General features: G+C 61.7%; 47 protein-coding genes. 24 read left to right on the top strand and 23 right to left on the bottom strand.

Annotated features, from left to right (window positions below; genetic code table 11):
• Positions 1-341: 341 nt before the first annotated feature.
• Both CIB54_RS24585 and CIB54_RS24580 read right to left on the bottom strand, forming a co-directional pair.
• Positions 342-1,358: an ABC transporter substrate-binding protein gene (locus tag CIB54_RS24585; protein WP_101221216.1), complete on the bottom strand. Its 1,017-nt coding sequence runs from the start codon at positions 1,356-1,358 to the stop codon at positions 342-344.
• Between the two features lie 132 nt (positions 1,359-1,490).
• The gene (locus CIB54_RS24580) at positions 1,491-1,961 is read right to left on the bottom strand and encodes a hypothetical protein (protein WP_065952402.1); all 471 of its coding nucleotides are present in this window, start codon (positions 1,959-1,961) and stop codon (positions 1,491-1,493) included.
• Positions 1,962-2,338: 377 nt separating this feature from the next.
• Between CIB54_RS24580 and CIB54_RS24575 the strand changes: the two genes are divergently transcribed.
• The 3 genes from CIB54_RS24575 (at position 2,339) to CIB54_RS24565 (ending at position 3,280) form a co-directional block, all read left to right on the top strand.
• The gene (locus CIB54_RS24575) at positions 2,339-2,614 is read left to right on the top strand and encodes a hypothetical protein (protein WP_101221215.1); all 276 of its coding nucleotides are present in this window, start codon (positions 2,339-2,341) and stop codon (positions 2,612-2,614) included.
• Between the two features lie 121 nt (positions 2,615-2,735).
• A complete protein-coding gene (locus CIB54_RS24570) occupies positions 2,736-2,966 on the top strand; it encodes a hypothetical protein (RefSeq protein WP_101221214.1) in 231 nt (76 codons plus the stop codon).
• A 71-nt stretch (positions 2,967-3,037) separates the two neighbouring features.
• Positions 3,038-3,280 (top strand): DUF2789 domain-containing protein, encoded by a 243-nt coding sequence (locus tag CIB54_RS24565; protein ID WP_065952400.1) that lies wholly within the window; start codon positions 3,038-3,040, stop codon positions 3,278-3,280.
• A 51-nt stretch (positions 3,281-3,331) separates the two neighbouring features.
• On the opposite strand, the gene CIB54_RS24560 is transcribed toward CIB54_RS24565, so the two are convergent.
• The 13 genes from CIB54_RS24560 to CIB54_RS24505 all read right to left on the bottom strand — a co-directional run bounded on the left by CIB54_RS24560 (position 3,332) and on the right by CIB54_RS24505 (position 18,651).
• Positions 3,332-4,561, bottom strand: coding sequence for a methyl-accepting chemotaxis protein (locus CIB54_RS24560; protein WP_371914531.1), 1,230 nt, complete (start codon positions 4,559-4,561; stop codon positions 3,332-3,334).
• Between the two features lie 543 nt (positions 4,562-5,104).
• Positions 5,105-5,509: a TraR/DksA family transcriptional regulator gene (locus CIB54_RS24555; protein WP_003191666.1), complete on the bottom strand. Its 405-nt coding sequence runs from the start codon at positions 5,507-5,509 to the stop codon at positions 5,105-5,107.
• 423 nt (positions 5,510-5,932) lie between these two features.
• Positions 5,933-6,955: an ABC transporter permease gene (locus CIB54_RS24550; RefSeq protein WP_073525176.1), complete on the bottom strand. Its 1,023-nt coding sequence runs from the start codon at positions 6,953-6,955 to the stop codon at positions 5,933-5,935.
• A 25-nt stretch (positions 6,956-6,980) separates the two neighbouring features.
• Positions 6,981-8,534: a sugar ABC transporter ATP-binding protein gene (locus CIB54_RS24545; RefSeq protein ID WP_101221213.1), complete on the bottom strand. Its 1,554-nt coding sequence runs from the start codon at positions 8,532-8,534 to the stop codon at positions 6,981-6,983.
• A 65-nt stretch (positions 8,535-8,599) separates the two neighbouring features.
• Positions 8,600-9,535 carry a sugar ABC transporter substrate-binding protein gene (locus CIB54_RS24540; protein WP_065952397.1) on the bottom strand — a complete coding sequence of 312 codons (936 nt, stop codon included), beginning with the start codon at positions 9,533-9,535 and terminating at the stop codon, positions 8,600-8,602.
• 48 nt (positions 9,536-9,583) lie between these two features.
• Positions 9,584-9,760 carry a hypothetical protein gene (locus tag CIB54_RS27515; protein WP_163001556.1) on the bottom strand — a complete coding sequence of 59 codons (177 nt, stop codon included), beginning with the start codon at positions 9,758-9,760 and terminating at the stop codon, positions 9,584-9,586.
• 128 nt (positions 9,761-9,888) lie between these two features.
• Positions 9,889-10,917 carry a Gfo/Idh/MocA family protein gene (locus CIB54_RS24535; RefSeq protein WP_101221212.1) on the bottom strand — a complete coding sequence of 343 codons (1,029 nt, stop codon included), beginning with the start codon at positions 10,915-10,917 and terminating at the stop codon, positions 9,889-9,891.
• 152 nt (positions 10,918-11,069) lie between these two features.
• Positions 11,070-12,080, bottom strand: a complete 1,011-nt coding sequence (locus tag CIB54_RS24530; protein WP_065952395.1) for a bifunctional inositol 2-dehydrogenase/D-chiro-inositol 1-dehydrogenase — start codon at positions 12,078-12,080, stop codon at positions 11,070-11,072.
• Positions 12,081-12,099: 19 nt separating this feature from the next.
• Entirely contained in the window at positions 12,100-14,031 is a 1,932-nt protein-coding gene (gene iolD, locus CIB54_RS24525; RefSeq protein WP_101221211.1) for a 3D-(3,5/4)-trihydroxycyclohexane-1,2-dione acylhydrolase (decyclizing), read from the bottom strand.
• A gap of 10 nt (positions 14,032-14,041) precedes the next feature.
• Positions 14,042-14,857: a TIM barrel protein gene (locus tag CIB54_RS24520; protein ID WP_101221210.1), complete on the bottom strand. Its 816-nt coding sequence runs from the start codon at positions 14,855-14,857 to the stop codon at positions 14,042-14,044.
• A gap of 26 nt (positions 14,858-14,883) precedes the next feature.
• Positions 14,884-15,672, bottom strand: coding sequence for a 5-deoxy-glucuronate isomerase (gene iolB, locus CIB54_RS24515; RefSeq protein WP_101221209.1), 789 nt, complete (start codon positions 15,670-15,672; stop codon positions 14,884-14,886).
• A gap of 2 nt (positions 15,673-15,674) precedes the next feature.
• Positions 15,675-16,562, bottom strand: coding sequence for a myo-inosose-2 dehydratase (gene iolE, locus CIB54_RS24510; RefSeq protein ID WP_101221208.1), 888 nt, complete (start codon positions 16,560-16,562; stop codon positions 15,675-15,677).
• A gap of 151 nt (positions 16,563-16,713) precedes the next feature.
• The gene (locus tag CIB54_RS24505; RefSeq protein WP_101221207.1) at positions 16,714-18,651 is read right to left on the bottom strand and encodes a bifunctional 5-dehydro-2-deoxygluconokinase/5-dehydro-2-deoxyphosphogluconate aldolase; all 1,938 of its coding nucleotides are present in this window, start codon (positions 18,649-18,651) and stop codon (positions 16,714-16,716) included.
• Between CIB54_RS24505 and CIB54_RS27415 the strand changes: the two genes are divergently transcribed.
• Both CIB54_RS27415 and CIB54_RS24500 read left to right on the top strand, forming a co-directional pair.
• Entirely contained in the window at positions 18,650-18,853 is a 204-nt protein-coding gene (locus CIB54_RS27415; RefSeq protein ID WP_137200778.1) for a hypothetical protein, read from the top strand. The two genes, CIB54_RS24505 and CIB54_RS27415, sit on opposite strands and share 2 nt — an antisense overlap.
• Before the next feature lie 82 nt (positions 18,854-18,935).
• Positions 18,936-19,844 (top strand): MurR/RpiR family transcriptional regulator, encoded by a 909-nt coding sequence (locus CIB54_RS24500; RefSeq protein WP_065952389.1) that lies wholly within the window; start codon positions 18,936-18,938, stop codon positions 19,842-19,844.
• Positions 19,845-20,063: 219 nt separating this feature from the next.
• On the opposite strand, the gene CIB54_RS24495 is transcribed toward CIB54_RS24500, so the two are convergent.
• Complete coding sequence (locus CIB54_RS24495) at positions 20,064-20,969, bottom strand: hypothetical protein (protein ID WP_065952388.1); 906 nt, start codon at positions 20,967-20,969, stop codon at positions 20,064-20,066.
• 379 nt (positions 20,970-21,348) lie between these two features.
• Here CIB54_RS24495 and CIB54_RS24490 point away from each other — a divergent pair, with 379 nt between their 5' ends.
• Together CIB54_RS24490 and CIB54_RS24485 are read left to right on the top strand one after the other, a co-directional pair.
• Positions 21,349-22,032, top strand: coding sequence for a response regulator transcription factor (locus tag CIB54_RS24490; RefSeq protein ID WP_010564812.1), 684 nt, complete (start codon positions 21,349-21,351; stop codon positions 22,030-22,032).
• Positions 22,010-23,401, top strand: coding sequence for a sensor histidine kinase (locus CIB54_RS24485; RefSeq protein WP_101221206.1), 1,392 nt, complete (start codon positions 22,010-22,012; stop codon positions 23,399-23,401). Before CIB54_RS24490 ends, CIB54_RS24485 begins: the two co-directional genes overlap by 23 nt.
• Positions 23,402-23,524: 123 nt before the next feature.
• Here the strand turns inward: CIB54_RS24485 and CIB54_RS24480 are convergent, their stop codons facing one another.
• Positions 23,525-25,126, bottom strand: coding sequence for a L,D-transpeptidase family protein (locus tag CIB54_RS24480; protein WP_101221205.1), 1,602 nt, complete (start codon positions 25,124-25,126; stop codon positions 23,525-23,527).
• Positions 25,127-25,165: 39 nt separating this feature from the next.
• On the opposite strand from CIB54_RS24480, the gene CIB54_RS24475 reads away from it, so the two are divergent.
• Together CIB54_RS24475 and CIB54_RS24470 are read left to right on the top strand one after the other, a co-directional pair.
• Positions 25,166-25,894 carry a murein L,D-transpeptidase catalytic domain family protein gene (locus CIB54_RS24475; RefSeq protein WP_101221204.1) on the top strand — a complete coding sequence of 243 codons (729 nt, stop codon included), beginning with the start codon at positions 25,166-25,168 and terminating at the stop codon, positions 25,892-25,894.
• 29 nt (positions 25,895-25,923) lie between these two features.
• The gene (locus CIB54_RS24470; protein ID WP_101221203.1) at positions 25,924-26,670 is read left to right on the top strand and encodes a creatininase family protein; all 747 of its coding nucleotides are present in this window, start codon (positions 25,924-25,926) and stop codon (positions 26,668-26,670) included.
• Positions 26,671-26,787: 117 nt separating this feature from the next.
• Here the strand turns inward: CIB54_RS24470 and CIB54_RS24465 are convergent, their stop codons facing one another.
• Positions 26,788-27,129: a hypothetical protein gene (locus CIB54_RS24465; RefSeq protein ID WP_065952383.1), complete on the bottom strand. Its 342-nt coding sequence runs from the start codon at positions 27,127-27,129 to the stop codon at positions 26,788-26,790.
• Between the two features lie 46 nt (positions 27,130-27,175).
• Positions 27,176-27,820 (bottom strand): ATPase, encoded by a 645-nt coding sequence (locus tag CIB54_RS24460; RefSeq protein WP_101221202.1) that lies wholly within the window; start codon positions 27,818-27,820, stop codon positions 27,176-27,178.
• Positions 27,821-27,962: 142 nt separating this feature from the next.
• Here CIB54_RS24460 and CIB54_RS24455 point away from each other — a divergent pair, with 142 nt between their 5' ends.
• On the top strand, positions 27,963-28,235 hold the full coding sequence (locus CIB54_RS24455; protein WP_065952381.1) for a hypothetical protein: 273 nt from the start codon (positions 27,963-27,965) through the stop codon (positions 28,233-28,235).
• Here CIB54_RS24455 and yfcF read toward each other — a convergent pair.
• The gene (gene yfcF / locus CIB54_RS24450; protein ID WP_065952380.1) at positions 28,210-28,842 is read right to left on the bottom strand and encodes a glutathione transferase; all 633 of its coding nucleotides are present in this window, start codon (positions 28,840-28,842) and stop codon (positions 28,210-28,212) included. The genes CIB54_RS24455 and yfcF overlap by 26 nt on opposite strands.
• 115 nt (positions 28,843-28,957) lie before the next feature.
• Positions 28,958-29,509: a DUF924 family protein gene (locus CIB54_RS24445; RefSeq protein ID WP_065952379.1), complete on the bottom strand. Its 552-nt coding sequence runs from the start codon at positions 29,507-29,509 to the stop codon at positions 28,958-28,960.
• 96 nt (positions 29,510-29,605) lie between these two features.
• Here CIB54_RS24445 and CIB54_RS24440 point away from each other — a divergent pair, with 96 nt between their 5' ends.
• Positions 29,606-30,760: an acetyltransferase domain-containing protein gene (locus tag CIB54_RS24440; RefSeq protein ID WP_101221201.1), complete on the top strand. Its 1,155-nt coding sequence runs from the start codon at positions 29,606-29,608 to the stop codon at positions 30,758-30,760.
• 16 nt (positions 30,761-30,776) lie between these two features.
• On the opposite strand, the gene CIB54_RS24435 is transcribed toward CIB54_RS24440, so the two are convergent.
• Positions 30,777-31,406 carry a DNA-3-methyladenine glycosylase I gene (locus tag CIB54_RS24435; protein WP_101221200.1) on the bottom strand — a complete coding sequence of 210 codons (630 nt, stop codon included), beginning with the start codon at positions 31,404-31,406 and terminating at the stop codon, positions 30,777-30,779.
• A 230-nt stretch (positions 31,407-31,636) separates the two neighbouring features.
• Between CIB54_RS24435 and CIB54_RS24430 the strand changes: the two genes are divergently transcribed.
• From CIB54_RS24430 to CIB54_RS24415, 4 genes are all read left to right on the top strand, one after another.
• Positions 31,637-32,947, top strand: coding sequence for a C4-dicarboxylate transporter DctA (locus CIB54_RS24430; protein WP_065952376.1), 1,311 nt, complete (start codon positions 31,637-31,639; stop codon positions 32,945-32,947).
• Positions 32,948-33,047: 100 nt separating this feature from the next.
• Positions 33,048-33,749, top strand: a complete 702-nt coding sequence (locus CIB54_RS24425; protein ID WP_065952375.1) for a FadR/GntR family transcriptional regulator — start codon at positions 33,048-33,050, stop codon at positions 33,747-33,749.
• Between the two features lie 17 nt (positions 33,750-33,766).
• Complete coding sequence (locus CIB54_RS24420) at positions 33,767-34,450, top strand: GntR family transcriptional regulator (RefSeq protein WP_101221199.1); 684 nt, start codon at positions 33,767-33,769, stop codon at positions 34,448-34,450.
• A gap of 120 nt (positions 34,451-34,570) precedes the next feature.
• Positions 34,571-35,560, top strand: coding sequence for a tetratricopeptide repeat protein (locus tag CIB54_RS24415; RefSeq protein WP_101221198.1), 990 nt, complete (start codon positions 34,571-34,573; stop codon positions 35,558-35,560).
• Positions 35,561-35,630: 70 nt separating this feature from the next.
• Here CIB54_RS24415 and CIB54_RS24410 read toward each other — a convergent pair whose 3' ends face one another.
• Complete coding sequence (locus CIB54_RS24410; RefSeq protein ID WP_101221197.1) at positions 35,631-40,499, bottom strand: NAD-glutamate dehydrogenase; 4,869 nt, start codon at positions 40,497-40,499, stop codon at positions 35,631-35,633.
• A gap of 495 nt (positions 40,500-40,994) precedes the next feature.
• Between CIB54_RS24410 and CIB54_RS24405 the strand changes: the two genes are divergently transcribed.
• The 9 genes from CIB54_RS24405 to CIB54_RS24365 all read left to right on the top strand — a co-directional run bounded on the left by CIB54_RS24405 (position 40,995) and on the right by CIB54_RS24365 (position 50,960).
• Positions 40,995-41,348 carry a hypothetical protein gene (locus tag CIB54_RS24405; RefSeq protein WP_101221196.1) on the top strand — a complete coding sequence of 118 codons (354 nt, stop codon included), beginning with the start codon at positions 40,995-40,997 and terminating at the stop codon, positions 41,346-41,348.
• Between the two features lie 126 nt (positions 41,349-41,474).
• Positions 41,475-43,328: a S8 family peptidase gene (locus tag CIB54_RS24400; protein ID WP_157829752.1), complete on the top strand. Its 1,854-nt coding sequence runs from the start codon at positions 41,475-41,477 to the stop codon at positions 43,326-43,328.
• Positions 43,329-43,459: 131 nt separating this feature from the next.
• Positions 43,460-44,419 carry an AAA family ATPase gene (locus tag CIB54_RS24395; protein ID WP_020301524.1) on the top strand — a complete coding sequence of 320 codons (960 nt, stop codon included), beginning with the start codon at positions 43,460-43,462 and terminating at the stop codon, positions 44,417-44,419.
• Between the two features lie 5 nt (positions 44,420-44,424).
• Positions 44,425-45,357: a DUF58 domain-containing protein gene (locus CIB54_RS24390; RefSeq protein WP_065952369.1), complete on the top strand. Its 933-nt coding sequence runs from the start codon at positions 44,425-44,427 to the stop codon at positions 45,355-45,357.
• Positions 45,354-45,848, top strand: coding sequence for a DUF4381 domain-containing protein (locus CIB54_RS24385; protein ID WP_101221194.1), 495 nt, complete (start codon positions 45,354-45,356; stop codon positions 45,846-45,848). Before CIB54_RS24390 ends, CIB54_RS24385 begins: the two co-directional genes overlap by 4 nt.
• A complete protein-coding gene (locus CIB54_RS24380; RefSeq protein WP_101221193.1) occupies positions 45,841-46,929 on the top strand; it encodes a vWA domain-containing protein in 1,089 nt (362 codons plus the stop codon). Before CIB54_RS24385 ends, CIB54_RS24380 begins: the two co-directional genes overlap by 8 nt.
• Entirely contained in the window at positions 46,926-48,665 is a 1,740-nt protein-coding gene (locus tag CIB54_RS24375) for a tetratricopeptide repeat protein (RefSeq protein ID WP_101221192.1), read from the top strand. The genes CIB54_RS24380 and CIB54_RS24375 overlap by 4 nt, the downstream gene beginning before the upstream one ends.
• Positions 48,662-50,302 (top strand): BatD family protein, encoded by a 1,641-nt coding sequence (locus CIB54_RS24370; protein WP_101221191.1) that lies wholly within the window; start codon positions 48,662-48,664, stop codon positions 50,300-50,302. The genes CIB54_RS24375 and CIB54_RS24370 overlap by 4 nt, the downstream gene beginning before the upstream one ends.
• A gap of 418 nt (positions 50,303-50,720) precedes the next feature.
• Complete coding sequence (locus CIB54_RS24365) at positions 50,721-50,960, top strand: DUF6124 family protein (protein WP_065952364.1); 240 nt, start codon at positions 50,721-50,723, stop codon at positions 50,958-50,960.
• The last annotated feature ends 282 nt before the right edge of the window (positions 50,961-51,242 follow it).

Here is a 51,242-nt window from a genome sequence, read left to right as displayed (position 1 = left end):
ATGGCCCATTGCGGCGGCCCACGGATTCAAGCCTGTGTTCGGGCACACCGAGCCTAGGCGAGGTGCCGAGTGGTGGGGCAAGAGCCTTTTTGGTTACTTTTGGGGCTCTTTTCCAAAAGTGACCCGCTGTAAAAGCGGAACCCATGGTGGCCGTGACCGCAGAAACGGATATGTACTCGGTCTGATCCAGCATCCTGGTCGGCCCGAAGGCCGCCATCGGGGGCAAGCCCCCTCCCACATTTGGATTGTGGAGCATCAGTCAGATAGCTACAGGCTGTCCGGCCGTCACGGGACAAGCCCCCTCCCACATTTTGAGTTCCATCAGGCAGCGACACTGTCGATCACTTCAGGGCCGACTCAACCTTGAGTGCCACATCCTCCGTCAACCACGCCTTCCACACCTCGGGATGAGCCTTGAGAAACGCCTGGGCCACGTCCCGAGGCGGCGTATGGTTCTCACTCATTTTCGCCAGCGCCTGGTTAAGCGGCTCGATAGGAAACTCAACCTTCTCGAAAAACTGCGTAATCTGCGGATGCTCTTTCTGGAACGGCGTGGACACCCCGATGCTCAACTTCGACGCCAGCGACCGCGTCGGCTTGGGATCAGGATTGTCCGCATCCGTCAGCGTCTTCCAGGCCTGCGCGTCGAACGGCGGCTCTTGCAATTGAATCAGCTGATAGCGGCCCATTAATGGCGTCGGTGACCAGTAATAGAACAGCACCGGCTTGCCCCGGCGTATTGAAGAGGCAATCTCGGCATCCAGTGCGGCCCCCGAGCCGCTGCGAAAGTTCACGTAGCTGTCGTCCAGGCCGTAGGCCTTGAGCTTTTGCCTGTTGACCACTTCCGAGGTCCAGCCGATGGGGCTATTGAGAAAACGCCCCTTGTCCGGTGATTCCGGGTCTTTGAACACATCCTTGTAGCGCGCCAGGTCTTGCACGCTTTTCAAGTCAGGGGCCAGCGGCTTGATACCCTTGGCCGGATCACCCTTGACCACGTACTCCGGCACCCACCAGCCCTCGGTGGCACCCTTGACCGTATCGCCCAGGCCTACCACCTTGCCTTCAGCCTCGGCCTTGACCCAGACCGGACTGCGGCCCGCCCACTCTTCACCGATCACCTGAATGTCGTTCTTGGCCAGGGCGGTTTCCAGGGTGATCGTGGTACCGGGCAAGGTGTCGGTGGGCAAGCCGTAGCCCTTCTCGACAATGAACCGCAGTACCTCGGTGATCAGGCTGCCGCTTTCCCAGTTCAGGTCGGCAAAGTGCACCGGCGCCTGGGCGGCCGATGCCGGCACTGACGCCATGGACAGGCCCAGGCTCGTCAGCGATGCAGCCAACAGCGTTCTCAATCCTTTCATCCCTTCGCACCTCGCAATATCGCAGCCATCAGCGGACGGCTTTGCTGCTATGCGCGAAGCCTCTCTAGTAGTTAAGTCAACTCAACTGTAGTAGAGGTTCCGGGAGATAAAGGAAGTTCGCCGTATTTGCGCTTATTCACTGGCCTTGAACGTTACCAGTTCGCCCTTGCGCCACTTGGCGGCCTTGCCGGTGACGGCCTTGAGGGTTTTGGTCAGGCCTTCCTGCAGTTGTTCCTTGGCGGCAAATACCAGCATGACGCTGTGGCCTTCCTTGAACACAATGCCTTCGCCTTCGGCCGAAGACACAAAGGCGTAGTCGCCCAAGCCATACACGGTCAACTTGATATCGCGAAACTTCAGTTCAAACTTGCCACCTTCACGGCTGGGCAATACCGCCGCGCGAAAATGATCGCCTACCTTGAGTTCCAGGCGTGGCTTGTCGTCCACGACCAACGCCGCTTCGGTATCGATCTCGGCGATGTAGATACCTTCCGGGGTCTGTTCTGTAACGTAGACAAAACGAGATTGAAACTGCTTGACCAACTTTGCGCGTAAATCACCCAGCACGAATAACGCGTGCATATCCAGATTACTGACTGCCAAGGAAACGCCCCCACATCGATAAAGCACTGACCGCTTGAGCGGGCAGCACAAAAAAACGGCCGTTACGGCACGAAAGACAGACTCGTTAAAAACCTGAAGACAACCATAAGACCCGTACAGACAGCCGCGGTGGCCCTTGTGCGAGGTCATCCGGCGACACAGCAAATCACAGGTTCAACGACCCGAGAATACGAGTCGAACAACTTCAGAGAATAACCCGGTTAAAAACACAGTTTTCCGACACGCATCACAAAAGAAAATACCCGGGCATGGAACCAGGCGCGCGTTGCCGACGACAATACTAAAACAGCAACACCGGTCAAAACCAGCCGAACCGTGGCGCTGATATCAACCAGGTCAATCGACAGGAGCTGAGCATGCAACGACGTCAACACGACACAGCGTCTTTTCACACTCGTTCATCATGTCCAGAAGAACACCAATACTACTGCTTACCTACGCCCGATGGGTACTCCCATTGCGTGCTTTATCGAGTGCTGCCGGCTGGAAGAAACTTTTTTCATATCCAGGAAGTGACCAGCGGCAGGATAAAAGGCTTTCGCAGCGATCACAGCAAGGCCTGTGCACTGGCAAAAGCGCTGGAAGCCAACCTGTACAGCTTGCACGGCACACTCGTTTCGTCAGCTGGCTGACTTTACTGCACACTTTACTGCACAGCGGCCCTTCAACAACTGCCATACTGACCCGTCCTTGAAGTTTGCCCCCTGCGGGTCAGGTTTCATCAGTGCAGTTACCTCGAAGGGAAGGCTATACGTGACGGAATTTGATATTGGCGAATTTTTTATCCATGGCGATGCCAGGGAAGTGGACGGTGAGTTTCAAGCGGTGATCTTCATGCGGGCCAAACCGCCGTTGACCACAGTAACAGCCCATCAGGTCGAAAAAGACCGCTGGTTCAAAACCGTCGACGCTGCCGCCATTGCAGCCAGAGACGCCGCCAAGGCCCTGAAAGCCGCCGTGGATTCAGGTGCACTCAATTCGTGACAATCCAATAGAACTCTGGCGCACCATACCCCTCACATGCAGAACGATGATCAGCCCGCATGGAGAATATTATGGACACCACGACCCCGACACTTGAAACCCTCTTCGACCAGTTAGGCCTGGATTCCACTCAGGAAGGCATCGAACGCTTCACCGCCGAGCACCGTCTGCCGGATGACGTGAAACTCATCGACGCGCCCTTCTGGAGCGAGCAACAGGCGAATTTCCTCAAGGAACAACTGCATGTCGATGCCGAATGGGCACCTGCGGTCGATGACCTCAATGCCTTGCTGCATGAGTCTCCCGTCGCTTGATTCAAACGCACTGACAGCACGCCCGCTCCTCCCGCAGGAGCGCGCTTGCTGCTAGCGGGAACTGGCGCCTTGCGGCTTGTAGCCCAGGCGCAAGCCACCCCAATGCCGCCCGCGGACGATGATCGGCACTGACAGGTCGTGCATCAGCTCGCCGGTATCGCGCGTGTAGGTCTGCAGCAACATGGCTTGTTGATGGCTACCGCAGCGTATGCCGGTACGGTCATCAAATTTGCGCTTGGTACGGTTCTGCACCGCGTCCACCTGCGCATCACCGCTCAATGCGTGGGAAAACGCTTTGTTATGCGTCGGCACGTAGCCCTGAGGCGTACAGGCAATAGCAAACACCAAACCCTCATGAAGCGGCAACAGTGCCTCTTGGATGGCGGGTAATACCTGGTCGGTGTAGGCGTCAAAACGTGTTTTATATTTACTCGGGTGGGTATTTGGGATCGGCGTGTAGGTTCGGTCGAACAGATCTTCCAGACTGATCCGGTTGTGCAGCACATCCGCCTCGAACTGTTCGCCGATGCGCCTGGCGCCTTCGCGAGCCAGGTCGTAGATGCGCTGGTGATAGTCATCCAGGCCGACGTGCGCCAGGCGCTCGCTGATGGTTTCCGCCTGCCCTTCCATCTGCACGGCGGCGTCGGCGAGCTGGCGGGTTTGCTCATCGCTGATTGCAAGGTCACTGCGCATTTGCTCCACGGCGTGGAACAGGCTGTCGAGTTGGGTGCGGTTGGTGTCGGTGCCGTGGGCTATTTCACTGACCTGCTGTTCCACATCCGCCGCCAGGCCGGCGATGCTCGCCAGGTGTTGGCCGGCATCTTCCACTTGTTCTACACCGGTGTGCAGGTCCGCCGACAGCTGGCGAATCTGCTCCACCACCTGGGCCGTGCGCTGCTGGATATCGGCGACCATCACCCCGACTTCATCCGTGGCCGTGGCCGTACGTCCGGCGAGGCCGCGCACTTCATCGGCGACCACCGCAAACCCGCGCCCATGCTCGCCGGCCCGCGCCGCTTCAATCGCCGCGTTCAGCGCCAGCAGGTTGGTCTGGCTGGCGATGGATTGGATCACCAGCGTCACGCGCTGGATTTCCTCGCTGCGCTGGCTCAAGGCTTCGATCAGCGTGCGGCTGGCATCGGCACGCTGGCTGAGCTGATGCATGCGGGTGATCGACTGCACCAGCACTTCACGGCCTTCGCTGCTGCGCTGATGGGCCTGGCTCGCCGCGCCCAGGGCCTGACGGCTGAGCTGTGAAGTGACCTGTTCGGTGCCGATCATCACCTGCGCGCTGCTGACGATTTGCTGGGAGGCGCTCAACTGCGATTGCAGGCGCGCCGCCAGCTGTTTGACCGAATAGGCCACGCCCGCAGCGGAGAGTGCATTATGGCTGGTGGTGTAGGACAGGTCGCGCGTCAGCTCGCCAATTGCATCGCTGGCCGCAGCGTGCATCACAGAAGGCTTGGAGGGTCTCAGGCGGGGCAGCCAGATCACCAGCAAGGCCAGCGGCAGGCACAGGTAAATCGGCAAGCGGGCAAAGGCCAGACCCAGCAGTAGCAGCACCAGGACGGTACTCTGCGCGAGCGGTATCAGCCAGCCGGGCAACACCCGCACCACCGGTTGCGGTGGTACTGCTGCGCCCATCAGAGATCCGTCTCCAGCCATTGTCGTTACCCCACTGCTTGTCGTTATTGTGTCTGCATTAAACGCCACTATCGGGCCATTATCCATGGGCCTTTAGTACAGGCGCTTGCAGCAGATCAATAAAGGGGGTGTAACGGAAAACTCTCCGGGGGGCCGATGATACGGCCCCCGTGCGCCGCGTCAGGCTTGACGCTGGTGCTTGTCGATCTGCTCGTGGCGCTCTTGCGCTTCGATACAGTATTTGGTGGTCGGGCTGATCAGCAGGCGTTTGAGGCCGATAGGCTCGCCACTGTCATCACACCAGCCAAAGGAATCTTCCTTGATACGTTCCAGGGCACGTTCCAGCTGCGGCAACATGCGCTGGTCGCGGTCGATGGCATTGACCAGCCAGGTGCGCTCTTCTTCCACGGAAGCAGCGTCGGCCGGATCGGCCGGGGTATCCAGGCTTTCAATGGCGATACGGTTCTGTTCAATGCGCTCGTGGTGTTCCACTTTCATGTCTTGCAGCAACTTCTCGAAAAAAGCGTGCTGTTCGGCATTCATGTAGTCATCCGCCGGCATGGCCAGCAACTTTTCCTTTGTCATTGATTTCTCTATAAAAAATACGTGCATTAAGGCGAATAAGGGAGCGTTCCGGCCGACCTCTGCAGGTCTCGGAAAGGCGCCATCCATTCCAAGCGCCACCCGGCACTCAATTTACGAGGGGCGGCAGTCTAAGGCCGACTTGAAGGCGCAGCAACTGAAATGACAGGCATTTTTTCCCGATCAACCCCCAAAAGCACCAGGACGGGCTTGGCGAACGGTCATCGGAGTGCGTTTATAGCAAGAAATTCAAGTTTATGGAGCTATATAGAAGACAAACGGTTGATAAGGACGGCATAGAACTAAAAATGTGGGAGGGAGCTTGCCCCCGATAGCGGTCAGCCAGACACCGATGTTCAAGATGACACACCGCCATCGGGGGCAAGCCCCCTCCCACATTTGATGGGCGTTGTCCTCGAGACAGGCTCAGCGCTTGAGCTTGCGTTTGTTGCGGTATTGGTCGATCACCACCGCCACCACGATGATCAGCCCCTTGATGATGTCCTGGATATACGCATCCACCCCGACGAAGGTAAAGCCGCTGGCCATGACGCCGAGAATCAGCGCGCCGATCACGGTGCCGGTGATGCGCCCTACCCCGCCCGCCAGGCTGGTGCCTCCGATGACCGCCGCGGCGATCGCATCCAGTTCATAGGACATACCCATGCCCGCCTGCCCGGTCGCGGCGCGGGCCGAAGCCACCACGCCCGCCAGGCCCGCCAAGAGGCCGGCGATGCTGTAGACGATGATCAGGTGACGCTTGACGTTGATCCCTGAGGTGCGCGCCGCCTGCATGTTGCCGCCGATGGCATAGGTGTACTTGCCGTACTTGGTGTAACGCAGGGCGATGTGGAAGATCACCGCCACCACCAGAAAGATGATCACCGGCATCGCGCCATGACCGATGGCCGTGTACGAGTCCGAGAGCATGCTCACCGGCTGGCCTTCGGTGTAGTAACGCGCCAAACCACGGGCCGACACCATCATGCCCAGGGTCGCAATGAACGGCGGAATGCCGGTGACCGCAATAATACTGCCGTTGATCGCCCCCGCCAGCAGGCCCACACCCAGGCCCATCGCCACCGGGATCCACACCGGCAAGTCGGTCAGGGACGGAAACACCGCCCGGGAAAAATCGGACGTCTGCGCCAAACTGGCGGCGATCATCGCAGACAACGCCAACACCGAGCCGGACGACAGGTCGATCCCGGTGGTGATGATCACCTGGGTCACGCCGATGGCCAGCAAGCCGATGATCGACACCTGCAGGATCATCAGCACCAGCCGCTGGGAGTTCATCAAAAAGCTCTGGTCGCGCACGATCCAGCCGAACACTTCAAACACCAGGCCGATGCCGATCAGCACCAGGAAGATGCTCAATTCGGTGGGCATGCGTCGACGGTTCTTGACCGGTGCCGTGGCCGGCTTGTTATCTGTTATTGCATTCATAACCCATCACCTTCTTATTCTGGAGTCAGTGGACCGCGGTCATACCGGAGGCCAATTGCATGACTTTTTCCTGGGTGGCATCCGCACGATCCAGGGTGCCCATCAGTTCGCCTTCGTGCATCACCATCACCCGGTCGCTCATGCCGAGCACTTCGGGCAGTTCCGAGGAAATCATGATCACCGCCATGCCTTCGCTGGCGAGAAAGGCGATCAGGCGATAAATCTCGGCCTTGGCGCCCACGTCGATGCCCCGGGTCGGTTCATCGAGGATCAACAGGCGCGGGTTGGTCATCAGCCAGCGCGCCAACAGCGCCTTCTGCTGGTTACCGCCGGACAGGGTATCGATGCACTGTTCCAGCGAGGGGGTTTTCACCCGCAGTTTCTTGCACATGTCCTCGCACAAGGCGCGCAGGGCCTTCTGCTGGATGAAACCGTTGCCCGAATAGTGCGGCAGCACCGCCATCTCCATGTTTTCCAGCACCGACAGGCACGGGAACAGGCCGCTGAGCTTGCGGTCCTCGGTCAGCAGCGCGAAGCCCTTCTCGATGGCCATGTGCGGGTCGCTGATGCGCACCGGCTGGCCGTCCAGGGTGATCTGCCCGCTGCTGCTGGGGGTGATGCCGAAAATGGTTTCCGCGACGTTGGTGCGGCCCGAGCCCATCAGCCCGGCGATGCCGAGGATTTCACCGGCGTGCAGGTCGAATGAAACGTCCTTGAACACGCCGTCCAGGCTCAGGTCACGCACCGACAGCAACAAGTCGCCAATCGGCGTCTCACGCACCGGGAACAACTGGCTCAGCTCACGACCGACCATCATCGAGATCAGGCTGTCGCTGTCCATGCTGTCGGCGCGCTGCAGGCCGATGTACTGGCCGTCGCGAAATACCGCCACTTCATCGGCGATGGCAAACACTTCGTTCATTTTATGCGTGATGTAGACGATGCCTTTGCCCTGGGACTTGAGGTCGGCAATGATCGAAAACAGGTGGGCGACTTCCTTTTCGGTAATCGCCGACGTCGGTTCATCCATGATCAGGATATCGGAGTCATAGGACACGGCCTTGGCGATCTCGACCATCTGCCGTTCGGCGATGCTCAGGTTGCCGACCTGTTCTTGCGGGTCGAGGTTGATGCGCAGGCGCGCCAGCAGGTCGGCGGTGCAGCGGTGCATTTCGCGGTGATTGACCATGTGCAGGCTGTTGAGCTGCTCACGGCCGATCCAGATATTTTCGGCGATGCTCATGTGCGGCATCAGGTTGAGTTCCTGGTGGATCATCGCAATCCCGGCCTTCTGCGCCGCCAGCGGCGTCTCGAAGGTGATCGGCTTGCCCCGCAGGCGGATTTCGCCGGCGTCGGGCTGATAGATGCCGGCGATGATTTTCATCAGCGTCGACTTGCCCGCACCGTTCTCGCCCATCAGCGCCAGCACCGTGCCGGGGCGCACCCGCAGTTGCACATCGTCCAGGGCCACGACGCCGGGAAAGCCTTTGCTGATGTTGAGAATTTCCAGCAGGTAGGGTTCGTCCTGCGCCAGCGGCTGGATACCCGGCGGCGGCGAGGCAGTGGCGTGAGCGAGCATAGGGAGGTACTCCATCTGCAGGGTGGCCGTGACCGCCCTGCGAGCTTAGGGTTGTGAGTTCAGGGCTACTTGAAGTCTTTGACGTTGTCCGGGGTGATGAGCTTGAACGGGATCACCACGTTCTGCTCCACCGGCTCGTGCCTGGCCATCTTGCGCGCCGCTTCCACCGAGCCCACGGCCTGGCCCTTGGCGTCCTGGAACGCCGAGGCAGCCATGTCGCCCTTGGTGATTGCGTTGAGACCGTCCGGCGTGCCATCGACCCCGGCGATCAAGACCGTGCCGGGCTTGGTACCTGCCGACTTCAGCGCCATGGATGCCCCGATCGCCATTTCGTCGTTGTTGGCCAGCACGGCATTGAACTCGCGGCCCTGGGTCAGCCAGTCATTGACCAGGGTCATGCCCCTGTCCCGCAGCCAGATACCGGTCTGTTCCTGCTCGATCTTGATGTCCGGGTACTTGGCCAACACCTCCTTCACGCCCTTGGTGCGGTTAGTGGTGGAGTTGTTCGCCAGGTCGCCCAACAGGATCACGATCTTGCCCTTGCCGCCGAGTTTTTCGGCGATGTACTGCATTTGCAGCCTGCCGGCCTCGACGTCATCGGAGACCACCGCCACCACGTCCTTGGGCAGATCTTTCTGGTCCGGACGACGGTTGACGAACACCAGCGGGATGCCTGCCTTGGTAGCCGCATTGATAATGTTCTTCGTCGAGGCGGTGTCCACCGGGTTGACGATGATGGCGTCGACTTTCTGGCTGATAAAGTTCTCGACCTGGCTCAGTTGCTTGACCACATCGGCGCGGGCGTCTTCGAACTGCAGTTGCACGCCGTCGCCCTTGGGATAGGACTTGGCCTGCTTGTCCATGTCTTCGCGCAGGTAGGTCAGGAAGGTGTCATCGAAGGCGGACATGCTCACGCCCACCTTGATGTCAGCGGCCGCGGCAACGCCGCTGGCGAGTAGCATCGACAGGGCCAGCGCGGTAAAACGGATCGGGGTCTTCATGAACGGTCTGTCTCCACTTTCTTGTTGGTTTTATGGACGTTGCGTTTATCAGCGTTCGGCGGGCACGCGTACCACCGGTGCGCCGGGAATGCAGCAGACCAGCGCGCCCTGGTTTTCGACGCACAGCACATTGAGGAAGGAGAAGTAGAACGGCCGGGCGCGAGGCAATGCGCGTGGCGTGTGGGCAGGGCGTAAAACTCGCAGTACAGCGTTGAAGATTTTCATCTGACGGTACCTGGTTGTTTTTGATCTTGTTTTTGTTGAGTCGCCGGGGTCGAGCCCAAGACGTACTTTATGCAACCTGGAAAAGACTTTATTGGAAAATAATTTCCATATCAACCTGTTTTAGAATTTTATTCTATTTTTGTCGTAACCACCTGCTGGCGCTCGGCGCTCAGGCGTGCGGCGTCCAATATACGGGTGGTTTCCAGCGCATCATAGGCATTGACCGGCAGCGGCCCCTGGCCCTGTACGGCACCTTGCAACTGCCGGTAGAACTGCGGCCAGCAACCCTTTTCCGAGGGCACCCGTTCGCGCTCCGGCCCTTGTTCGAACCAGCCCCAGCGTCGATGCTCTTCCGCGCCCCAATGCTCGCCTTCGGTTTTCGGTGACTTGCCGGCCATCAGCGCGTCTTCCTGGCCGTCCAGCCCTTCGACGGTATAACAGCCCAGCGTGCCACTGACACGAAATCGCGGTGCCTGGCTGTTTTGCAAGGCGCTGCCCCACAGGTGCGACATCACGCCATTGGCATGGGTCAGCGCAACGAAAAAACCATGATCAAGGGTGGGATGCTCGCGGGTGAAGTGCAGTTGCGCAAATACCCGGTCCACCGGGCCGAACAGTTGCAGGGCCTGGTCCACCAGATGGCTGCCGAGGTCGCGCAACCAGCCGCCGCCGCTGGCATTACCCACCGCCTGGGGGCTGTAGCGTTCGACGCGGGATTCAAAACGGGTTATCTCACCCAGCGCACCGGCCTCGATGAGTTTGCGCAGGGTCAGGTAATCGGAGTCCCAGCGGCGGTTCTGGTAGACGCTGAGCAACGTGCCTTGGCGTTCAGCGGCGGTGATCAAGGCCTGGGCCTGCTCGGCGTTGGCGGCGAACGGCTTGTCGCTGACCACCGCCACGCCATGTTCGATGGCTTCAAGCACCAGGGCCGGACGGCCTTTGAGGGTGGTGGAGATGACGAGGGCATCGACGCCGGCTTCGACGATCTGGCCGATGGTGTCGAAGGCCTGCAGGCCAGGGTGATCGTTTGCCAGTTGCTGGCGGCGCTCGGGGGATCGTGTGACGACGCCGACAAAGGTCGCGCCGGGCAACGTCGCAATCAGCGGCGCATGAAAGAAGCGCCCTCCGTGGCCGTAGCCGACTAGTCCGATTCGCATGATTTATTCCTTCTTTGAAGTGCAAACCCAATCAAATGTGGGAGGGGGCTTGCCCCCGATAGCGGTGGATCAGTGACAAGAGTGTTGACTGACACACCGCTATCGGGGGCAAGCCCCCTCCCACATTGACCGCATTTCAATTCTGGTTGGGTTCAGCCATAGAAATGCGGGCGATCCGGCAGGCTCACCGGCACAATCTGCCCACTGCCCTGCGCTTCAATACACGCATCCGCCGCCACCGCCGCCGCATAGCCGTCCCAGGCCGACGGCCCGCCCACTTGCCCGGCGCGCACGCTGTCGATGAACGCCTGCAATTCCACGTCATAGGCGCCGATAAACCGGTCCTTCCAATCCATCAGAATCGCCTTCGACAACTTCGCCCCACTGCGCATCTGCACCTGCGAAGGCTCCGGCAATTTGGCGATACCGCTCTCCCCCACCACTTCGCATTGAATGTCGTAGCCGTATTGGCAGTTGACGAATACTTCCACGTCGATGCGCGTGCCCTTGACGGTCTCCAGCAAGACGATCTGCGGGTCGCGCAGGTGGGCCAGGGCTTTGCTGGTCTTGCGCGGGAACACCACCTGCACGGAGGCGTAATCGTCGTTGAGCAGCCAACGCAGTACATCCAGTTCGTGGATCAGGGTGTCGGTAATCGCCATGTCGGTCTTGTAGTTATCGCCCACCGTCGGGTTGCGATGGGCGCAGTGCAGCATCAGCGGTTCGCCGATCTGGCCGCTGTCGATCACCGCTTTCAAGGCACGATAGCCTTCGTCGTAGGGGCGCATGAAACCGACCTGCACCAGGCGCTTGCCGTACGCCACCTCGGCATCGACGATCTTGCGGCAGCCTTCGGCGGTGACGGCCAATGGCTTTTCGCAGAACACGGGCTTACCGGCGGCAATGGCGGCGAGCACAAATTCTTCGTGGCTTGGGCCCCAGGAGGTCACCAGGATCGCTTCGACCTGCGGCGAATTGATCAGCGCATGACCGTCCGGATATACCTCGGCGGTAAGTTTCAACTCTGCAACGACCTTGGCGGCTTGCTCAAGGTTGATGTCCGTCACGGCCACCACCTGGCTGTTAAGCAAGGTCTGGCTGCAACGACGAATATGGTCACGGCCGATGGCACCGGTACCGATTACTCCAAGCTTCAACGACATACAAACACTCCTCTTGTTATTAGTACTGCCGGGCTTTAGCCAGCTGTTCATTGAGTTTTTTTGCAGCGGCATTCGTGCGCTCGCTGGTGGACACCTGCGCCACCCCCACTCGCCACCACGACAGGTAGCCATGCACCATGGTCTTGGGCAGCACCTTGATATCGATCAGGGTCGAAACGGTTTGGGTACGCGCATCGGCCAGCGCCGCTTCAAGCTGTTCCACGCTGCTGACCTTGTAGGTCTTGCAGCCATACGCCGCCGCGCTCATGGCGAAATCCACCGGCACCAGGCCGCCGTCGAGCTTGCCGCTCTCGGGGTTGCGGTAGCGGAACTCGGTGCCGAAGCTGTCCATGCCGTTGCCGATCTGCAGGTTGTTGATGCAACCGAAAGCCATGTTGTCGAGCAGCACCACGTTGATCTTGCGGCGCTCCTGGATCGAGGTGGCCAACTCCGAATGCAGCATCATGTAGGAGCCATCGCCGACCAGTGCGTACACTTCTTTGCGCGGTTCGGCCAGCTTGACGCCGAGGGCGGCGTTGATCTCGTAGCCCATGCACGAATAGCCGTATTCGACGTGGTAGGTGTTCACGCCCTTGCTGCGCCAGGCGCGCTGCAGATCGCCGGGCAGGCTGCCGGCGGCGGCGACAATGATGGCGTCGTCGGCCAGGGTCTGGTTGAGCACGCCGAGTACGCGACTCTGGGTCAGGCAGGAGCCGGTCAGTTCGATAAATTCGCGCAGTACCGCGCGGTCCAGGTGGTCATCGACTTCGGGGACGAAATCATCGCCCTGGTACTCGACCTGATGCACCCGGTCCACTTCGGCATCCAGTTGCGCCCTGGCGTCACGCACCTGGTCGCCCCACCCGGCGCGGTAATCACCCAGCGCATCGGCCAGGGCTTCAAGGGCGACCCTGGCATCGCCCAACACTTGCACGCCGTCGAGCTTCAATGCATCGCACGGGCTGATATTGAGGTTGAGAAATTTCACCTGCGCGTGCTTGAACAGCGATTTTGACGAGGTGGTGAAGTCGGTATAACGGGTGCCGATACCGATGATCAGATCCGCCTCCGGCGCCAGCAGGTTGGCCGCCAGGCAACCGGTCTCGCCAATGCCGCCGACGTTCAGCGGGTGACTGGACACCACCGCGCTCTTGCCCGCCTGGGTTTCGGCGAAGGGGATATCAAAGCGCTCGGCAAAGGCTTGCAGCGCGGCATTCGCGCCGGAGTATTTCACCCCGCCACCGCAGATGATCAGCGGTTTGCGCTTGCCACGAAAGGCCGCCAGCGCATCGTCGAGCATCGCGGCGGTGGGCGGGCGACGTTCGATGCGGTGCACGCGCTTTTGCAGGAAATAGTCGGGATAGTCCCAGGCCTCGGCCTGCACATCCTGGGGCAGCGCCAGGGTGACGGCGCCGGTTTGCGCAGGATCAGTCAGCACGCGCATGGCGTGGATCGCCGCGCTCATCAATTGCTCCGGGCGGTTGATGCGGTCCCAGTACTTGCTCACCGAACGGAACGCATCGTTGGTGCTGATGCTCAAGTCGTGAAACTGTTCGATCTGCTGCAGCACCGGGTCGGGCTGGCGGCTGGCGTAGACGTCGCCGGGCAACAGCAGCAACGGAATGCGGTTGGCCGTGGCGGTGGCCGCTGCGGTGAGCATATTCGCCGCACCCGGCCCCACCGAGGCGGTGCAGGCGTAGATCTTGCGGCGCAGGTGCTGCTTGGCAAACCCGATGGCGGCGTGGGCCATGCCCTGCTCGTTGCGGCCCTGATGCACCACCAGGTCACCGCTGTCCTGCTCCAGCGCCTGGCCGAGGCCCAGCACATTACCGTGACCGAAAATGGTGAACACGCCGGCGACAAACTTGCTCTGCACGCCATCGACTTCGATGTATTGGTTATCCAGGAACTTCACCAGGGCCTGGGCCATGGTCAGTCGGGTGGTGGTCATGTCGCGCCCCTTAACTTTTTTTCAGGTGGGCAATGCTTGCCCCCAAGGCCTGCTGGATATCCGCCAGCTCATGCACGCTTGCCGCAAACGGCTCGAACGACAGGTAGCCGCTGTAGCCGGTGCTGAGCAAGGTGTCGATCTGCGCCGCATTGCCGAGGATGTCGCCCTCGCCGACCAGTACGCGGTGGCCGTCACGGATCGAGTTGAGCGGCGCCTCGGCATCCTCCACGCCGGAGATGTGGACCAGGCCAGTGAGTTCCGGGAAGAACTCATGCTCATTGGCAAGGTGATGATGGAAGGTGTCGTGCACCACACGGAACACATCCAGGCCGCCGATGGCCTTGATCGCGTCAACCGCCACGCGCTTGCGGCGCAGGGCGGATTCTTCGAAGCCCAGTGGCTCGACAAAGCCGAGGATGCCGTATTCGCGCAGGATCGGCGCCAGTTCGCTCAAGGCCGTGCGCAAACCGGCGGCACGCTGGGCATCGGTGCGCGTGTCGCCCGGCTCGTTGAACGGGCACATCACCAGGCCCTGGGCGCCGCATTCACGGGCATAGGCGGCAAGCTCGAGCGCCTGGGCCCGGCGCTCATCGTTCCACACGTCAAAGGGATACAGCGCGTTGATCGACAACACTGTGATGCCCTGCGCCGCGCACAACTGGCGCACGCGGCTGGCCGGCGCGCCGTATTCGATCTGGCGGTCCTTGAGATCATTGCGGATCTCGATGGCATCGCACTTGAGCGACGCGGCCAACTGGATGAAGTCCGGCAGGGACAGGTTGGGTGCGACCATACGGTTAAGGGCAAAGCGTAGCGGCGACTTCATTGTTGTTGTTCTCCGTGCGAAACCGTTCAGAGGTCCAGCAGCCAACTGTGCTGCGGGTCGTTGTGGAAATGCCAGGCACGCTTGGGGCCGGCCATGACGTTCAGGTAATACGACTCGTAACCGTACGGCACGCTGACCGGGTGATAACCCTTGGGCACCACCACCAGATCGCTGTTTTCCACGGCCATGGCCTGGTCAATACTGCGATCGTCGGTGTACACGCGCTGGAATACGAAGCCCTGGGGCGGATTGATCTGGTGGTAATAGGTCTCTTCCAGAAAGCTCTGGTGCGGCAGGTCATCGATGTCGTGCTTGTGCGGCGGGTAGCTCGATGAATGCCCGGACGGCGTGCGAACTTCCACCACCAGCAATGAATGCGCCGGCTCGCTGTCGGGCAGGATGTCGCACACATAACGGGTGTTGGCACCTTTACCGCGCACGCTGCGCTTGCACTGTTCCGGGCGGATCAGGCGCGGTTCGTAACCCTGCGCACCGGGCGCTGCGCAGACCGCGATCTGCACGTCGCTCAAGGCGGTGACCTGGGCCGCAGTGCCGGGCGGCAGGTAGGCGGCGAACGGCGATTTGTCTTCGAATACCGACTGGCGATCACCGAGATTCTGCCAGTCGAAGCCCTCGCCCTGGATATTTACCCGGCCGCTGAGCAGCACCAGGCACAGTTCGTTATCACCGGCGCTGACCGGCAGGGTTTCGCCCAGGCTCAGGCGATAAGCGCTGAAACCGACATACTCCAGGCGCCCTGCTTCCAGGGCGACCATGGTCTGCCCACGTGTGTTGCTCTTGACCAGCAAGCTCATGATTAAGTCCTCTCGTCGAGCAATGCTCGCAACGTGTCATAGCCCTTTTTCGCGTAGATATAGCTGGGCGCCACCGCCGGGTCCTGCTCGGCCTCGACCACCAGCCAGCCGGTGTAACCGGCGGCCAGCAGCACATCGAGCAATTCGGCAAAGTCGATATCGCCATCGCCAGGCACGGTGAAGGTGCCGTTGACGATGCAGTCGGGAAAGCTCCACATCTGGTTGCGCGCCAGCTGCACCACGGGTTTGCGCACGTCCTTGAAATGCACGTGGCAGATGCGCTCGATATGTTTGCGCAACACCGCTAAAGGCTCGCCGCCGCCCATGTAGCAGTGGCCCGAATCGAACAACAGGCCGACTTCCGGACCGGTGCGGCGCATCAACTGGTCGATGTCTTCCGGGGATTCGACGTAGGCGCCCATATGGTGGTGATAAGCCAGGCGCACGCCCTGGGACAAGGTGAAACGCGCCAGCTCCGTGAGTTTGTCGGCGTAAGCCTGCCAAGCCTGCTCGCTATGGAAACGCGGGCGCTCGATCAGGCGGATGCGCGAGCCCTGGATCGAATCGGCCACCTCGCCGTACACCAGCACTTTGGCGCCGTTGTGTTTCAGTAACTCGACGTGGCCGGCGATGGCCTCGATTTCCTCGGCCACCGAACGCCGCGCCAGGCGGCTGGAATACCAGCCGGAGACCAACGCCAGGTCATAGGGGCGCAGTACATCGCCCACGCCCTTGGCGTCCTTGGGGAATTTGCCGTTGAGTTCAAACCCTTCGTAGCCGATCTCCTTGCCTTCGCTCAAGGCGGTGCTCAGCGGCGTTTCACCGCCCAGGGCCGGCAGGTCGTCGTTGCTCCAGGAGATCGGGTTGATGCCAATTCGGATTGCGGGCATGGCTGCACCTTTATTATTTTCAGGTATCACTGAGATCTGCTTTTTGCTTTATGTGGGAGGGGGCTTGCCCCCGATAGCGGTAGATCAGTGACTGAAGTGTTGCCTGACACTCCGCTATCGGGGGCAAGCCCCCTCCCACATTTGGCCTTATTTAATTTCGCGCACTGCGCCAGGCGCTGATGAGTTGCTCGAACGTGGCCTGCACCTGCTGGATCAACGTCTCATCATCGATCTCCCCCGCCATCCACGCCTTGCTCGGCTCCTGGAAGATCGTGCGGCCCACTGCAAAACCACGGCAGGTGGTGCTCTGGCTGGCCTGCTTGAAGCCGTCGGCGAGAAATTGCGCCGACGCATTCAGCCCCAGCAGCACCACACCCCGGCAGTACGGGTCGCGTTCGTGGATCAGTGCATCAAGCTTTTCCCAGTCCTCGGCCGATTGCGCTTCGATCTTCCACCACGCCGGATAGATGCCCAGGTTGTACAGGCGCTTGAGGCTGCGGTAGAGCACGTCGGGATAAGTGGACGGGTGATCCTTGGGCGGGATGACTTCCAGCAGCAGTTCATGACCGCTGACCAGGGAGGCGTCGTACACCGCCTTCAGTTGCGCTTCCTGTTCCAGGCGCAGCATCGGCTCGTCATCGGGATGGTATTGCACCAGGCACTTGATGATCTGTTCCTGGGGCCAGGCGATCAGGTTGCTGCCAACCGAACGGCCGTGCTCGAAGGCCAGCGGGCGCGAATTCTGTACTTCAACCGGGCGCGCGATCCACCAGCCGCGACCGCTGGCGGCGTTGAGCGCGTCCTGGCCGAAGCGCTGGTCGGCCAACAGGCCCACATCGGCCTCAACGCCCTGCTCGGCGAGCTTTTTTTCCACGCCTTCGATGGCCTGGATAAACAGCTGCTTGATCTCGCTGATGCGGGTCAGGTCCTGGCCGCCGCGTTGCGCCAGGTCCACCAGTTGCCAGCGATGGTCGAAGGCGAAGATGAACAGTTGCTTCCAGGCCTTGCGCGGCACGCTGACGCGGTGCAGGCGCTGCAGGGTCGCGTCCTGGTCAGGCCGGGTGATCGGCACCGGGCTGCTGAACAGATAATCCAGCTCGGCAGGCGTCGGCATGGCCGGCGCACAGGCGTGGCGCGAGACGACGAGACCGCCACAGGCATTGGCCAACTGGCTGCAACGCTCATCGCTGGCGTCATTGATCCAGCCGCTGAGAAAGCCCGACATAAAGGCATCGCCGGCGCCCAGCACGTTGAGCACTTCAACCCGCACGCCCGGGTAGATGGCGCCATCTTCCAGCCGCGCCGGGATCGCACCCTGGATTACCGTGCAGCCTTGCGGGCCAAGCTTGACCACCAGGGTGGCCGGGGTCAGTTCACGCACGGTGCGCAGCGCAGTGAGCAAATCTTCACTGCCGCCGGCAATCAGGAATTCTTCTTCGGTGCCGACGATCAGGTCGAAACGCGGCAGGATTTTCTGCACATGCTGGCTGACATTCTGGTCGGCGACAAAACGGGTCTCGCCGTCAGCCTTACCCGCCAGGCCCCACAACACCGGGCGATAGTCGATATCCAGCACGCGCTTGACATTGTGTTTGGCCGCATAGTCCAGGGCCTGGATGCTGGCCTTGTACACGCCGTCGGTGGAGAAATGCGTACCGGTGATCAGCAGCGCTTTGCTGGAGGCAATGAAGGCTTCGTTGATGTCCTCGGCACGCAGGGCCATATCGGCGCAGTTTTCGCGATAGAACACCAGTGGGAAGGTTTCGCGGTCCTTCAGGCCCAGCAACACCAGGGCAGTCAGGCGTTCCGGGTCGACCTTGATGCCGCTGACGTCGCAGCCTTCACGGGCCAGGGACTCCACGAGGAAGCGGCCCATATGGTCGTCCCCTACCCGGCTCAGCATGGCGGACTTGAGCCCCAGCCGCGCCGTGCCGAAGGCGATATTGGCGGAGGAACCGCCGAGGTACTTGGCAAAGCTGGACACGTCCTCAAGCCGCGCACCCACTTGCTGTGCGTAGAGGTCGACGCCCAGGCGCCCGAGGCAAATCAGATCCAATTGACGCCCACTGGCAAAACGAGTCTGGCCCATGCTGGCTCCTGTTATTTTTATCAGCCTGCGTTGTGCCGCCGTGGCGACGGCAAACGCTCTTGGTGGGAGCAGACTAGAACGTCCGGCGGCGGCAATCAATATTTATTCCATAATTATTTTTAGTGGAATATTTTTTCCAATAAGCCGGCATAATGCAGTGACAGCCGTCGTGCATCGTTTCAGCAGCCCGCGCAGGCCGTGATGCCGAGGTATTTTTTTACGCCTACCCTGTAGACTTGCGCCACCCATCAGCGCACCAGACGAACACGCCAGAAGGATTGCCCATGTCCCGCACCGATCCCGAGACCCATCTGGAAGATCCAATCGCCAGCCCTCCGATCAATGCCGAACGCCTGTTGCAGCTGATCACCGAGGAATACGAAAGCCTGCCGCGCCAACTCAAGCGCATCGCCAGCTACATGAGCCAGCAGAGCGACCGGATCATGGTCGATCGCATCAGCGACATCGCCGGCGAATGTGAAGTGCACCCCTCGGCCATCGTGCGGTTTTCCCAGCGTTTCGGCTTCAGCGGGTTCAGTGAGATGCAGGCGCTGTTTCGCGAGGCGTATACGCACAAGACCACGCCGGTACAGAACTACCAGCAGCGCATCCGCAGCATGATCGCCAACAAGTCGCAGAAGGCCAGTGGCGGCGACCTGGCGCGTGAGTGCGTCAACGCCACGTTATCCGGCATCGAACGGCTGGGGCTTGAGCTTGATGACGCAGCCTTCGACAAGGCCGTGGACCTGGTGGTGAATGCCGACAATATCTACGTGGTCGGTGTACGCCGCTCATTCGCGGTGGCCGACTACCTGGTCTACAACCTGCAGCACACCAACAAGCGCATTCATCTGGTTTCGGGGCTGGGCGGCAGCTACCGCGAACAGATGCGCAGCGTGCGCGCCAATGACCTGGTGATCGCGATCAGCTTTACGCCCTACGGCAAAGAGACCCAGCACTGCCTGCGCATTGCCCAGCATCACCAGGCCAAGACACTGATTATCACCGACAGCAACCTGTCGCCCCTGGCCAAGCGGGCGAACGCTGTGCTGTTGGTCAATGAAGGCTCCTCGTTTGCCTTCCGTTCACTGAGCGCCACGCTGTGCCTGTGCCAGGCGTTGTTCATTGCAGTGGCGTATCGGCTGGAGCTGAAGGTGGACGAAATTCACGAGCAGGTGGGGTTCGACGACTAAGGCTGGTTCACCGCCAACCCAATGTGGGAGGGGGCTTGCCCCCGATAGCAGGGTATCAGTCGCCGAATCGGCTGACTGACACTCCACTATCGGGAGCAAGCCCCCTCCCACATTGAGCCAGGCTCAGATTTAGTGCATGAAAATGGCAATCAGGATAATCAGCGGAATCGGCACGCCGAGGAACCACAGCAGTAATGAGCGCATCTTGTTCTCCTTGATTTAACGAATGTAGTTTTCGGTTTCGACGTACACCACGGCATCCCGGCGGCGACCGCCAAAGGTTGCGGCGAAGCTGGCGAAGAACGCACCGATCAGCAGCGCGACGAAGGTCCACAGCGAGGTGTAGGCCGCGACTTTTGCAGCGGTGTCGGCAGCTTGCTTGGCTTTGACCTTGGCGTCTTCGATGGCTTTACGGGCATCGCCGTAGACCTTGTCGATCCGCGCCTCGGCATCGGCCTGGCTGAGGTTGGTGCGCTGGCTGATCAATTGGGCCAGGTAGGTACGGTCTTCCGGAGCCAGTTGGCCGTCATTGCTCAATGTACGCGCAAAGATGCGACCGACCACGGCATGGGCGGCGTCATCGCTGACCGCTGCAGGGCGGTCGTCGCGGAACAGGCTGTCGACGTAGTAACCGAAGTCGCCACTGTGGGCGCCCTTGGCTACGCTGCCGGCGGCTTGGGACATACCGCTGGCGGCGCCCGACGCAACGCTGGCACCGGCTTTCACGCCGCCGCTGACCACGCTGCTGACCGAACCGACCACCAGCATCGCCGTGATCAGTGTCGCGACCGCCCAGGCCAGGAAGCCGTGTGCGGTGTCACGGAAGTACACCTCATCGCCATGCAGATTGGCCCACTTCACGCGCAACCGACCGGCAATATAGCCGCCCAGGCCCGACGCAACGATTTGGGTGAATGCCAGCCAGACAATCGTGGAAATGCCAAGCCCCTTGGCGCTCATGCCGCTGTCGGCCCACGGCGACACCGCCGAAAAACCCAGGCCGAAGCCCAGCAGCACCAGGATCAGGGACAGTGCGGCAGCCGCGGCCGCCCCAGCAAAAATCGCCCCCCAGGAAACCCCGGAGAGCGCGCTTGACTCTTGCAGCGTGGATGAAGATGTGATCATTGTTATTTTGCTCCAGGCATGAAAAATAGTGTTACAAGTCTCAAAAAGGACAGTGCAGGCAGCGTGCCAGCCAAGGCAAAAAATAAAATTCTTATATTTCAACAAGTTAACTAAATTGAACTTCTTAAAATCATGCAAGTTGCAAGAATGCTGTTTTGGGAACGGGCGTTATGCATTCTCCTGTTGAACACCCGATGTGGGAGGGAGCTTGCGCCCGATAGCGGTGTGTCTGGTAAGAATTGATAGCCTGACCCACCGCTATCGGGGGCAAGCCCGCTCCCACACTGATTTGCCTAGATGAAGTTTTATTTAGGAAACATTCAGCAACTTCTTGGCAAAATGCCCGCACTTCTAGTGTGAACGCTCACCAGGTAATCCTATGACCCGCATTTTGACCATCGAGGATGACGCCGTAACGGCCCGCGAGATCGTCGCCGAGCTGAGTAGCCATGGACTGGACGTAGACTGGGTGGACAATGGCCGCGAAGGCCTGGTCCGTGCCGTCAGTGGTGATTACGATCTGATCACCCTCGACCGCATGCTGCCCGAACTCGATGGCCTGGCCATCGTCACCACCCTGCGCACCATCGGGGTGTCGACGCCGATTCTGATGATCAGCGCCCTCTCCGACGTGGACGAACGCGTGCGCGGCCTGCGCGCCGGCGGTGACGACTACCTGACCAAGCCCTTCGCGTCCGATGAGATGGCCGCCCGCGTCGAAGTGCTGCTGCGACGTAAAAGCACGGTCAAGGAATTCGAAACCGCCCTGCGCGTGGCCGACCTCGAACTGAACCTGATCAGCCGCGAAGCCAGCCGCGCCGATCAACCGCTGAGCCTGTTGCCCACCGAGTACAAGCTGCTGGAATTTCTGATGCGCAACACCGGGCAGATCCTGTCGCGGATGATGATCTTCGAGGAAGTCTGGGGCTATCACTTCGATCCCGGCACCAACCTGATCGACGTGCACATCGGTCGCCTGCGCAAGAAAATCGACCCGCCGGGCCTCACGCCGCTGATTCGCACGGTACGAGGCTCGGGATATGTCATTGCTGAACCCCTCTAAGGGCTGGCGCTCTTCCAGCAGTCGGTTGCTGGCGCTGTACAGTTCGCTGTTCGTCGCGTGGAGCTGCATCCTCATGGGGGTGCTGTATTACGAGGTGTCGGGTTACCTCAGCGACCTGTCACGCCATTCGCTGCTGCAGCGCCAGCATCTGTTCCAGCGCTTCGACGGTGAGGAACTGGTGGAGGCGCTGACCACCAGCATGACGTTCGACATGAAAGGCGTGGATGCCTATGGCCTGTTCGACGAACAATTTCGTCCTTTGAGCGGGCCGATCCGCGCCGTGCCGCCGGACTTGCCGCTCGATGGCAAGATCCACGCCCTGGCCAACTGTGTCGATTCCGATGACCCGAAACTGCCCAAGGACAGCTGCGACGCCGTGGCTACCCACACCGAAGACGGCCGCTGGCTGGTGCTGGTGCGCGCCAACGGCTCGCTGTTCGGCGTGACCCGCATCATCTGGCATGCCCTGCTATGGGCCCTGTCGCTGACCATCATCCCAGGCGCCGCCGGCTGGCACCTGCTGCGCCGCCGTCCGCTGCGGCGCATTCGCGGCATTCAGGCGAGCGCGGAGGCCATCGTCGCCGGCGACCTGACGCATCGCTTGCCGCTGTCGAACCGGCGCGATGAGCTGGACATGCTCGCGGCCATCGTCAACGCCATGCTCGACCGCATCGAAAAGCTGATGAACGAGGTCAAGGGTGTGTGCGACAACATCGCCCACGATCTGCGCACCCCGCTGACGCGCTTGCGTGCGCAGCTTTACCGCATCAAGCAACAAGCGGAGGAAGATTCGGCCCATGCGGTGAAGCTCGATGACGCGATTGCCGAAACCGACACGCTGATGGCGCGTTTTCGCGGCTTGCTGCGGATTTCGGAACTGGAAGACCACCAGCGTCGTTCGGGCTTTCTGCTGATGGACCCACTGCCGCTGTTGCGCGAGCTGCACGACTTCTACCTGCCCCTGGCCGAGGAAGGCGAGCTGCAACTGCTGCTGCAGACCCCGGATTCACTGCCCTGGATTACCGGCGACCGCGCACTGCTGTTCGAGGCCCTGGCCAACCTGCTGAGCAATTCGATCAAGTTCACCCCACCGGGCGGCACGGTGATCCTGCGCGCGCTCAATGATGTGGGCAGCACCCGGATCGAAGTGCTCGACTCCGGGCCGGGGATTCCTGCGGCCGAACGCGCCTCGGTGTTCCAACGCTTCTATCGGGTCGATGAGAGTGACCAACAAGGCGGGTTTGGCCTGGGCCTGTCGATTGTCGCGGCGATCATCAACCTGCACGGCTTCAAGCTGGACGTGGCCACCAGCGAACTGGGCGGCGCGCGGCTGGTGCTGGAGTGCCGCCAGCAATTGATGCCTGAGTAGGTAAAGGTCCAAATGTGGGAGGGGGCTTGCCCCCGATGACGGTGTGTCAGCTACAGATAAGCTGGCTGACACACCGCTATCGGGGGCAAGCCCCCTCCCACATGGGTACCTAGCCACTCAGTTCTACAGCACACTCCCCATGGCCTTGATCAATACCGGGTCGCGCGCGTAGATATCCGGCGCGTACACCAGGCTTCCCTGGCGATCCACTTCCACCGTCCAATACCCCAGCAGCACCGGTACCGGCGTGGCCAGCCTGAATTCATGGGTGACGCCGGTGGCCAGCAGCTCATCGCTGCGCGTACGTTCGGCCGGGCTCACCAGCAGGTCGCGCAATAGCAGCGGTTGTTCGACCCGCACGCACCCTGAGCTGAACGCCCGCGGCCCCTTGGTAAACAGCGGCTGGCTCGGCGTGTCATGCAGGTACACCGAATACGGGTTGGGGAAACGCATCACGATCTTGCCCAACGGGTTGCGCGGCCCCGCCTCCTGGCGCAGCAGGATATTGCCGGGGCGCGCCCAGTCGACCTGATCCGGGGTCAGCGGGTGGCCTTCGGCGTCAAGCACTTGCAGGTTCTGCTGGCGCAGATAGTGCGGATTGAGGCGGATGGCCGGCAGCTTGTCCTCGCGCATGATGGTGGGCGGGATGGTCCACGTAGGGTTGAGGGTCAGTCGCGTGATGCGCGACTTGAGCAGCGGTGTCTGGCGCTCGGCGCGGCCCACTTGCAGGCGGGTCTGCCACACGGGAATGCCGCCCTGATACACGCTCAGTTGCGCGGCCGCAATGTTGACCACCACGCCTTCGGGCTCAAGGTCCCGGGCCAGCCAGCGGAACCGCTCGAGGTTGATGCGCAACTGGTCGCGGCGCGTCAAAGGGCTGATATTGAGTTCGGCCACGGTGCCGGCGCCGATCACACCGTCGGACTGCAGGGAATGGCTGAGCTGGAAGGCCTTGACCGCAGCGACCAGGTCGGGGCGGTACTGCCTGGCGCTGCCCTTGGGTTCCTGGGTCAGGTACCCGCCGCGGTAGAGGCGCCGCGCCAGTTCCGGCACCCGTGGGTCTTCCATGCCCGGGCGCAACAGCGGCCCATTGCTCACCGCCTCCCACTGCGGCAGCGGCTGCCGGCGCGCACTGGAATAGGCGTTGCGCAGGCTGCGATACAAATCCGCGCTGGGACGCGCCTGGTCGAACCCCTGGGCCATGTCCTGCAAGCCGGTGGCGGCGAAGGCCAGCACAGCGGTGTCTGGCTCATCGACAGGCGGTTGGGCGTGCCAGAGCGGTTCGAAGCGCGATTGCTGCAGGCGCCCGAAATGCAAATCCTGCAGGGCCTGGAGGTACTGCTGGCTGATCGCGATATCGCTGCACAGCACATTCGCCGTGGCATCTGCAGCGGGCAGGCTATAGTGGGTGGGGTCCAGACCGTCGTCGGCCAGCATCAGCAACTGGCTGTGCAAGGCCTGTCGACGCTCGTCGGCCGACCACAGCGGCGCGTCGCCTTGCTGCTGATAAAAGGCTTGCAGGCGCAATTGCGCGCTGGCGTCGATACGCGGCGCGAGCTGCGGGCAGACACTGGGCAATTGCGCCAGGGCCTGTTGCAGCGGCGCCAGGTCGATCGGTGCCGGAGTCGTGACCGGCAACGGCTCCAGCGGCGGCGCTTCGGCCGTGGCGACCAGTGGTGTAACGAGCAGGCAAATGCTCAAGTAACATGCGTGTTTTTTGAACAATTGACTTAGCTCCACTCCACAGCGGGGACTCGACTGTAGATGCTGACTTTAATGCGCCGGCTCGGATTAACCACCCTGGGCCTGATCACTGCGAGCCTGGCGTTATTGAGCAATGTTGCGCTCGCCGCCAATGGCCCTTCTCCTTCCTTGTATAGCAGCCTGGCGCGCTCGGCTCCAGAACTCAATCCCATCGTGCTGAAAAGCGCCCTAGGCGCGGTGCAGTGCGCAGTCAATAACGGCGAGGAACGTTCCGATCGCCTGGCGGTGATTGACTACTCCCAGCCTTCTACCGCCCGTCGGCTGTGGATCTTCGACCTGCGCAAACAGACCCTGGTACTGCGTGACCTGGTGGCCCACGGCGCCAAGTCCGGCGAAAACTTCGCCACCGAATTTTCCAATCTCGAAGGCAGCCACCAGTCCAGCCTGGGGCTGTTCCGCACCCAGGAAAGCTACCTCGGCACCCACGGCTACTCGCTGCGCATGGACGGCCTGGAGCCTGGCTTCAATGACTTGGCCCGCGACCGCGCCATCGTGATTCATGCCGCCGACTACGTCAGCCCGCTATGGAGCAAGCGCGAAGGGCGTATCGGCCGAAGCCAGGGCTGCCCGGCGGTGCGCCCGCAAGTCGCACGCCAAGTGGTGGACAAGCTCAAGGACGGACAATTCATGTTCTCGTGGTACCCCGACCAGCGCTGGTTGAAGTCTTCGACCTATCTCAATTGCAAACCCCAACAGGTGGCGAGTAGTCGTACAATCCGTGGCGGATAGCCTGTCCCACAGATAAAAGAGAGCGTCGCATGCTTCTACACAAGTCCACCTGGATCGAGATCGGGCAGTTTCTGCAGCGCAACCGCACGGTGATAATCCCCATCGGCTCCAACGAGCAACACGGCCCCACCGGCCTGCTGGGCACCGACTGGATGTGCCCGGAGATCATCGCCGTCGAGGCGCAGAAGCAGGCTGATATCCTGGTCGGCCCGACGTTCAACATCGGCATGGCCCAGCACCACCTGGGCTTTCCCGGCACCATCTCGCTGCGCCCTTCCACCTTTATTGCCGCGATCGGCGACTGGGTGCGCTCGCTGGCCGGGCATGGATTCGACAAGATCCTGTTCCTCAACGGCCACGGCGGCAATATCGCCACCATCGAAGCGGCGTTTTCCGAACTCTACGCCGAAGCCAGCTTTGCCCGCCGCCCGGCCGGGTTCGCATTGAAGCTGGTCAACTGGTGGGACCTGGAAGGCGTCACCGACCTGGCGCAGCGCCAATTCCCGGTGGGCCATGGCAGCCACGCCACGCCGTCGGAAATCGCCGTGACGCAATGGGCCTACCCTGACTCGATCAAGTCGGCCGAGTACTCGCCGCAAATCGCCGGCACCGGCCCAATCCGTGAAGCGCTGGACTTCCGCGCACGCTTCCCCGACGGGCGCATGGGCTCGGACCCTGCATTGGCAACGGTGGACAAAGGCGGTGAGTTGGTCGCGCTGGCGGCGCAGGGGCTGGTCAAGACGGTCAATGCCTTCAGCAACGAGGCAAAACCCTGAATGTGGGAGGGGGCTTGCCTCCGATAGCGGTGGGTCAGTAACAAATTAGCTGACTGACCCACCGCAATCGGGGGCAAGCCCCCTCCCACATTTGATTTGTATTCATTCTTGCACAGGTTACTGGCAATCCTGCGCCGCCTGCTCGAGCCGCGACGCCTTGATCGCCGAAGCCAACGGTTTGCGCTCATACAGGAACACCTTGGTGCCATCCTGGGACTTGTAGGCTTCCAGCACATCATCGGCCGCGATCTTGCTGGTCAACAGCACCTTGGCGTGGCGCGAGTTCTGCGTCACGGTGGAGGTGATGCCGTGCTTTTCAAGCTTGGGCAATACGCATTGCACATAGCCTTCAGGGGTTTTGGCGGTGTGCAGGGTCAGCGATGGGGCATTCGGAGCCGTGATACAACCGGTCAGCGCCAGGGAAGCTAGGGCCAGGGCCGGGGCGAAAAAAGCGCGCATAAACATTCCTGAAAAATAACAATATAGGTGCCTGTCGATCCGCGTATCAACCTGCGCGGACCAGGGCTTTTAGGGAGGCGTCAAACTGCTTCAAGGCATCTTGTTGTACATCTCGCTGCTGCTCGATCTGCGCGGCAATCTCGAGTGCTGACTTGTCATGCACCCATACCGACGGCACCTGCTTGTCCACCGAGCCTTCGGCCTTGGCAATGTAGTGCAGATCGGCATCATAGAAACGTGCAGTAAAGTGCGCCTCGACCACATCGTTACGCTGGGTCAGCAATTGGTTATGGGTATCGAGCACCACGGCGACGTCCGGATGCGCCTGCACCAGAGCATCCAGGCTGCCATAGACCGTCACCGAGACAAATGTGCCTTGCAACGAGTTCATCAGCCAGTCGATGGCCAGTTCCGGATCGGAACTGTTGACGAACGCCTCGCGGATACGCGCGTCCAGGGCATCCTTGGCGCCGTTCAACGCCATGGCGTGGTAGCGCTCAAGGTAGCTGAGGTTGTCGCGCGTGTTTTCGCTGTACAACACCCCCACCGACTGGGCGCGCTGCAGGGAGTTTACGCTAGCGGCGAGTGGCAGCAAATGGCCTGTACGCAGCTCATCGGCAACGGCCGGGTTGGTCAGCACGGCGGTGCCGAGCATCAGGGTGATCAAAGCCAGCTGGATCAGAGTCCTCATCGCGCATTTCCTTGAGTCGCGTTTCGATGAGCGGATTTTGCGCTTTTGCCGTAAAAACAGAACGTGTGATCCTTGATGGTGACTATCATTTGAACCGATAGTGTCAGGGAGCCCCGCCCCATAAAACTATAAGGACCATGCCATGAAGCGTCACCAGAAAACCTTCGACCGCATCCGCGAGGCGGTATTGCCGGAGTTCCGCGAGCGCGTCGCCGATTACCTGGCCGAGTATGAAGACGTGCTGCTGAGCGAGACGAGCGTTGCCGCCGAGCAAGCGGCCAGCGCCCAGCAACTGCGTGGCTACCTGCGCGGCTTGAACACCACGCGCGTGCTGGGTATGGCCGATTGGGAAGACCTGGACCGGCGCGTCGCGCAAATGAACGAGAACCCTACATCCCAGGGCGTGGCTGGTTGATCCATGCCTGCACGGATGGCCTTTGCCATTGACGCCGGGCGTAAGCCACCAGCTGCGCGGGCACGGCGTCGCCGTTGAGGACCAGGCGATTGAGCATCACCGCCAGGTCCACGTCGGCAATTGACCAGGTGCCGAACAGGTACTCACGGTCATCCGCCAGCAAAGCATGCGCCACATTGATCAACCTGCCTGCTGCCGCGTCGGCTGCCGGCGACAGCGGCGGCATCTTCTGCCCGCAGAACACCACCAGGGTCGAGCGCTCCTGGCGAATCGGCAGCAAATCGCTGCGCACCCACGCCTGCACTTGCCGCGCCCTCGCCCGCTGCTGCGGGTCGAGCGGATAAACGCGGGTCTCGGGATAGGCCTCGTCCAGGTATTCAATAATCGCCGAAGACTCCGACAAGGAGAACTCGCCCTCCTCCAGTGTCGGCACCCGCTGGGTCAGTGACAGTCGCGCGTAATCCACGGCCTGGTGCTGGCCGGCGTCCAGGTCCAGGGGCACGGTCTCGAACGCCAGGCCCTTTTCCCGCAAGGCGACGAACACCGACATGGCATAGGGGCTGGTAAACAGCGAATCAACGTAGAGGCGCAGCGGACCGTGGCTCATGGACCATCTCCTTGAAATGAGGCTCAACGCTACGAGATCCCGGACGATAAAGACAATGCGGTGTTTTTATGGGGGCATTCCTGGCGGGAATAGCGCACATGGCGGCTCAGTAGGACTAACCCGCGAAGCCACCGGCGTTGAGGAAGTCCTGCTCTTCGTCGGTGGTCTCCCTCCCCAGCACCGCATTGCGATGGGGAAAGCGCCCAAACCGCTGAATAATCCGGGCATGTTCCTTGGCCCAGTGGTAGGTGCTGGCGTCCAGGTGCTGATTGAGCGCGATGGAGCGTTGCTGGTCGCGAGGGTCTTCGGAGTGTTCAAACGGCAGATAACAAAACGCCCGCAGTTCGGGTTCGATCAATGCGTCCAATCCTGCATCGACCATCCGCTGCGCATACAGGCGTGCCAGCGGGTCGGTGGCGAACATATGCGCGGTGCCGCGAAAGGCGTTGCGTGGGTATTGGTCCAGCAGGATCAGCAAGGCCAGCGCGCCGTAAGCCGAGGCCAGCCAATCGTCCAGCTCGCGCCGTGCCGCTTGCAGATGACTGGCGTAGAAGGCCTCGCGAAAGGTCGCGTCGAACTGATCGTTCTTGGCAAACCAGTGCGTTGGGCCAGCCTGTTTCCAGAATTCGATCACGGCCTCGGCCGAGGGTGGGTTCACGCGTGTCATCCGTACCTCCGATAAGCTCGCCTGTGCGGCGCGGCAATGTGTTGATTAATGTTATAGGATAACGCTTCTTTTTTGCCCAGCCTTGTGAACCGCCCCATGACTGATGCTGTTGCGCTACGCCCACGCCTGCTTTCCATTGACGCCTTGCGCGGCCTGGTGATCCTCTTCATGTTGCTCGACCACGTGCGCGAAACGTTTCTGCTGCACCGCCAGGTGGGCGACCCGATGAGCATCGACACGACCGAGCCGGCGCTGTTTTTCAGCCGCACCCTCGCCCACCTTTGCGCGCCAGTGTTTGTGTTGCTCACCGGTTTGTCGGCCTGGCTGTATGCTCAGAAATACCAGGGACGGCGCGCAGTGTCGGCTTTTTTGTTCAAGCGTGGACTGTTTCTGGTGGTATTGGAGTTCACGCTGGTCAACTTCGCCTGGACCTTCCAGTTGCCGCCGGGTGTGATTTACCTGCAGGTTATCTGGGCGATCGGGGTGAGCATGATCGCCCTCGCGGCGCTGGTATGGTTGCCCCGCCCGCTGCTGATAACCTTGGCGGTGGCGATCATTGCCGGGCACAACCTGCTTGATGGTGTGCATTTCACTGCAGGGTCGGCCTCGCAGGTGGCGTGGTCGATCCTGCATGAGCGCAGTTGGATCGAGGTGTCGGACACCCTGCGCCTGCGCGTGACCTACCCGGTGCTGCCGTGGATCGGCGTGATTGCCCTGGGCTACGGCCTCGGGCCATGGTTTTCGAACGCTGCACTGCCGGCCGTTCGCCAGCGCTATCTGCTGCTGGCGAGCGTCGGCGCGTTGCTGGGTTTTGTGTTGTTGCGGGCGGTCAACGGGTATGGCGAAAAACCTTGGCAGGCCTATGACAGCGGGGTGCAGACCGTGATGAGCTTCTTCAACATCACCAAATACCCACCTTCGCTGTTGTTCCTGGCGCTGACCCTGGGCATCGGCCTGCTGTTGCTGCTGGCGTTCGAACGTGCCGGGCACAAGCGCTGGATCAGCACGCTGGCGGTGTTTGGCGCGGCGCCGATGTTCTTTTATCTGTTACACCTGTATGTGCTCAAAATATTCTATGTCGCATGTGTCGCGTTGTTCGGGCTCAATCACGGCACTTACTTCGGCTTCGCCAGCATGGGCGCCGTGTGGCTGGCGGCGTTGGCGCTGCCACTGGCGTTGTATGTGCCGGTGCGATGGTTTGCCGGACTCAAGGCGCGGCGCAGGGATATCACCTGGCTCAAATATCTCTGAGAGAATGGACGAACGCTCAGGGTCGTTCGAACTGATGGCGCAGCGCTTCGATGCGCCCTCGGCAGATGCAGCCCTCCAGGTGGTCATTGACCATCCCCAGCGCCTGCATCAGCGCATACATGGTGGTCGGGCCGACAAAGGTCCAGCCGCGTTTCTTCAGCGCTCGGGACAAGCGCACCGACGCCGGTGAGGTCGGGTTGGCTTTCCAGTACGCCATGTCCACCACCGCCGGGCGCTCCTGCGGGCCGGGCTCGAACGACCATATCCAGCGCGCCAGCGAACCGCTTTCACTCACCCATTCACAGGCGCGGCGAGCATTGTTGATCGTGGACAGGATTTTCGCCCGGTTGCGCACGATACCCGGGTCGCTCATCAAGCGTTCGATATCCGCCTCGTCATACTGCGCCACCTTGCGAAAATCAAAGCCATCGAACGCCCGCCGAAACTGCTCGCGCTTGCGCAGAATGGTGATCCACGCCATCCCCGCCTGAAAACCTTCCAGGCAAATCTTTTCGTACAACAGGACGTCATCCGCCACCGGCACGCCCCACTCATGGTCGTGGTAATGCGGGTATTGCGGCGCGGCGTCGCGCCAGGCGCAATGGGTGCGCCCGGCTTCATCCGTTGTCAGTCCTGGCTGGTCCATTCATCACCTCGCGTCCGAGCGCGGATGATACGCAAAAAAAATTCCTTGGCGTCAACCGCTCAAGCGTGGCGCTTGTCGACCCACTGGTCAGACCGGGTCCGGTTGACCACCGAATATTTACTTGTAGTTTGAAAAAAACCGGGCGTAGACTGGCCGCGCACTGGACTTACCGGTAAGACCACAACAATTAAGCCCTGGAACCACCAGGGCACCGAATAGAGATCCTTCCCATGCTCAGATGGTGCTCGCGTTCGATTTTCCTGCAAGTCGTGATCGGCCTGATGCTAGGCATCATTTGCGGCCTGGCCCTTCCTGAATTCTCCTCGCAACTCAAACCCCTGGGTGACGGCTTTATCAAGCTGATCAAAATGCTGATCGGCCTGATTGTCTTCTGCGTCGTGGTCAGCGGCATTTCCGGCGCCGGCGACTTGAAGAAAGTCGGGCGCATTGGCTTGAAGTCAGTGATCTATTTCGAAGTGCTGACCACCGTCGCCCTGGTGCTTGGCCTGATCATGGCCTTCAGCACCGGCATCGGCAGCGGCGCCAACATCCATCTGGAGCAATTGTCCTCCGCCGGCCTGAATGAACTCGCCGACAAGGGCCAGCACCTCAAGGGCACCAGCCAGTTCCTGATGGACCTGATCCCCAACTCGGTGATCGGCGCCTTTGCCGACAACAACGTGCTGCAGGTGCTGTTGTTCTCCGTGCTGTTCGGCAGCGCGCTGAATCTGGTGGGTGAAGCGGCTTCGGGCATCTCGCGGCTGATCAACGAGCTGAGCCATGTGATCTTCCGCATCATGGGCATGATCGTGCGCCTGGCGCCGATCGGCGTATTCGGCGCGATCGCGTTCACCACCAGCACCTACGGCCTGGACTCCCTGCAACACCTGGGCAGCCTGGTGGGCCTGTTCTACCTGACCTGCCTGGCCTTCGTCGCGCTGATCCTCGGCCTGGTGATGCGCTTGTCGGGCCTGCGCATGCTGCCGCTGCTCAAGTACCTGCGCGAAGAGTTGCTGATTGTGATGGGCACGGCGTCGTCCGACGCGGTGCTGCCGCAGATCATGCGCAAGCTGGAGCACCTGGGGATTGGCAGCTCCACCGTGGGCCTGGTGATTCCTACCGGCTACTCGTTCAACCTCGACGGTTTCTCGATCTACCTGACCCTGGCCATCGTCTTTATTGCCAACGCGACCGGCACCCCGCTGTCGATGACCGACCTGCTCACTATCCTGCTGGTATCCTTGATCACCTCCAAAGGCGCCCACGGCATTCCGGGTTCGGCCTTGGTGATCCTGGCGGCCACGCTCACGGCCATCCCGGCGATTCCGGTGGTCGGCCTGGTGCTGGTACTCGCGGTGGACTGGTTCATGGGCATTGGCCGTGCCTTGACCAACCTGATCGGCAACTGCGTCGCCACCGTGGCCATCGCCCGCTGGGAAAAAGACATTGATATCCAGCGCGCCAACAAGGTCCTCGACGGCCAGCAAGGCTATGCCTTCCAGGCCAAGAAACCGGTATTGCCGGCGCATCAGGAATTTTGAAAGCGGCATAGACAAATGTGGGAGTGGGCAAGCCCCCTCCCACACTGTGATCTTCAACAGCTTGACTATCGTGTTCGCAATTTCAAGGAGTGCAGGAGACGTGATCAGCACCTCAACCGTCGTCAATTCAGTCGTAGAAAAACTGCGCGCCGCCCTGGCACGCGGCCAATGGCGGCGTGGTGAAATGCTGCCCGGCCAGCGTGAACTGGCCGAGCAGATGGGCATCAGCCGCCCGAGCCTGCGCGAAGCGGTGATCGTGCTGGAAACCCTCGGCCTGGTGCGCTCCATGCCCGGCAAAGGCGTGGTGGTGCTGGAAAGCAGCGTCAGCGAGCCGCAGTCGAGCGACGCCGTGGCCGATGCCAGCCTCGAAGACATTCTGCAACTGCGCTATACCCTCGAACCCTTCATCGTCGGCCTGGTCGCCCAATCCATCAGCAGCAAGGAAATCGGCCAACTGCGCCTGACCCTGATGGACATGCGCGAAGCCCTGGAGGCGGGCGACGCCGAGGCCGGCATGAATGCCTACATCGACTTTCACGAAGAGCTGTTTGCCCTGACCTCCAACCCGATCTTCCAGAACGTGGTGCAGCAAACCAGCACGGCGCTCAAGCAAAGCGCCCAGGTGTTGCGCAATTCCCCGGAGCACCTGGCCGAACGCCTGCAGGAAAACGAAGCCGTGGTGCGCGCCATCCGCAACAAGAACAGCGCCCTGGCCAGTGCCGAAATGCGTCGGCACATTCTGCAGGAAGGCTTGCGCATGGGCATTCGCCTGAACATCCCGGATGACCATCTGGGCAGTTGAATAATTGGAGACAGGCCATGAACGTCCACGCCCAGCAACGCGACCCCTTGCCCTGCCTGCGCCGGGTGCCGGGCAAGAGGCCCTCGGCAGATGAAATCTACCCACAGCTGTTCGACGCCATCCTCGAGCAACGCATCGCCCCCGCCAGCCGCTTCACCGAAGAAAGCCTGGGGGAGCTCTTTGGCGTGAGCCGCAGCGTGATCCGCCGCGTCCTGGCCAAGTTGTCACAGCAGCACGTGATCATCCTGCGCCCCAACCAGCGTGCCCAGGTAGCGGCGCCGGATGCCCAGCAGACCCGGCAGATTCTCGAAGCCCGGCGCATGACCGAAATGACCGTGGTGCAATTGGCCTGCGCCCAGGCGACAGCGGCACAGGTACGCCAGCTGCGCGAATTGATCGCCCGCGAACGTGACTGCATCGAGCGCGACCAGCGCGGGCCGGCGATTCGGTTGTCCGGTGAATTCCATTTGCAACTGGCCGCTATCGCCGGGAACGGGCCCCTGGTGCAGTTCCTCAACCGTCTGGTGCCATTGACCTCGTTGGTCATTGCTCACTACGAAACGACAGCCTGCACCTATTGCACGTGGCAGCAACACAAGGTGATTGTGGAGGCTGTAGAGCAGCGTGACGGCACCGCGGCGGTGGCACTGATGACGCAGCATCTGGACCATCTTGAGAGCAAATTGCTCATGCATCATTGATCCGAAAGCGCGCAGATCCCAATGTGGGCGAGCGATGCGCTAAGTAATTAGCGCCTTGAGCCCAGGCGCTCTCCATAACCTGTACCGCGCACAATCCAGTGCGCCTTACAGGAATGAGTCATGTCCACCGAATCACAAGTGCTGCCCCCTCTGTCCGCGTTGATCACACAACTGCATAACGAAGCCAAGGCACTACCGGCCCAATTGAACTCGGCCCTGACCGAGTTGACAGAAGCCGCCAAAGACACCGGATTCGCGCTGTTCAGATTACGCAGATACAAAAAGGCCAGGTTTCACCTGACCATCGTCGGTGCCGCCGGCGATGTAGATGCGCAATACGCAATGGCCACGTGTCAATCGGTGCTGGACGGAGGAGCACGCCGCGCGACATCCGCAACCAGGCGATGGCTTACCCTGGCTGCCGCCCAGAACCACATACCTGCTCTGATGAGGCTGGGTGACGTCGAATCACTCGCAAAAGCCAGGGAACTGGCAACCAATGCCGCAAACGCCCATGACACCGATGCCATGAGCTATCTGTACATGATGACCAAGGATATCGAGTGGCTGAACAGAGCGGCGGCCACAGGCGCCCCACAGGCGCTGTTTAAACTCGCCCTGGCTTTGCGGAACAGGCCGCAATTGATCGCCGATCGTCAAGAGCACGAAGCAAGGATCGCGGACCTCATCCAACGTTCTGCCGACGCCGGGCATCCCCCAGCCGTGTATGAACTCGCCTTTGCTCAAGACGGAACGGTGAGTACCGAAGAAAAACAAAAACGGATCATTCAATTGGCTGAGATGGGTCAATTGGAGGGGCTGCTTGAGTACGGCTACGCACTGGCAGGCCTGTCTCAAGACAAAGCCAAAACCCATCGCACCTACGGGCTTGAAAAAAACCTGCCCAAAGCCTGCGCATTGCTGAAACTGGTACTCAGGGAAACAGCCGACGCGATGGCACTGCCACAGGTCGAAGCGGACTACTGGGCGTTGATGCATCAGATGCCAAACACCCAAGACTATGCAGCGATCCTTGAGGCTCTACAGGAGTCCACACCGCCGATATTCAGCGTGCTTGAACCGATGATCCTTATAGGTTTGCCGGATTGATACCGGGCAACCCCGCCAATGAAAAAGCCCCCGCAGCTCACGCTACGGGGGCTTTTGTTTCAGCGCTTGATCACGCCGACTGCAACACCGACTGGCCGCTCAACGCCAGGTCCAGCAACTCACGGTTGGCCACCGCGTACATGGCGTAGTCCGTGCCGACCGCAGCACGGATTTCCACCATCATCGCACGCCAGCGATCCGCCATGTCCTGGTGCTGCTCAAGCCACAGGGCCACGCGGGCTTCCATGTCTTGTGGCGCATCAGCCATTTGCAGGACCGAAATGGTGATCGCCCGTTGCTGCCAGTCCACGTCATCGCGGAAGGCTTCGCGGGCCTGGGCCTGCCAGTTGTTGGCCACCGGCAGGTCACTGATCTGCTGCAGGTACCACGGCAGGTCCAGGGCGCTGCCGACGGCGAAGTAGGCCTTGGCCACTTCGGCGGCGTCATGCCCGGTCACGTCGGCAGCTTCGATGATCGGCAGCAGGGTGTACAGGTGGTTAGTGCCTGCAACCATGCGTGCCAACAACTCCGGTACGCCGGCCTGGGTGTAGGCCTGGTAGCGGTTCTGCCAGCCTTCACGGGTCGGACCTTCCAGCAGTTCGTCGAGCTTGAGACCCAGCGCCGCCAGGTGCGGACCGAAGTGCGCGGTGTCACGCCCGGCGTCCTGCTCGTTGCGACGGCTGCGCAGGAACCAGCGCGTGGCGCGACGGCCCAGGCGCATCAGCTCGTCCATCAGCTCCAGTTGCACGTCGGCCGAAACCTGGTGGTCCAGGGCTTCGATCTGACGGAACCAGTGCGGGAGATGGAAGATGTCACGCACAATCACGTAGGCGCCGGCCACGTTCGCCGGGCTCATGCCGGTCGACTCCTTGAGCCGCTGCACGAAGGTGATGCCCATGTGGTTGACCAGGTCGTTGGCGATCTGGGTGCTGACAATTTCGCGCTTGAGGCGGTGACGACGCATGGCCTCGGAGAACTTGGCCACCAGGCTCGGCGGGAACGCGGTCTCCATGTCGCGGGTCAGGTACTCGTCATCCGGTACCTGGGACTTGAGCAGCGCTTCCTTGAGGTCGATCTTGCTGTAGGAGATCAACACCGACAGCTCCGGACGCGTCAGGCCCTTGCCAGTCGAGGCGCGCTCGACCAGTTGCTCCTCGGTCGGCAGGTACTCGATGGCGCGGTCCAGCTTGCCACGGCCTTCCAGGTCGCTCATCAGGCGCTTGTACTCGGCGGCGCGCTCGTAAGCCTTGCGCGCGGCCAGGGACAGGGCCTGGGTCTGCTTGTAGTTGTTGCCCAACACCAGGTTGCCGACTTCGTCGGTCATGCTCGCCAGCAACTGGTTGCGTTGCTTGTCGGTCATGTCACCGGCCTGCACCACTTCGTTGAGCAGGATCTTGATGTTCACTTCGTGGTCGGAACAGTCCACGCCGCCGGCGTTGTCGATAAAGTCGGTGTTGGAACCGCCGCCATTGAGGCCGAACTCCACACGACCCAGTTGGGTCATGCCCAGGTTACCGCCCTCGCCCACCACTTTGCAGCGCAGCTCGTTGCCGTTGACGCGCAGTGCGTCGTTGGCCTTGTCGCCCACATCGGCGTGGCTCTCGGTGCTGGCCTTGACGTAGGTACCGATACCGCCGTTCCACAACAGGTCCACCGGCGCCTTGAGCAAGGCGTTGAGCAGTTCGGTCGGGGTCAGCTTGTCGGCCTGGATGTCGAAGCGTTCTTTCATCTGCGCCGAGATGGCAATGCTCTTGGCACTGCGCGAGAAGATCCCGCCGCCTTCGGACATGATGCTGGTGTCGTAGTCGGTCCACGCCGAACGCGGCAGCTCGAACAGACGCTGGCGCTCGACGAAGCTGGTGGCCGGGTTCGGGTTCGGGTCGATGAAGATGTGCAAATGGTTGAAGGCCGCGACCAGTTGCAGCTTGTCGGACATGAGCAAGCCGTTACCGAACACGTCACCGGCCATATCGCCGACGCCGACCACGGTGATGCTGTCTTCCTGCACATTGATGCCGCGCTCACGGAAGTGACGCTGCACACCGACCCACGCGCCCTTGGCGGTGATGCCCATTTTCTTGTGATCGTAACCGGCAGAACCACCGGAGGCGAACGCATCGCCCAGCCAGAAGCCATAGTCGACGGCGATGCCGTTGGCGATGTCGGAGAAGGTCGCAGTGCCCTTGTCCGCTGCCACCACCAGGTACGGGTCATCGTTGTCATGACGCACGACGTTGGCCGGCGGCACCAGCGCGCCGTCCTTCAGGTTGTCGGTAATGTCCAACAGGCCGGAAATGAAGATGCGGTAGCAGGCGATGCCCTCGGCCGCGATCTCGTCACGGCTGCCGCCCAATGGCAGGCGACGCGGCAGGAAGCCGCCCTTGGCGCCCACCGGCACGATCACCGAGTTCTTCACCTGCTGGGCTTTGACCAGGCCCAATACTTCGGTACGGAAGTCTTCTTCACGGTCGGACCAGCGCAGGCCGCCACGGGCCACGTTGCCAAAGCGCAGGTGCACGCCTTCGACGCGGGGCGAGTAGACGAAGATCTCGAACTTCGGCACCGGCTTGGGCAGCTCGGGGATCGCATGCGGGTTGAACTTGAAGCTGAAGTACGACTTGTTCTGGCCGTTGGCGTCGGTCTGGTAGAAGTTGGTACGCAGGGTCGCCTTGATCAGGTCCAGGTAGCGACGCAGGATGCGGTCTTCGTTGAGCACCTGGACGTCGTCCAGGGCGGTGAGGATCGCTTGTTCCAGGCGCTGCTGCTTGTCTTCCAGGTCGTCGGCGGTGAGCTTGCGTGCCAGGTAGAAGCGGGTCTTGAACAACCGGGTCAGCTCGCGGGCGATGTCGGTGTGGTTGTTCAGGGTGCTGGCGATGTAGCCCAGGTCGAAGCCCAGGCGGATCTGCTTGAGGTAGCGGGCATAAGCGCGCAGCAGCGCCACGTCACGCCAAGGCAGGCCGGCGGTGAGTACCAGGCGGTTGAACGCATCGTTTTCGGCATCGCCGTGGACGATATGCACGAACGCGTCCTGCAGGGTGTCGTTGAGCTGCGAGATATCCAGGTTCACGCCTTCGGCGGCGATGAACGCAAAATCATGGATCCAGAACTCGCGGCCATTGGCATGGCGCAGGCGGTACGGGAACTCACCCAGCACGCGCAGGCCCAAGTTCTCCAGGATCGGCAGCACGTCGGACAGCGCCAGCGGGGTGTCGGCGTGGTAGAGCTTGCAATGCAGCTCACGCTGGCCGGAGACCTGGCCCAGCGGCTGATAGAAGCTCATCACCAGCGGGTTGGCTTCGGTGAGGCTGTTGAGGTGCTGCATGTCGACCACGGCCGAATGCGCGGCGAAACGCTCGCGGTAGCCGGCCGGGAAGCCTTTCGGGAAATCCGCCAGCACGTTGGTGCCGTGGGCTTCGCCGAAGCTTTCCACCACCAGGCTGGCGTAGTCGTCCTGCCAGCTGCGGCAGGCCTGCACCACTTCCTTTTCCAGTTGCAGCGGGTCGATGTCCAGGCGGTTCTTGGGGTCGACCCGCAGAATCAGTTGCACCCGGGCCAGCACGGACTCGGAGAAGAAGGTCCAGAATTCGCAGTCCGAGGCTTTCAGGCGATCCATCAGCACTTGCTGGATTTTCTGGCGCACTTCGGTGGAATAGATGTCGCGCGGCACGTAGGCCAGGCAATAGCAGAAACGGCCATAGGGGTCTTTGCGCAGGAACACGCGGATCTTGTTGCGTTCCTGGATCTGCACGATCGACATTACCGTGCTGAACAGCTCATCGACCGGGGTCTGGAACAGGTCGTCACGGGGCAGTACTTCAACCACCTGGGCAAGCTCCTTGCCCAGGTGCGCCTTGGCCTGGAAGCCCGAGCGGCGCTCGATTTCCGCGACCTTGCGGCGGATGTAAGGAATCACCCGCACGCTTTCGCCGTACACCGAGGAGGTGTACAGGCCCATGAAGCGGTGTTCCTTGATGACCTTGCCGTCGGCGCTGATTTCGCGGATCGACACATAGTCCGGATAGGCCGGGCGGTGTACGCGGCTCGGATGGGCAGCCTTGGCGAACGACAGCACGGTCGGTTCGCGCAGATAGGCTACGGCGTAGTCTTCGATGCGCAGGTCTTCGGCGGTGAGGCCGGCGCGCAGCAACTTGGTCAGACCGAGGAAGGAGCTGGCGTCATATTCGATATGACCGCCGTCCGCCTCGTCACGTACCACGAACTCTTCGTAGCCCAGGAACGTGAAGTGGTTGCCCACCAGCCACTCGAGGAAATTCTTGATCTCGGCTTTTTCTTCGCCGTCGATCACGAACGCGCTGGCGTCGATACCGGCCAGCAGGTCCTGGACCTTGGCTTTCATCGGCTCGAAATCGGCCACGGCCACGCGCACTTCGCCCAGCACCTGCTCAAGCTCTTTGCTCAGCACGTTCAGCTCGGCGGCGTTGGCGCAGCGGTCGATTTCCAGGTACATCAGCGATTCTTGCAGGATGCCTTCGCCCTGGGTGCCCTTGGGCAGCACTTCCAGCAGTTCGCCCTTGCTGCCACGGCGCACGCTGAGCACGGTGGTTTGCAGGGTGTGGATGCTGTAGCCACGGCGGTTGAGCTCGGTACGCACCGAGTCGACCAGGAATGGCAGGTCATGGTGCAGCACTTCGACCGCGGTGTGGGTCGACTGCCAGCCATGACGTTCGTAATCGGGGTTGTAGACCCGCACTTGCGGTTGGGTGTGATCGAAGCGCTCAAGCAGGCGCCAGGCAGACAGGGTGCAACCGGCCAGGTCGGAAAGGCGACGCTGGGTCAGTTCGTCCAGGGAAATGATGCCGAAGAATTGCTCAGCGAACAGCGCCACTTGTGGCAGTGCCTGTTCACTGATGTGCTGCGCCAGTGCCGCTTGCAGTTGGTGCTGGAAGTCGGCCTTGCTGGCTGCGGTGAAGAACGCCATCTGTGGTACTCCGCTTGGGCTTGTTATTGATGGAAGCGTCGCGTGTTATCCCCCTGCGGGGAGACCGTCAGCTCTGTTCGTCAGTCACGATAAACGATTCAGAGTGACAGGTGGGTGAAGCTGGACAAGACAGTCAGGTCACATACAACTTCCACCGGATGCACACCTTGCCGGGTGACGGTACGACGGGCAGGTCAGGCGCCTGGCACGGAGCACATCCGTTGCGCAGCTTAACGACTGTGGGAAGCGCGCTGCTTGCGGTGCTGCGACATATTCGGTCATCGGCAAGCAAGTGCGGGGTTGCAACTTGGGCAACCGGGTTTTTCCGGATAAAAAACCGGCTGCTTTGAGGCCCGCGAGTACCGGAAATGACCGATACCGCTCGCCAGGTCATGCCCTGATCTGCCACATCGTTCTGACACATCGCGCAGCATAAAATTCGCCGCAATGGCACAATCACCCGGTGCAACGCCCCTCCCCCACACAGGATTCCCCATGCTGCAGCTGAAAACCGACGCCTTGATGGCCACCCCGTGCGACGACGAAGAAGACAACATGGCCATGCTCTGCTGCCACGGCAAGAACGGCGAGATGTTCATGCTGAGCCGTTACCCGGATGAAGACGACGTGGAGTTGACCTGGGATTATGAGCCGTCGACGCTGGCCGGGCTGAAAGTCACCCTGAGCGCCACGACCCTGCTGGTCGAACTCGCCGCGGGCGATGCCGATGCACTGGGGGGCAAGGACCAGTTGCAGATTACGCACGCCACCACGGCGGCGGACATGGCCGAAGTGGAAGAAACCTTGCAGAACATCCTCAGGGGCACCGGCACCTACACCCGGACCTGACCGCAAGCCCCCCCGACCGCTGGTCAAGACTGTCAGTTCTAACAGTAGGCAGTCGCCGGTTTTGAGTCTTAGCTCAAGCTTCGATACTCACTCACTGGTGCCTACATGAAGCCAAAGACTCACTGTATGAGCGCTGCGTTGCTGCTGGTTGCAGCGTTGCCGGCGCTGACGAACGCAGCCACTGGCGGCTACACGCAATTGATCGTCTTGATGAAAAGTGACGCGCCTCACGTGCAGGATGAGACGGCCATGGGCGCGGGGCCATTAAGCGACCTCAAGAAACTGGCCCCCGGCCTGAGACCCGTCATCCCCCCCTCGCAGATGCGCACGAAGGAAAGTCTGCAGGCGCTTCAACGGCATCGGCTGGACCGCTATTACCTCATCGACACCCGCGACAGAACCCCAGAGCAGGCGCAACAGCTGGCGTCACGGATCAGACAGGATCCTCATGTTGAAATGGCTGAATTCGAGCCCATCGTCGATGGCATGCAGGGCGATAACGGCTCTCCCGTCGCGCTCGACAACAATAAGGACATACCCGATTACACGGGACGGCAATATTATCTGCAGGGGGAACGTCCGGTCGCCCCCTACAGGATTGGCGGGGTCAACGCCGTGCAAGCCTGGCAAACCCTGGGCGGCAAAGGTCAAGGCATGCGGGTTATCTCTACGGAGCTTGACCACTGGTCCTACGAGCATGTGGACCTGCCGCCTCCCTACACAGAACTCTACGACCCCATCAATCCAGCCCCGGTAGGCGCCCACGATAGCGCCAGTGCGGGGGTGATCGCTTCCAGGGAAAACGCGTTCGGCACGACCGGCCTGGTCCCCCATGCGCAGTTGGGTTACTTGCAATGGGGCGTTGCACGGTTGGCAGAAATGGCAGCGAGACTCCAAGACGGCGATGTCATGCAACTGGGCGTGCACTACCTGTATGCGGACGACGCCTTTGCGCCCGACGTATGCACAAGCAACTGTTATATGCCGCTTGAAGCAAATGACTTGGTAAGAGACACGATTGCCTATCTGACCGAAGAAAAGGGTGTGCATGTGGTACTGGCTGCCGCCAATGGCAATATCGACCTGGACCACCCTTACTTCCAAGGCCGTTACAACCGCACTATCTTTGACTCCGGCAGCATTTTTGCCGGGGCGGTCAATTCAAATACCGGCCTGAGATCCTACTTTTCGCAATATGGCAGCCGTGTCGACCTGTTCAGTTGGGGCGACAGTGTCACCACCACCACCTGGAACCGGGCCAATCCAACGACCGCGTATACCCATGCCTACAGCGGCACCTCATCGGCCAACCCAATCATTGCCGGAGCTGTCGCGTCATTGCAAGGTGTGGCACGGGCGCAGAAGCTGGGCAATATCTCGCCCAAGGAGCTGCGCCATATCCTTGTGGCGACCGGGCACCCACCCTCCGATGGCAACCGCACGACCATCGGGGTGCAACCCGATCTGGGCGCCGCCATCAAGAAAATGCTCGCTGACCACGCCGATCGACCTCCAACCGCACGCCTGGCGGCCCCCGAAACAGCGAAGTCCGCAGAGACCTTCAGCGTGCATGTCTATGCCGAATCGCCCACGGAAAAACCTCTGAGTTACCAGTGGAGCGCAACCGGATTCACCCCGGCGACCGGCAGCGAGGCCACGCTGTTGCTGCGCGCCCCGACAGTGGACAAGGACACCTCGATGCCCGTATCCGTTGAAGTCTACGATGGCCTGCATCGCCTGACACTCACTGACACCATCACCATCCAGGCGCCGCCGGACAGTGGCGGCTGCGCCGACATTGCGACCTGGGACCCCCACAAGACCTACGTCACATACGGTGAACGCGTGGTATACGCGGACAAGGTGTACAAACAGAACTTCTATAGCTTCAACCAGCGCCCGGATCTGAACTCGGCAGACCATGGCAAGCCCTGGTTTACGGGGGTCGCATGCGCCTCAGTACCGCCAGGAGGTGCCTGAGTGTCTGTTTCAGCTATTTTCCAAAAAATACCCCGCGCCGTTAGTCGTGCCCCCCTCCAATAGATTAAAGTAACGCACCCGGCGGCGGCGCATTCCTGGCCGCCGCCTTCCCTTTCCAGGAACCGTCATCGATGGAACATCGTGAAGCGCTGCTAGCGCTGCGAACCTTTCTTTCTACGCAGATTCTCGGCCAGGAAAAACTCATCGATCGCCTGCTGATCGCCCTGCTCGCCGACGGCCATATGCTGGTCGAAGGCGCACCCGGCCTGGCCAAGACCAAGGCCATCAAAGAGCTGGCTGAAGGCATCGAAGCGCAGTTCCATCGTATCCAGTTCACCCCCGACCTGTTGCCTGCCGACATCACCGGCACCGAAATCTATCGTCCGGAAACCGGCAGCTTCGTGTTCCAGCAAGGCCCGATCTTTCACAACCTGGTGCTGGCGGACGAAATCAACCGTGCGCCGGCCAAGGTCCAGTCGGCGTTGCTCGAAGCCATGGCCGAGCGCCAGGTCAGCGTGGGCCGCAGCACCTACGAGCTGTCGCCGCTGTTTCTGGTCATGGCCACGCAAAACCCCATCGAGCAGGAAGGCACCTACCCCCTGCCGGAGGCCCAGCTCGACCGTTTCCTGATGCACGTCAAGATCGGCTTCCCGGATGCCGCCGTCGAACGGCGCATCCTGCAACAGGCGCGTGGCGAAGCGCTCAACGGCGAAACCAAGCCCGAGCGCCGCGTCAGCCAGCAGGCAATCTTCGCCGCGCGCAAGGAAATCCTCGGCCTGTACATGGCCGATGCGGTGGAGGAATACCTGGTGCAACTGGTCATGGCCACGCGTACCCCGGCCAAGTTCGACCCGGAGATGGCCGAGTGGATTGCCTATGGCGCCAGCCCGCGCGGCTCCATCGCCCTGGACCGCTGCGCGCGGGCCCATGCCTGGCTGGCCGGTCGCGACTTTGTCAGCCCCGAGGATATCCAGGCGGTGCTGTTCGACGTGTTGCGCCACCGCATCATCCTGTCGTTCGAAGCCGAAGCCGCCGGCGTGGACCAGGACCGCGTGGTGCAACGCATCCTTGACGTCGTTGCCGTCGCTTGAAGTCGATGAACGCAAGCGCCGGTATCCACGTCACGCTCAGTGAGCTGATCGAGATGCGCCATCGCGTGCGTGAAGTGCAATTGTTTTCCACGCCCGGCCAGCGCAGCCCGTTGATCGGCCTGCATCACTCCAAGCTGCGCGGGCGCGGTGTGGATTTCGACCAGGTGCGCGTGTATCAGGCCGGGGACGACGTGCGCACCATTGACTGGCGCGTGACGGCGCGTACCCAGGAGCCCCACACCAAACTGTTCCACGAAGAGCGCGAACGGCCGATCTTCATCATGGTCGAGCAAAGCTGCCGGCTGTTTTTCGGCTCGGGGCAGATGTTCAAGTCGGTGCTCGCCGCACAAGCCGCCAGCCTGATCGGCTGGGCGGCGCTGGGGCATAACGACCGCGTGGGCGGCCTGGTGTTCGGCGACAGCGAGCACTACGAAATCAAACCCCGGCGCAGCAAGCAGAGCCTGCTGCAACTGCTTAACCGCCTGGTGCGGGTCAACCAGAGCCTCACTACCGAAAGCCTTCCTGAAGCCGATGCGCTGGGCATGGCCTTGCGCCGGGGCCGCGAAGTGCTGCGCCCGGGTAGCCTTGGCATTGTGATCTGTGATGAACGGGCGCTCACCGAAGGCGCCGAGCAACAGTTGAGCCTGCTGTCGCGCCACTGCGACCTGCTGCTGTTGCCCATCTCCGACCCGCTGGACCACGCCCTGCCCGCCGCCGGGTTGCTGCGCTTTGCGCAACGAGGCGCGCAACTGGAACTGGATACGCTGAATGTCGATTTGCGCAAGGCCTACAAGGCCCAGGCCGAAGCCCGCATCGCCCGCTGGGAATTGCTCGCGCAGAAGCTACGGGTTTTATTGATGCCATTGAGCACCCAGAGTGAAATGGTCGAGCAACTGCGCGAATACCTCAACCCGCAACGCCCGGTCAAAAAACAATGAGCAGCCTCGACCAACTGCAACCGCTGATCGCCCCGCCGACCATCGGCTTCTGGCCGCCTGCGCCGGGCTGGTGGCTGCTGTTGCTGGTGATCCCGTTGCTCGGTTGGGGCGTCTGGCGGCTGCGGCGCTGGCTGCCCGCCCGCCAGCCCGTGGCCCGCGCCGAGCAACCACTAGACCCGCTGCGCATCGCGGCCCTGGCCGAGCTTGCGCTGATGCCCAAACCCTATGACGGCGCGCCCGCCGGTGCCTGGCTGCAACAACTCAATGGCTTGCTCAAGCGCCTGTGCCGCAACGACTACCCCTATAGCCAAAGCCACACCCTCAACGGCCGCAAATGGCTGGCGTTCCTGGACAACCGTTGCCCCGCCGCCGGCCTCACGCGCTGGATGGTGCTGGTCGAAGGCGCCTACAAGCCCGAATGCAAACTCGACGACAAGGCCATCGCCGGCCTGACCCAAGCCGTCGACACCTGGATTCGCAAACATGTTTGAGTTCGCCTGGCCGTGGATCTTCGTCCTGTTGCCGTTGCCGTGGCTGATGCGCCTCATCCTGCCGGTGGCCGACAGCGGCGAACCAGCCTTGAAAGTCAGCTACCTCACCGACCTCGAAAGCCTGGCCCGGCGCCGCGCCCGGATCAATCTGCCGGGCTGGCGCCAGCAGGCACCCTTCGTGGTGCTGTGGCTGCTGCTGTTAACCGCCGCCGCACGCCCGGAATGGCTCGGCGAGCCGCTGCCGATTGCCGCCAGTGGCCGCGACTTGCTGGTCGCCGTGGATGTCTCCGGTTCCATGGACTTTCCCGACATGCACTGGCAGGACGAGGACGTCAGCCGCCTGGCCCTGGTCAAGCACCTGCTCGGAGACTTTCTTGAAGCGCGTGAGGGCGACCGCGTGGGCCTGATTCTGTTCGGCAGCCAAGCCTACCTGCAGGCGCCACTGACCTTCGACCGGCGCACCGTGCGCACCTGGCTGGATGAAGCGCGCATCGGCATTGCCGGCAAGAACACTGCGATCGGCGACGCCATCGGCCTGGCCTTGAAACGCTTGCGTCAGCGCCCGGCGCAAAGCCGCGTGCTGATCCTGGTGACCGACGGCGCCAATAACGCCGGGCAAATCGACCCGCTCACCGCCGCGCGCCTGGCCGCTGAAGAAGGCGTGAAGATCTATCCGATCGGCATCGGCGCCGACCCCGAGCAAACCGGTTCCCTGGGCATTCTTGGCGTGAACCCGAGCCTGGACCTCGACGAACCGGCGCTCAAGGCAATCGCCGAGGCGACCGGCGGCCAGTATTTCCGCGCCCGTGATGGCAAGGAGCTGGAACAGGTCAAGGCCACCCTCGATACCCTTGAGCCGGTCGAACAGCAACCCACCCGGGCCCGCCCTGCTCACGCGCTGTACAGCGGCCCTTTGGCCCTGGCCTTGCTGCTGAGCCTGTTGCTGGTGGTGCAGGAGCGCTGGCCGAACAACGCCTTGCAGCGTCTGTACAACAAACTGTCGAGCAAGGGCATGTTCCTGCCACAGAGCCCAGAATGGCGCCAGCGCCTCAAGCGCCTGCGCTTGCGGAGGCGTCGATGATCGCCTTGTGGCCGCACTGGCTGCGCCCCTGGTGGCTGTTGCTGCTGCCGCTGCTCGGCGGGTTGCTGTGGCAACTGTGGCACCGGCAAAAACGCGCGGGCCGCTGGCAGATCATCCTGCCGCCGGCCTTCCACGCCGTGCTGCTCAGTGGCGGCAACGGTCGCGAAAGCAAATCCCCCTGGGTCGTGCTGGGCATCGCCTGGCTGCTGGCAGTGCTGGCGCTGCTGGGCCCCAGTTGGCAACGGGTTGAACAACTGAGTCAGAAGCCTTCCGACCCGCTGGTCGTACTGCTGGAACTCACCCCCGAAATGCTCGCCACCGACAGCCCGCCCAATCGACTCGAGCAGGCGCGGCGCAAGCTGTACGACCTGTTGCAAGCGCGCACGGATGCACAAACCGCCATTGTCGTGTATGCCGGCAGCGCCCACACCCTGGTGCCGCTGTCCGATGACCTGGCCACCAGCCGTAACCTGCTTGAAGCGTTGCGCCCCTCGATCATGCCCGAGCCTGGCCACCGCGCCGACCTCGCCGTAGACAAAGCCCTGGCCCTGCTCAAGCACGGCGGCCTCGGCCAGGGGCGCCTGCTGCTGATCGGCTCGTCGCTGTCCAAGCAGGAGCGCCAGGGGATTCGGCTGCTGCTGCAAGGTAACCAGGCGCCGAGCCTGTCGATCCTCGGCATCGGCAGCCGTGAAGGCACGCCGGTCACCCAGGAAAGTGGCGAATTTCTCAAGGACGAACAGGGCGCGATTCTGATCCCGCGTCTGGACAGCCCGACCCTCAAGGCGTTCGCCAGCGAAATGGGCGGGCGCTACCGAGCGGCGCGCCTGGACGACAAAGACCTGCGGCAACTGGGCGTACTCGACCCACCCCAAACCCTGCGCGACGACGGCCAACTGTTGCGCCTGGACACCTGGGCCGACCAGGGTTACTGGCTGCTCCTGCCGCTGCTGCTGTTGGCCGCCTGCGCGGGACGGCGCGGCTGGCTGTTTTGCCTGCCGCTGCTATTGATGGCCGCACCGCAGCCCAGCTACGCCTTCCAATTCGAGGACCTGTGGCTGCGCCCCGACCAGCAGGGCCAGTCCCTGCTGAAGAAAAAACGCCCCGCCGAGGCCGCCGAACGCTTCCAGGACCCGCAATGGCAAGGCGTGGCCCTGTACGAAGCGGGTAACTATGCCGAGGCCATCAAGCGTTTTGCCAGCGCCGACAATGCCTACGCCCACTACAATCGGGGTAACGCCCTGGCCAGATCCGGTGCGCTGGAAGCCGCAGTCGACGCCTACGAACAGGCGCTGGAAGCCCAGCCCGATCTGCAACCGGCCTTGCAAAACAAGGCGCTGGTGGAAAGCCTGCTGCAGCAACAAGCGCAGCCCGAGCCCGATCAACCCGAAAAAAACCAGGATGACGAAACCACCCAACCCGGCCAAACTGCGCAACCGGGCGCCGACGGGCAAACTGCCAAGGGTGGCGAGCAATCCACTCAAGGCCAGGGCCAGACCGGCAATGGCGCTACCGACACGGCTACTGCGCCGCCCACCGGCAGTAACGAAGTGCCAGGCAGCGAACTGGGCGACGAGCACACCACCACGCCGCCGCTGCGCCCAACCGATGCCAGCCTTGACGGCGAACACCGCCAGGCGCTGGAGCAATGGCTGCAGCAGATCCCGGACAACCCCGGTGAGCTGCTGCGGCGCAAATTCTGGTACGAACAGCAACAGCATCAGGACAAGACTCGATGAGCCGCCGCACCACCCTTCTGCTCCTGCTCGCCTTGTCGGCAGGCCACGCCCAGGCGGCGAACCTGGTCGCCAGCGTCGACCGCAGTCGCCTCAATTCCGGGGAAACGGTGGAACTGACGGTGGAATCCAGCGACGTAACCCAGTTCGGCAAACCCGACCTGTCGCCCCTGGATGCGCAGTTCGAAGTCAGCGGCACGCGCCAGATCAACCAGCTCACCACCCTGGGCGGCGATAACCACGCGACCACGCGCTGGATCATCACCCTGCTGCCCAGGGAAAACGGCACGGTGGTGATCCCGCCGCTGCAGGTGGGCGAGCTCAAGACCCAGCCGATCACCCTGCAGGTGGTGGAAACCGCCAGCCAGAACACCAGCGCCGAGCTGGCGCCGGTGTTTGTCGAAGCCAGCCTCGACCAGACCAGCGTCTACGTGCAGGCCCAGGCCCTGTTGACAGTCCGCGTGTATCACTCGGTGTCGCTGTATGACGACAGCAGCCTCACGCCCCTGCAAATCCCCGATGCACGCGTCGAGCAACTGGGCGAGTCGCGCACCTATGAAAAAGTCATCAACAGCATTCGCCATGGCGTGATCGAAACCCGCTACGCGATTTACCCGCAGCGCAGCGGGCCGTTGGCGATTGCGGCGCAGACGTTCAGCGCCACGTTGGTGGAGTCGCGCCCGCCGCAGGAGAACACTTTACAAGGCACAAAGCCGGGCAAGCTGATCCACGCCAGCTCCGCGCCCCTTGCGCTGACGGTCAAGCCCAAGCCCGAGTTCTACCCCGCCGACGCGCCGTGGCTGCCGGCGCGCAGCCTGAGCCTGGACGAAGCCTGGAACCCGGTGCCCGAGCATGTGCAGGTCGGTGACTCGCTGACGCGCAGCCTCACGGTCAAGGTCGAGGGCCTGTCCAGCGCGCAACTGCCGGCGTTGCCCAGCACCGAGGTCAACGGCCTGCGGCGCTACCCGGATCAACCGGTACTGGGCAACGAGACCCGCGACCGCGGCCTGATCGGCAGCCGTGAAGACCGCGAAGCCCTGGTGCCCACCCGTGCCGGTGCGCTGGAACTGCCCGCCGTGGAGGTGGTGTGGTGGAACACCCACGAAGACCACCTTGAACGCACCACCCTGCCGGCCCGTACCCTGCAAGTGGCGATCAACCCGAGCCTGGTGGTGGACACCCCCGCCATGCCCACCGTCATCACCGCGCCGGATGACGAACGCCTGTGGCTGTGGCAACTGAGCACCGTGCTGCTGGCCTGCACCACCTTGCTGGGTTTCGGCCTGTGGTGGCGCGCCCGCCGCCAGCCCGCCGTGCAACGCGCCGCGCAAACCGGCCCCAGCCCGCGCACCCTGCTCGACGACCTCAAGCGCGCCACCCAGGCCAACGACCCCCAGGCCACCCGCCAGGCCCTCGACGCCTGGGCGCGCCAGCAACCGGAAACCCTGGCCGACATGGCGGCGCGCTTCGTGCCGTTATCGGATGCGCTGGACGGGCTCAATGGCGCGCTGTACAGCGAGAGCGGCCAGTATTGGCTGGGCGAAGATCTGTGGCGGGCGATCAAAGCCATCCCCGTGGCCGAGCGCGAGCAGGACCCGGCGCTGGACACCACCAGCCTGCCGCCGCTCTATCCCAAGTAAACGGCATGTGAGATGCCAATGTGGGAGGGGGCTTGCCCCCGATGCGGCGTGTCAGCCAGCTCTGTTGTCGCTGACACACCGCCATCGGGAGCAAGCCCCCTCCCACAGGATGGCGCCCACTCAGATATATCCCACAACCGTTTCAGGTTGTCGCTCGGAACTCCGCTGGCTAACCTCCTCGCCGTCGCTGCCCATTCAGCGACCGGATTTGACCGTCCGATTTCAAAAGAGCAACTGCCCCAACACCAATCTGGGCGTTTTTTTACGTCTGATGTATCGTGTCGCGGCAGCTGTACGCGGGATACCTTCGGGTATGCCGGTTTTGCTCCTTTTGACCGGTCGGTCAACCCGCGTATCGCTGCCACCCTCTTCGATTGACCGCGAATCGTGGCAGCTCCATTCTTAAAGGAGTTTCACCATGATCAAAGACAGCCCCAACCCTCCAGAACAACTCTTTACCGTACGCCCCGACCTCGGCACGGAAACCCTGCTGGTCAACGCCTCCCAGGACCTGGCCTCCATCACCGACATCGCCACCCACCTCGCTTTCGAAATCGACGGAGCCCACCGCAATGTAGCGCTGGGCATCTGCCGAATGCTTGAAGGCGTGCAACTGCTGGTGGACAAGGTGCTGGATGAGGCCTGCCCAGCCACGTAAATCTGCAGCGTATAAAATCCTCCAAAACACTGGAGATCCAAATGTGGGAGGGGGCTTGCCCCCGATGGCGGTGGGTCAGCGACAACAGAGCTGGCTGACATACCTCATCGGGAGCAAGCCCCCTCCCACATTTGGACCGGGATCGACACAAAATACCGGTCGGCTCCAAGGCCGCCGCGTTTTTGATCTTGATCTCGGGCGCCCCGTTAAACCACGCTGGCCGAACGCAGGCTTGAATCCGTGGGTAACCCGGCAGGACGCCGGGTTAGCCGCACTGGGCCA

The sequence above is a fragment of the Pseudomonas fluorescens genome (assembly GCF_002837185.1).
Lineage (GTDB): Bacteria > Pseudomonadota > Gammaproteobacteria > Pseudomonadales > Pseudomonadaceae > Aquipseudomonas > Aquipseudomonas fluorescens_AM.
The sequence above is the reverse complement of the archived record's forward strand: the minus strand, read 5'-3'. Positions and strand labels throughout refer to the sequence as shown.

Bases quoted from the DNA above. Each gene is read 5' to 3' on its own strand.
- CIB54_RS24585 (WP_101221216.1), bottom strand. From the start codon at position 1,358: ATGAAAGGATTGAGAACGCTGTTGGCTGCATCGCTGACGAGCCTGGGC.
- CIB54_RS24575 (WP_101221215.1), top strand. From the start codon at position 2,339: ATGCAACGACGTCAACACGACACAGCGTCTTTTCACACTCGTTCATCA.
- CIB54_RS24565 (WP_065952400.1), top strand. From the start codon at position 3,038: ATGGACACCACGACCCCGACACTTGAAACCCTCTTCGACCAGTTAGGC.
- CIB54_RS24560 (WP_371914531.1), bottom strand. From the start codon at position 4,561: ATGATCGGCACCGAACAGGTCACTTCACAGCTCAGCCGTCAGGCCCTG.
- CIB54_RS24555 (WP_003191666.1), bottom strand. From the start codon at position 5,509: ATGACAAAGGAAAAGTTGCTGGCCATGCCGGCGGATGACTACATGAAT.
- CIB54_RS24550 (WP_073525176.1), bottom strand. From the start codon at position 6,955: ATGAATGCAATAACAGATAACAAGCCGGCCACGGCACCGGTCAAGAAC.
- CIB54_RS24545 (WP_101221213.1), bottom strand. From the start codon at position 8,534: ATGCTCGCTCACGCCACTGCCTCGCCGCCGCCGGGTATCCAGCCGCTG.
- CIB54_RS24540 (WP_065952397.1), bottom strand. From the start codon at position 9,535: ATGAAGACCCCGATCCGTTTTACCGCGCTGGCCCTGTCGATGCTACTC.
- CIB54_RS27515 (WP_163001556.1), bottom strand. From the start codon at position 9,760: ATGAAAATCTTCAACGCTGTACTGCGAGTTTTACGCCCTGCCCACACG.
- CIB54_RS24535 (WP_101221212.1), bottom strand. From the start codon at position 10,917: ATGCGAATCGGACTAGTCGGCTACGGCCACGGAGGGCGCTTCTTTCAT.
- CIB54_RS24530 (WP_065952395.1), bottom strand. From the start codon at position 12,080: ATGTCGTTGAAGCTTGGAGTAATCGGTACCGGTGCCATCGGCCGTGAC.
- iolD (WP_101221211.1), bottom strand. From the start codon at position 14,031: ATGACCACCACCCGACTGACCATGGCCCAGGCCCTGGTGAAGTTCCTG.
- CIB54_RS24520 (WP_101221210.1), bottom strand. From the start codon at position 14,857: ATGAAGTCGCCGCTACGCTTTGCCCTTAACCGTATGGTCGCACCCAAC.
- iolB (WP_101221209.1), bottom strand. From the start codon at position 15,672: ATGAGCTTGCTGGTCAAGAGCAACACACGTGGGCAGACCATGGTCGCC.
- iolE (WP_101221208.1), bottom strand. From the start codon at position 16,562: ATGCCCGCAATCCGAATTGGCATCAACCCGATCTCCTGGAGCAACGAC.
- CIB54_RS27415 (WP_137200778.1), top strand. From the start codon at position 18,650: ATGCTGGCTCCTGTTATTTTTATCAGCCTGCGTTGTGCCGCCGTGGCG.
- CIB54_RS24505 (WP_101221207.1), bottom strand. From the start codon at position 18,651: ATGGGCCAGACTCGTTTTGCCAGTGGGCGTCAATTGGATCTGATTTGC.
- CIB54_RS24500 (WP_065952389.1), top strand. From the start codon at position 18,936: ATGTCCCGCACCGATCCCGAGACCCATCTGGAAGATCCAATCGCCAGC.
- CIB54_RS24495 (WP_065952388.1), bottom strand. From the start codon at position 20,969: ATGATCACATCTTCATCCACGCTGCAAGAGTCAAGCGCGCTCTCCGGG.
- CIB54_RS24490 (WP_010564812.1), top strand. From the start codon at position 21,349: ATGACCCGCATTTTGACCATCGAGGATGACGCCGTAACGGCCCGCGAG.
- CIB54_RS24485 (WP_101221206.1), top strand. From the start codon at position 22,010: ATGTCATTGCTGAACCCCTCTAAGGGCTGGCGCTCTTCCAGCAGTCGG.
- CIB54_RS24475 (WP_101221204.1), top strand. From the start codon at position 25,166: ATGCTGACTTTAATGCGCCGGCTCGGATTAACCACCCTGGGCCTGATC.
- CIB54_RS24470 (WP_101221203.1), top strand. From the start codon at position 25,924: ATGCTTCTACACAAGTCCACCTGGATCGAGATCGGGCAGTTTCTGCAG.
- CIB54_RS24465 (WP_065952383.1), bottom strand. From the start codon at position 27,129: ATGCGCGCTTTTTTCGCCCCGGCCCTGGCCCTAGCTTCCCTGGCGCTG.
- CIB54_RS24460 (WP_101221202.1), bottom strand. From the start codon at position 27,820: ATGAGGACTCTGATCCAGCTGGCTTTGATCACCCTGATGCTCGGCACC.
- CIB54_RS24455 (WP_065952381.1), top strand. From the start codon at position 27,963: ATGAAGCGTCACCAGAAAACCTTCGACCGCATCCGCGAGGCGGTATTG.
- yfcF (WP_065952380.1), bottom strand. From the start codon at position 28,842: ATGAGCCACGGTCCGCTGCGCCTCTACGTTGATTCGCTGTTTACCAGC.
- CIB54_RS24445 (WP_065952379.1), bottom strand. From the start codon at position 29,509: ATGACACGCGTGAACCCACCCTCGGCCGAGGCCGTGATCGAATTCTGG.
- CIB54_RS24440 (WP_101221201.1), top strand. From the start codon at position 29,606: ATGACTGATGCTGTTGCGCTACGCCCACGCCTGCTTTCCATTGACGCC.
- CIB54_RS24435 (WP_101221200.1), bottom strand. From the start codon at position 31,406: ATGGACCAGCCAGGACTGACAACGGATGAAGCCGGGCGCACCCATTGC.
- CIB54_RS24430 (WP_065952376.1), top strand. From the start codon at position 31,637: ATGCTCAGATGGTGCTCGCGTTCGATTTTCCTGCAAGTCGTGATCGGC.
- CIB54_RS24420 (WP_101221199.1), top strand. From the start codon at position 33,767: ATGAACGTCCACGCCCAGCAACGCGACCCCTTGCCCTGCCTGCGCCGG.
- CIB54_RS24415 (WP_101221198.1), top strand. From the start codon at position 34,571: ATGTCCACCGAATCACAAGTGCTGCCCCCTCTGTCCGCGTTGATCACA.
- CIB54_RS24410 (WP_101221197.1), bottom strand. From the start codon at position 40,499: ATGGCGTTCTTCACCGCAGCCAGCAAGGCCGACTTCCAGCACCAACTG.
- CIB54_RS24405 (WP_101221196.1), top strand. From the start codon at position 40,995: ATGCTGCAGCTGAAAACCGACGCCTTGATGGCCACCCCGTGCGACGAC.
- CIB54_RS24400 (WP_157829752.1), top strand. From the start codon at position 41,475: ATGAGCGCTGCGTTGCTGCTGGTTGCAGCGTTGCCGGCGCTGACGAAC.
- CIB54_RS24395 (WP_020301524.1), top strand. From the start codon at position 43,460: ATGGAACATCGTGAAGCGCTGCTAGCGCTGCGAACCTTTCTTTCTACG.
- CIB54_RS24390 (WP_065952369.1), top strand. From the start codon at position 44,425: ATGAACGCAAGCGCCGGTATCCACGTCACGCTCAGTGAGCTGATCGAG.
- CIB54_RS24385 (WP_101221194.1), top strand. From the start codon at position 45,354: ATGAGCAGCCTCGACCAACTGCAACCGCTGATCGCCCCGCCGACCATC.
- CIB54_RS24380 (WP_101221193.1), top strand. From the start codon at position 45,841: ATGTTTGAGTTCGCCTGGCCGTGGATCTTCGTCCTGTTGCCGTTGCCG.
- CIB54_RS24375 (WP_101221192.1), top strand. From the start codon at position 46,926: ATGATCGCCTTGTGGCCGCACTGGCTGCGCCCCTGGTGGCTGTTGCTG.
- CIB54_RS24370 (WP_101221191.1), top strand. From the start codon at position 48,662: ATGAGCCGCCGCACCACCCTTCTGCTCCTGCTCGCCTTGTCGGCAGGC.
- CIB54_RS24365 (WP_065952364.1), top strand. From the start codon at position 50,721: ATGATCAAAGACAGCCCCAACCCTCCAGAACAACTCTTTACCGTACGC.